This window comes from Flavobacteriales bacterium (assembly GCA_029248105.1).
Classification (GTDB): Bacteria; Bacteroidota; Bacteroidia; order Flavobacteriales; family UBA7312; genus UBA8444.
Window position 1 is genome coordinate 1 of sequence record JAQWJZ010000018.1, and the last position, 57,671, is coordinate 57,671.

Genomic DNA, 57,671 nt, shown 5'->3' on the forward strand with positions numbered 1-57,671 from the left:
CACGCTCTTAAAAACCTTTATAATCCAATCTCCAGTTGTGTTAGAACCTGTACCTTCTAAATCTGCTTGAGTGGAACTTGCAGAGCCTTCTACAAACAACACTGCTATTTCGTTACTAGCATCTGGACCATACGTATTATAAAGGTTTTTAAGAGCGTGAGTTTGATGATAAGACCAACATGGTCCACACCAAGTTGCAGAAACATCAATGACAACAGGAATGCCTTGGTCCAAATAATCTGCATAAAGGGTATGACTATTGCCGTTAATATCTGTTCCGGTAAAGTCGGGAACTGTGCTTCCGTCAGCCATTTGAGCACATACATCTGTACTAACAAAGTATAGGGCGGATAACATTAAAATAGTAATTTTTTTCATTTTTTATGTTGTTATATTAATAATTAAACAATCATAAAATCACCTGCTTATAAGGAGGTGCTAAATTAAGCAAATTTTTTCATTATTAGAAAATAATTATGTTCAAGAAATTGGATTTCTTACGTGTTCAAGCGCCTATATTTGCCGTATTCAAAGTCAGTATCATTCCTTTGTTTTTACTATATTTGTTAAATAAATTATGCTATTATGAAAAATCTATTACTATTTACTTTTGCCATCTTGAGTTTCACGGTGTTTTCTCAAAGTATCTCTGTGGAAGCTCATAAAACAGAGGTTGACCCTTCTTGTTGTACGACTCTAATTGGTGATATAGGAACGGAGATTACGGTCAGAAATACTTCTGATGAAACAATTAATATTATGGTTTCCAGGCAAACGCTTAATCAAACATTAGGTACAGAGAATTACTTTTGTTGGAATGCGTGTTATGGTGCTTCTACAAGTGTTTCCCCCGATGGAAAAATGTTTGCACCACAACAGGTTGATGAAAACAGCTTTCAAGTGCATTATGACAACCAAGGCTATAAACCAGCATCTGCTACTGTAAAGTATTGTGCTTTTAATGAGGCTAACCCATCTGATTCAGCATGTACAATAGTTTATTACTCTTTTGCTGCTACTTCTGTGAATGACAATTTTAATAGCTCTTATTTTTCTGAGTTCCACCCCAATCCAACGTCTTCAACAGCTTTTTTAGATTATAATTTAAATTCAAGTGATGTGGCGGAAATAGTAGTTACAGATATGCTAGGTTCTATTGTAAAAAAGGAAATTATTAAAAATAAAAACGGCACATTTAAGTTTGATGTTAGTGACACTAAAATGGGTTTGTATTTTGCTAACATTTTGGTCAATGGCGAGTTCAAAACAATGAAACGCTTAGTAGTCAGTAGATAAACGAACGCACACATAATTTAAAAACCGGTCTTAGTGCCGGTTTTTTTTGTTTAATTTTACGAGCTTATTTCTAAGAATAACGTATGTCTAATAGAAGAAGAAAACAAGAATCCCTAGATTATCATAAGTCTGGCAGGCCAGGAAAGATTGAAGTAGTCCCTACCAAAAAGCACAGTTCTCAGCGAGATTTATCTTTAGCATATTCTCCAGGTGTTGCTGAACCTTGTATCAAAATCAGCGAAAATCCAGAAGATGTCTATGAATATACTGCTAAAAGTAATCTAGTGGCTGTAATAACTAACGGTACAGCAGTACTTGGGTTAGGTGATATTGGCCCTGAAGCCTCCAAGCCAGTAATGGAAGGTAAAGGCTTGTTATTCAAAATCTTTGCCGATATAGATGTCTTTGATATCGAAGTTGATGCTTCCGAAGTGGATAAATTCGTAGAGGTCGTGAAATCTATTGCTCCAACTTTTGGGGGAATAAATTTAGAAGATATCAAAGCCCCAGAATGTTTTGAAATAGAAAAACGTCTGAAAGAAGAATTGGATATCCCTATAATGCACGATGATCAGCATGGTACAGCTATCATATCTGCTGCGGCATTATTAAATGCACTAGAAATTGCCGACAAGAAAATAGAAGATATTCATATTGTTATCAATGGTGCTGGTGCAGCAGCTATGTCTTGTGCTAAATTATATCTTTCGTTAGGCGCTAAAAAATCCAATATTGTCATGTTGGATAGCAAGGGCGTTATAAGAGAAGACAGGGATAACCTAAGTAATGAAAAAGCTTTTTTTGCAACCGATAGTAATATACACACTCTTGATGAGGCTATGACTAATGCCGATGTATTTCTTGGCTTGTCATCTGGAAATATTGTTTCTAAACAGATGATAAAGTCTATGGCTGATATGCCCATTGTATTTGCATTAGCTAACCCTGACCCAGAGATATCTTACGATGACGCAATTTCTGCTAGAGAGGATATTATTATGGCAACAGGTCGTTCGGATCATTCTAATCAGGTTAATAATGTGTTAGGGTTTCCCTATATATTTAGAGGAGCTCTTGATGTTAGAGCAACCACTATCAACGAAGCTATGAAGTTAGCAGCAGTTCGCAGTATTGCTGAGCTCACAAAAGAAGTTGTCCCAGACACAGTTAATTTAGCTTATGGTGAAAAGGTGATTACTTTTGGCCCAGAGTATATTATCCCCAAACCTTTAGACAATCGTCTGATATCCGTTGTTGCTCCAGCAGTAGCTAAAGCCGCTATTGAGTCTGGTGTGGCTCAAAAGAAAATTTCTGATTTTGAAGCCTACGCTCAAGAGCTCAATAAACGTTTAGGTTTAGATAATAAGCTTGTAAGAAGAATAACGACTAAAGCCAAAAGAAACCCCAAGCGTATTGTGTTTGCCGAGGCCGAACATTATAAAGTCTTGAAAGCAGCTCAAGAAGTTAAGGACGAAGGTATTGCTATTCCGATCCTTCTCGGTAGAGAAGCTAAAATTAGACAACTCATTGAAGACAATGTTTTGGATTTAGATGATGTGCTAATTCTTGATCCTAAGAGCGATGAACAAAGAGATATACGTAACCAATTCGGAGAGATTCTTTTTGATAAACGTAAACGTAAAGGTTTGACACTTCCCGAGGCTCAAAAGCTGATGCGAGAGAGGAATTATTTTGGTTCTATGATGGTAGATCAAGGTATGGCTGATGCCTTTATTTCAGGTATTAGCAGAAACTATCCTAGTACTTTACGTCCAGCCTTACAAATTATAGGAACTGAAGAGGGTGTAGATAAAGTTGCTGGAATGTTTATTTTAAACACTAAAAAAGGGACGCTATTTTTAGCAGATACTACTATAAATATCAATCCGACCGATAATGAATTAGCAAATATTGCCATGTTAACCGCAAAAACGGTTCGCCGATTTAATGTTGTTCCTAGATTAGCACTCTTGTCTTACTCTAATTTTGGCTCATCAATGAACCCAAGTGTTGCTAAAATAACACGAGCTTTAAAAATCGTAAAAGACAAAGAGCCTAATTTAGTAATTGACGGAGAGATACAAGCAGATTTTGCATTGCATAAAGATAAAAGGCAACAAATTTTCCCATTCTCTGATTTGACAGATAATGCTAATACGCTTATCTTCCCCAACTTAGAATCTGGAAATATAGCTTATAAGATGATGCAAGAATTTGATGACGTAGAAGCTATAGGACCAATACTTATAGGAATGAAAAAGCCCGTTCATATTTTACAACTAGGCTGTTCAGTTCGTGAAATAGTAAATATGGTAACTATTGCTGTTATTGATGCCCAAACTAAAAGAAAATGATTACACACATTCAAGGAAAATTAATAGAGAAAAACCCCTCATTTGTCATTATCGATTGTAATGGGGTTGGTTATTTATTAAGGATATCATTGCAAACTTTTTCTAAGTTGTCAAATAATGAGCATTGTATGCTTTTTACACATTTGTCTATTAAGGAGGACGCCCATACCTTGTTTGGGTTCTTCGATAAAGATGAACGAGAACTTTTTAGGTTACTTATTTCTGTTTCTGGAGTAGGCCCAAATACAGCTCAGATGATATTATCTTCCTTAACACCTCATGAGATACAACAAGCTATTCTCACCGATAACGTGAGAGTTTTACAAAGTGTAAAAGGAATTGGCGGCAAAACAGCACAGCGTATAATTCTTGATTTGAAAGATAAAATTGCTAAACTTGGAATAAGTGCAAATTCTTCTACTACTTCATACAATACAACAAGAGAAGAAGCGTTATCGGCATTAACCATGCTTGGGTTTAATAAAAACAGTGTCGAAAAATCCATTGATAAAGAATTGCAGGCTGACGGTGATGTTGGAGTGGAAGAATTAGTAAAAAGAGTATTGAAAAAAATGTAGAGAATTTCTCTAATTCAATGTATAAATAGTGTTTCAAAATAAGGCAATACATAAACAAGCACTTTGGTGCTTTTTCTTGTTTTTAGTGCTGAGCAAATTTTCATTTTCTCAGTCCACTAATGACAGCCTCATTTTTCAATTGCCAGAGTCACAATCTTGGGATAATCCCCTGGATGAACCTTCCAGTGGTTTTTACCTTTCTACACCATCAAACCTACAACCACAATTGGAGTATGACCCCGAGACAAAACTCTACAGCGTTGAACAAAACATAAACGGATTTAGGCTTTCAAATCCAACTTTCCTTAGCTCAGAAGAATACGACAATTACAATTCTAAACAGTCCATAGTAGATTACTGGAAAGAAAAAACCTCCAACCCTTCTCTTAGTGGAGATAATGTCAATAAAGGACCTTTAAGCATTGATATTGGAGGAGAGATTTTTGATAAAATATTTGGAAACAGTACTGTAGACATTAGACCTCAAGGCTCAGCAGAATTGATCTTTTCTATAAAGCATAACAAAACCGAAAATAACGCTTTGCCCATCGATAAACAAAGCAATACAAGCTTTGATTTTAAGCAAAAAATACAAATGAATGTTATAGGTAAAATCGGAGATAAGCTACAACTTAACACCAATTATAATACCGAAGCTATTTTTGATTTTGACAATAAAATAAAGCTAGAGTATGAAGGCGAGGAAGATGAAATAATCAAAAAAATTGAGATAGGTAACGTGGGGCTTCCACTTAATGGAACATTGATTTCTGGAAGCCAAAGTTTATTAGGACTAAAAACACAATTACAATTTGGTAGAGCTACTGTAACCACTATTTTTTCTCAACAAAAAAGTAATTCTAAAGTTATTGATGTTTCAGGTGGCGCACAAACTACAGACTTTGATATCTATGCCGACCAATACGAAACCAATAAGCACTTTTTCCTATCTCATTACTTTAAATCGAGATATAACGAGGCGATGTCACAACTACCTTTTATTAATTCTCCAGTAAATATTACCAAGATAGAAGTTTGGGTGACAAACAAAACTGGTACGATAGAAGACACAAGAAATATTTTAGCCTTTTTGGATTTGGGAGAGTCACAAGCAGATATGTATAACACGAATTTGTTTAGTGATAATGCTGATTTTTCCTATCCAGACAACGATAACAATACACTTTATCAGCAAATGCTTGCCGAAGGAACTGATTTGAGAAATATCAATCAGGTTAATAGTATTTTTAATGCGACCTCTTACCCTGATTTTTTAGGATCTCAAGACTATGAAAAGTTAGAACGTGCTCGTTTATTATCACCTACTGAATATACTTTTCACCCTCAGCTAGGTTTCATATCTTTAAATAGTGTTATTGGTCCTGACGAGGTATTAGCTGTAGCATTTCAATATACTATTGGCAATGAATTGTATCAAGTAGGAGAATTCAGTTCAAACGGTCCTTCGGCACCGAGCTCATTATATGTTAAGTTATTGAAGAACTTGAGTTTTTCCCCTCTATTACCTAACTGGGATTTGATGATGAAAAACATCTATTCATTAGGGGCTTATAATGTCAGTTCTACAGAATTTTACCTCGATGTAGTGTTTGAAAACACTAGGGATAACGGAACAATAACAAACTATATCCCTGAAGACGGCTTAACCAATAAACCAATTATCAATTTGTTGTCATTAGACCAATTGAATGCTCAACAAGAACGCAGGTCTGATGGTATTTTTGACTTCTTACCAGGCATAACAATAATTACATCTAATGGTAAAATCATTTTCCCTGTACGAGAACCTTTTGGTGAAGACCTTAGAAGTAAATTTAGTAATAACGATATTGCTGATAATTACGTTTATGATGTCTTATACGATTCTACCTTAACAATAGCTCAACAGTTTCCCGAATACAACAAATTTAGAATAAAAGGAAGCTACCAGTCGGAGTCAGGAGCGGAAATTTATCTTGGAGTTTTTTCCATAGAGCAAGGCTCTGTAGTTGTTACAGCTGGCGGGCTTCGATTAGAGGAAGGTAAAGACTTTACCGTTAACTATTCTATGGGTAAAGTGAATATTATCAATGACGGGATTTTATTATCTGGAACTCCAATTCGTATTTCTGTTGAAAGCAATTCCTTCGGTCTTCAGCAAAAAACGCTTGTAGGTACTCACGTTGATTATCGGATTTCGGATGACTTTATGCTTGGAGGTACGATATTGAACCTTACCGAAAAGCCATATTCTAAGAAAGTAAACTCTGGTGACGAACCTATCTCAAACACTATTTGGGGTTTAGATGGTACATATAGAACAGAGTCTAATTTACTGACCAAGATTGTCGACTTTTTACCTCTTCTTGAAACCAAAGAAAAATCTATGCTTACGGCACAAGGTGAGTTTGCTCATTTAATTCCTGGTCATCAGCGAGCGATTGGAGAAAGCGGTACAGCATATATTGATGACTTTGAAGCAAGTAGCACAGGAATAGATATTAAAAATCCGGGAGCTTGGTTTTTAGCAAGTCTGCCCAATGATCCTGATTTATTTCCCGAATCAGCATTAGGAAATCAAAGTCCTAGGCTTGGAAATTTGAATTCTGGTGCCAATAGAGCTTTAATGTCTTGGTACAATATTGATCCTGCTTTTTATAGAAATTCTACCAATACCCCCTCACACATTGCTAATGACGATACTCAACTTTCTAACCATAGCGTGAGAGAGGTTTTAGAAAAAGAAGTTTTTCCTAATCGAGATCCACAATACGCTACTCAAGTATCGAATTTACCAATTTTCAACCTGTCTTATAATCCATCTAAACGAGGGCCTTATAACTTCGACACTGATAATATAACCACGACAGGCTTATTACTAAACCCTGAAAATAGATGGGCAGGTATTATGCGTAAGTTGGAAACAACAGATTTTGAATTGCAAAATATTGAATTTGTAGAGTTTTGGATAATGGACCCTTTTAACGAGGATTCTGAAAATCAAAATGGAGGTAACTTAATTATGAACTTGGGTAATGTTTCAGAAGATGTTTTAAAAGATGGCTTTAAGAGTTTCGAAAATGGTTTGCCTTCCTCAGAAACCTTAGAGAACATAGACGATGAAAGTAGTGTCTGGGGACGTATGCCTACAACTTTTGCTTTAACTAATTCCTTTGATGTCGATGCTGAATCACGCCAATATCAAGATGTTGGACTTGATGGTTTGAGAGATGTTGATGAGCGTGCTTTTTTCGACACAGCATATATTCAGAAGATAGAAACTATATATGGTGTAAATAGTGAGGCCTATACTTTAGCGAATACAGACCCTTCTTCTGATAACTACACTTATTTCCTAGGCGATGCCTTAGACGGACAAAGCGCATCTATTTTAAAGCGTTATGAATATTTTTCTGGTATAGACGGCAATTCAGCAATTCCCAACCCCACACCTACAATGTCTACTACCATTCCTAACACAGAGGATATAAACTTTGATAATACACTAAATGAGTCGGAGAGTTATTATCACTACAATATTCCATTATTTCCCAATATGCAAATTGGCGATAGCTATATAACCGATATACAAGAAACTACCGCCAAAACCCCTACAGGTGATAGGTCAATCAAATGGTATCAGTTTAAAATACCAGTACAACAGCCAGATAAAACAGTAGGTTCTATTCGTGATTTCAAGTCCATACGATTCATACGTATGTTGTTGAAAGATTTTGACCAACCTATCGTTATGCGTTTTGCAACTTTGGAGTTGGTTCGTGGTGAATGGAGACGTTATAATTTCAGCTTAAAAACAGAGGGTGAATATGTTCCTAATGATAACTCCAGCACCACATCCTTTGATGTTTCTGTGGTAAATATAGAAGAGAATGCTGAAAAAATCCCAGTGCCATACGTGCTACCACCAGGTATTGAGCAAGAAGTAGATAACACAACGACTTATGTCAGAAGACAAAACGAACAGTCTTTAGTACTCAAAGTTTGCGATTTAGAAGACGGAGATTCTCGAGCAGCATACAAAACCTTCAATAATGACTTCAGAACTTATAAACGTCTGAAAATGTATGTTCATGCCGAGGCTTCAGGAGAAGTGGAGTCTGCATTACAAGATGGTGAATTGTCCTTGTTCGTTAGGTTAGGAACCGACTTTAATGATAACTATTACGAATACGAAATACCTTTAAAAGTAACACCTTGGGGCGTTTCTAGACTGGACGACCAACTTATTTGGCCAATCGAAAACGAGCTCAATATCACCTTTGAACAATTGCTTGATGCTAAGCAAGAAAGAAATAAAGCGGTAAGAGATGGTATTCATGCTAGTACTACAGATCCATTTTCAGGAACTGACAAACAAGTTACTGTAGTTGGTAACCCAAATATAAGCATGGTAAAAACCATAATGTTGGGTGTCAGAAATCCTCGAAAAGGAAGTCCAAACTCGACCTCTAATGACGATGGCTCATCGAAGTGTGGTGAAATTTGGTTGAATGAATTGCGATTGACTGATTTTGACGAAAGGGGTGGTTATGCTGCAAACGGCCGAATAAATGCTAGATTAGCAGACTTTGCAAATGTAAACCTTACGGGAAGCATGAGTACTATTGGCTTTGGTTCTATTGACCAGAGTCTTACAGCAAGACAAAAATACGATGCCTATCAATATGACTTCTCTTCAACCTTTGCATTAGGTAATTTCTTTGGTGAAAAGGCAGCTATAAAAATACCGATGTATGTTGGTATTTCTGAAGCCATTCAAAACCCTCAATACAATCCACTTGACCCAGATATTACGCTGAAAGCCTCTCTAGATGAGTTGCAGTCCAATGAGAAGAAAGAAGAATTAAAAGAGATAGCTCAAGACTTAACAAAAAGGAAGTCTATCAACTTCACTAATGTCAGGAAGAATAAGTCGTCATCAGCGGGGAACAAAACAAAGATTTACGATATTGAAAACCTATCAGCAACATATTCAAGAAACGAAACATTTTCTAGAAATGTAAGCCTCAAGGAAAGAACAACAGTGAGCACTAAAGCATCATTAAATTACACCTATTCCTCTAAACCTAAAAATATAAAACCTTTCCAAAAAGTTAAGCTGTTCAAAAACAAGTATTTTGCTCTTTTAAAAGATTTTAACTTTTATACTTTACCGAAATCAATCTCATTCCAAACAGATTTGGATAGGTATTACAATAAAACTCAATTTAGAAATATCAACAACCCAGATTTCACATTGCCACCCTACTACAACAAGGCATTTGTTTGGAATAGAAACTATAGTATTAAGTACGATTTGACACGTACTCTAAAAACAGAATTCAAAGTCAATAACTCAGCTAGTATAGACGAGCCACAAGGTGAACTTGTTAGGTCTGACCCTTATTATCAAGAGAAAAAAGACTCCGTTTGGAATAATATCTTGAATTTTGGACGACCCACTTTGTACCATCATTCTCTCAATGCGAGTTATAATGTACCGTTAAATAAATTTCCACTTACTTCTTGGATTAATTTAAATACTAAGTATGTTGCAAATTACGATTGGCTAGCGGCACCTTTAAGTTTGCAAAGTCTAGGTAATACTATTCAGAATAGTAATAATAAACAGATAAACTCGACATTTAATTTTGGGCAATTGTATAACAAAGTGCCATTCCTTAAAAAGCTCAATAGGACTAGTTCTAGAAATGTAACTCGAGGGAGGGGGTCTACTAGAGAATCTATCCGACTACCTAACGAGGCGCAAGATACCGTAAGAGTTTCTATGAAAGATATTGTTAATGGCGTTTTGAAAACAGCTCTATTAGTCAAAAATATATCCATTTCCTATAGACAAAATCAAGGTGTAGTATTGCCTGGTTTCAATAAAAAACCTCATTTCTTTGGACAAGATTGGGACGCTATGGCACCAGGCATTCCTTTTGCTTTAGGAAGTCAAAACATTGATATTAGAGAGTTAAGTTCACAAGGAGGTTGGCTTACTTCAAATACAGATTTGAATCAATTCTTTAAGCTTACCAATAGCGAAACACTTAATTTGAGAGGTACTCTTGAGCCTATTAAAGGATTTAGGATAGAGCTGACAGCTAATAGAACCAAAACCAATAATTCACAAGAGATATATAAGTATGATCCTAATTTGGGTGACTACGAATCATTCAATACAATAGAAAATGGTAGCCATAGCATTTCTTTTATTAGTTGGAATACATCCTTTATAAAAGATGATGACAATTATTCTAATGCTACTTTTCAGCAGTTTAGAGATAATAGAGAAGTCATTGCCAATAGACTTGCTGGATCTAACCCATATGATAATAGTATTGTTGATAGCACAGGTTATCCCTTAGGATATCAAAGTAATTCTCAAGATGTGTTGATACCTGCCTTCTTGGCAGCTTACTCAGGTAAAAATGCTTCGTCAGTTGGGCTCAATAATTTTCCAAACATACCATTGCCAAATTGGCGAATCAATTTTGATGGTTTGCGTAATCTGAAATGGATAAAAAAGAGAATGAATAACATAGTGTTGAGCCATTCTTACCAATCTACATACAGCGTAGGAAATTACGTGACTAGTTTAGATTATGAGGAGGGTTTTGACCAATGGCCAAATGCTATAAACGAAGCAACCTTAAACTATTATGACAAGTACGAAATTAATCAAGTTACCCTAAGAGAAAGCTTGAACCCACTATTTAAGATAGACATGACTTTCAAAAATAGTATGACGGCTCGTTTGGAAATCAAAAAAGAAAGAACCTTGAGTTTAGGTCTAAGTAATAATCAACTTACGGATAGATCTTCAGACGAATGGATTGTTGGTACAGGCTACAGAATAAAAGAATTATCCTTTAATGTTAGGGCGGCAGGGAAACAAAGGAAGATAAGTTCAGACCTAGATTTAAAGCTTGATTTTTCATTACGAAGTAACAAAGTTATCATTAGAAAGATTGAAGAGAATCAAGAAGAAATAACAGGTGGCAATAGCGTAATTACTTTAAAATTTACTGCTGACTATGTAGTAAGTAGTAGATTTAATTTGCGCTTATTCTTCGATAAAGTAATGACAAATCCATACGTTTCAAATACCTTCCCTTCAGCAATAACAAATGGTGGTTTTAGTGTCAGATTCACCTTAGCTCAATAGCATTAAATTAAACTTTATATTGTATTTTTGTGCCAAATAAAATAAATAAAAGTAGACATGAATATTCCTGCAGATTTAAAATATACTAAAGACCACGAATGGGTAAAGATTGAAGGTGACGAGGCAGTAGTCGGAATTACCGATTTTGCTCAGAGTGAATTGGGCGATATTGTTTTTGTTGAGGTTGAAACTGAAGGAGATACTATTGACCAAGAGGAAGTTTTTGGTTCAGTTGAAGCTGTAAAAACAGTATCTGACTTATTTATGCCATTGTCGGCTGAAATACTTTCATTCAACTCTGAGTTAGAAGATACTCCTGAAGTAGTCAATACTGACCCTTACGGAGAAGGATGGATGATTCGAATTAAAATTTCAGACAACTCTGAATTAGATTCATTATTATCAGCTGAACAATACAAGGAATTAATTAGTTAAATGCGCTTTACTTTAGCAATAGTATGGGCTGTAGTTATAGCAGTTTTACATGCTATTCCAGGCTCTGATTTTCCAGAATTTTCTATTTCTGACTTTTTTCAAATCGATAAGCTTGTACACGCTATCGTTTTTATGATTGGCGTTTATTTGTTTGCCGTGGCATTAGCCGAGCAACAAAAAAAGGCTTTTATTCGTTATCTTATTGTATCATTTGTTGCTTACGGATTGTTGCTTGAGTTACTTCAAGATCTAGTTTTTGTAGAAAGAAGTGCCGATGTCTTAGATTGGTTAGCAGACACCGTAGGGGTGTTTTTAGGCGTTTGGATTTTTAAGAAATTTCCTTTTCCCGTATCAACAAATTCGATTAAAAAAGGTTAAATTTGCTCAAGTAACCCAATTTTTATGGAACCAAAAAAGAACCCCAAAGTAGATTTAGAGAAGAAAAGAGGTTTGTTTATGCAAATCGGCTTGGCTCTATCTCTATTAATCGTTTTAGGCGCTTTCGAGTACAGAACGTATGAAAAAGTTGTTGCTTCGTTAGGAGATTTAGTGCTAGATGCAGAGTTTGAGGAAGAAATAGAAAATACGTTTAGAGAACAAAAGCCACCTCCACCACCTCCACCGCCGCCAGATGAAATTATAATTGTTGAAGACGATGAGGAAATTGAAGAGGTAGAAATTGAAGATACTGAATCTGATGAAGACCTTGAGGTTATAGAAGAGGAAGAAGAAACTACCGACGAAATATTTATGGTGGTAGAAGATATGCCTCGCTTTGAAGGATGTAGTGACGAAACGTGTACTCAAACTAAGATTATGCAGTTCATTGCTAGAAAAACAAAGTATCCGCCAATTGCAAAAGAAAACAATATTACGGGTAGAGTTTTTGTCAGTTTTGTCGTTGATAAAACAGGAAAAGTCACCAACGTTAAAATATTAAGAGGTGTTGACAAGTATCTAGATTCAGAAGCAATTCGTGTAGTTTCTAGTTTGCCAAAATTTAAACCAGGAAAACAAAGGGGTAAGCCTGTAAAGGTTCAGTATAATGTTCCAATTAGTTTTAAATTAAACTAACCCCTATTTAACAATACTTAAAAGGCTCTCCGTTTGGAGAGCCTTTTTTAATACTAGATTTTCTGCTTTAAAATCGCTATTTTTACTAGCCCAAAACAAGACACTATATGAATTCTAAAATGGTCAACTTTTTTGATTCTACTTATCTTAAAACTAAAGAACAGGCAAATATATCATCTGAAGAAGATATACATTGTATTAAGTCTGTGGTTTTGGAGGCTATAGAGCATCAGTTTAAATTAGTAATGATTCGTTCAGGTCACATCTCTTTGGCTAGGCAAATTATAGCTGCTAAAAATAGTCAAGTCTTAGTGGGTACAGTCATCGATTTTCCGAGCGGAACTTCATCAACAGAAAGTAAGTTAAATGAGATTCAATCAGCCATTGAGCTAGGAGCTGACGACATAGATGTTGTTATCAATTATAATCGATTTATACAAAATGAAAAAGACTATATCGCTAATGAAGTCAAAGAATGTACAGCCTTATGCCTATCAAACAACAAGACCATAAAGTGGATAATTGAGTCGGCAGCTTTAAGTGATAACGAGATAATAAACATCTGTCAGCTGATCAGAGATATTGTTTTGGAGAACTTTGAAAATGCCAAATCACAAGATGTGTTTGTAAAATCTTCTACAGGTTTTTATGTTAGTCCAAATTCAGAACCTAACGGTGCCACCGTTTCAGCAATTAAGCTTATGGTTGAGCATTCATCGCCCTTGGCTGTAAAAGCATCTGGCGGAATTCGTAGTGCTGAAGACTTTTACACTATGATTGACCTTGGTGTTAAGCGCATAGGCACCTCTTCTGCTTTGGCAATATTACAAGGCAAACATTCTAATTCAAACTATTAGACTTTTTGAATAAAATAAAATCATACCTTTCAAAATATTCTCGAGATGTTCATTTTTTTGAATTAATCAAAGGAGCATCTAGTACATTTCTTCTTAAAATTGTAGGCTTGTTAGTCGGCTATGGTCTTGCCATTTTTATTACAAATAAGTTTGGAGCTTTTGTTTTTGGTCAGTACGTGACCGCACTACTAATAGTTGAGATCTTAAGCATTATTTCAAGGCTAGGAATAGATACGGTATTAGTGCGATTTATCTCCAGATATGTACATAAAGGAGCTTCTAGCTTAATCAATCAACTTTTTTTTAAGTCAATAGCACTTGTTACTTTATCGGCAGTTGTTTTCACCTTATTGTTATTATTCTTTTCTGATTATATAGCTAACTTTATGAATTTAGATGAAGAATACCTCTTAATAGTTTCTTTTTCTTTTATTCCATTAGTTCTGTTCCACATGAACACTCAGGCTATCCGAGGATTGAAGCAAATGATGTCTTTTTCATTTTTGAATAACGTTGCCATCACCTTATTTACGTTTATTTTAATGGTGGTATTAGTTGCTTTTTCTACCTCTGAAAAGCTACCTATTTACGCTTATGTAATGAGTGTTTTTGTCATGACCATTTCTTCTTATTTTTTATGGTTTTTTCATAGAGCTAAGATTGTTGATTCAAAGCAGAATAATAGTGAGTCAGAGTTGAGTACCAAAGCATTGTTTAAAGTTTCTATTCCTTTATTGCTGGGCCAATCTATGATGCTAATAATGGGGAAGGTAGACTTATTTATGCTGGCTAATATGACCTCATCGGATAAAGTAGGAATTTATAATATCGCATTAAAACTATCCATGTTAGCCTATATGGGTTTAATGGCTGTTAACAGTATTGCGGCACCAAAATTTTCAGAAATTCACTCTTCAGGAGATATTGATGCTCTAAAGAAAATAGTTCAACAATCAACAAAAACTATATTTTGGGTAACTTTTCCGGTCATACTTTTATTTTTAATTTTCCCAGACACTATTTTAGGTGTTTTTGGTGATGAGTTTAAGTTAGCCGCTATGGCATTAATAATATTATCCATTAGCAAAATGTTCAGCGCAATTTCTGGTTCTGTAGGGACATTTTTACAAATGGTTGGCAAACAAAATGTTTTTCAGAACATACTTATCTTTACAGCGATTATTAATATAGTTTTGAATTATACACTTATCCCCAAGTATGGTATCGACGGAGCTGCATTTGCTAGTGCTATAAGCGGAGTGATATGGAATGTGTTAATGATAATTTATATAAAGAAGAACTTTGGTTTTTATTCCATATATTTCCCTGGAATTAAACGATGATTTATCCTAACTTTTATATTGTTGGTGCGCCCAAGGCGGGAACGACTTCTTTGTATCACTACCTTGATCAACATCCAGAGATAGCAATTCCTGATAAAGAGCCTCGTTTTTTTATTAAAGAAAGTATAGAAAAAACGTCTGATTCAGATCCAATTAAACCTTATTTACTGAGAAGTTCGGTGTTAAATGAGAATGATTATTCTAATCTGTATGCAGATAAAAAAGAAAAAGTTAGATGCGACGCTAGCACTCAATATCTGTATCATTTTGATGAGGTAATACCAAAAATCAAACAGCTTAATAGTGATTCTCCAAAAATCTTAATACTCTTGAGAAACCCTATTGAAAGAGCTTTTTCTAATTATTCTCACAATTATTCGACCTATGAAAATCTAGATTTTGAGGAAGCTCTTCAACAAGAGTCTGAGCGTATCTCAAAAGGGTTTAACTCTTTTTGGCACTACAAGGGTTTGAGTACGTATGCCGACTCAGTAAAAGCTTATAAAGAGGCATTTAAAGAAGTTAAAGTGATATTGTTTGAAGACTTCATAAAAGACATCGATAAGTCTTTAGTTGATATTTTTAATTTTTTAGAAGTTGACAGCAACTTTAAAGTGTCGCACTTTATGATAAATAAAAAAAGTACAGGTGCGCCAAAGAGTAAAAAACTAAATGTAATTCTTCAAAATTCTTCAAAGTTTAGCATTCTCAAAACCGTTCTTTATAAGGTTATTGGAGAACAAAGAACAAAGTTATTTAGAGAGTTAGTAATGCGTAAGAATTTATCTAAATCAAAAATTTCTTTAGATGAATCTTTGAAATCCAAATTAGAATCCTATTTTGTGGAAGATATTGCTCAGTTAAAAGAAATATTGCCTGAGCAAAATATAGGCTGGTTAAATAATGGAACAAATTCATAAAATATACCGAAGAATAAGAGATAAGATTTTTACTTTCCTTTATCGAACTTCATTTAAGGAATTAGGACCTAAATCTACACTTGCTATGCCCTTTAGTGTTGAAGGTGCTCGCTTTATTTCTATTGAAAGAGAAGTCTATGTAAAACCTAACGCTTGGTTTTTGGCTTTGAATAATAGCGAGGTAAAATCTTCTGAAATTAAATTGTCAATAGGTGAAAGAACCTATATTGGACGAAATGCTCATATAGTAGCTTTAAAAAGTATACGTATTGGTAAAGGGGTTTTAATGGGAGACAACGTATATATTGCGGATAATTTTCATCGCTTTGACAGAGTGGATTTGCCATTTAAAGACCAAGGGATTGGCTTCAAGTCTGAAGTTGAAGTCGGTGAAGGGACGTGGCTTGGAGAAAACGTATGTGTGATTTCTTCTAAAATTGGAAAACACTGTATTGTTGGAGCGAACTCTGTCGTGCTCAATCATGTTCCTGACTACTGTATGGTTGCTGGTTCACCTGCTCGAATCATAAAGAGATACGACCATTCTACTGAAAGCTGGGAAAAGATTAAAGAATAATTATGAAAATTGCGTTAAAACAACTGAGTTTATCTTGGCTTCCAATGCTTTTTTTGGTCTTAACAGCAGGAAGTATGTTGTTTGTTTTTTTTAGAAAAGAGATGCTTTATTTTGTTTTTTTTCTTTTCTCTAGTTTGTTTTTAGCCAAGCATATTTACAAGAGAGAGCTTCTCATTTTTGTTCAGCTTTTGATATTGTTTTTATCTTTTCTGCTAATAAACTTTTTATTTGCGACCTCTACTCAATCTACGCAGAAGCTTTTTGCAAACATTGTCATATTTACTTCTTCTATTTTCTCTGCCTTATATTACTCGAGAGAGGAAAATAAAAAACAGTTTATTCCACACCTGTATTTGGTGTTAAAGATTATATTAATACATTCTTTAATTAGTTTCTTTATATATCCCTTTATACAATCTTTTTTATTTGAGATTAGTAACAGTCGTTACGACTGTGTTTCTTTCTTAAACATTTTCTTTTATTTAAAATACACGCACTCATTTTCTGTATTAGGTATAGATCTAGTGAGAAATCAAGGAATATTTTGGGAGCCGGGTGTTCTACAAATATTTCTCAATCTATTATTATTTATCATATCTTTTGTTAAAAAGAAAAGAGGCTTAATATTTTGGCTTACTGTACTTGCTATTTTCACAACCTTTTCAACTACAGGTTTAGTGGTAATGTTTATTCTGCTTCTTATTTCTTTTGGTGCAGATATCAGAAAGAACATCTTGTTTTTACCCATTAGTGTTTTATTGATTGCGTTGGTCTATTTCGTTACAGCGGCTAACATTTCCGATAAGCTTCATGGTGAGGGTCAATATTCTTTTCAGGCACGTTTTTTTGACCTAGTTCAGCCGCTTTATATGGTCTATGAAAATCCACTAACAGGTGTTGGATTAGATGATGAACAATTTATGAATACACGCCAAAAAACAAACTTTTCATTAAACTTACAGGCATTAGATTTCTCAAATGTTAATGATAAAGGATCAACCAATTCGATAATGTTTTTCTTAGCTGCAGCAGGAATACCCTTTACTTTGATGCTTTTACTCATGCTTTATCATCAAGCTTTTATATTGGAAAAGCGTAATTTGTTTTTTATCTTTATAATAATATCATTAATGACTGAGCCCATTATGCTCAGACCTTTTTTCCTTACTTTTGTGATTTCAGGTGGAATAGGTTTTATAAACAAGTTTAGATGGAAAATATATTAATTTCTGGTGGAGCTGGATTTATAGGTTCCAATTTAGCATTGAAGCTTGTTAGTCTTGGTCATAAAGTAACAATCCTTGATAACCTTTCTCCACAAATACATACCGAGTCTGAGAACAATTCACAGTTGTATTTATCAATTAAAGATAAAGTCTTTTTTATAAAAGGTGACGTAAGAAACAGAAAAGATTGGCAAAAGGCCATTGCCAATAATAGTGTCATTGTTCATCTCGCTGCAGAAACAGGAACAGGACAATCCATGTATCAAATTGAAAAATATGTTGAGGTTAACTGTAGTGGTACAGCTATCATGTTAGATATATTAGCCAACGAGGAACATCAAGTTAAAAAGGTAGTTGTAGCTTCATCAAGAGCTATTTATGGAGAAGGTAAATACCAATGCAGTGATCATGGAGATGTATATCCTTCTGAAAGGAGTGACGAACAAATGTCGAAAGGTCATTTTGAGCCTATTTGTACAAAATGCAAGCAATCGGTTGCTTTAGTATCCACCGATGAAAATTCAAAAATCCATCCAACTTCTATATATGGTATCACCAAGAGCAATCAAGAGCAAATGATTCTTGTAGCGTGTAAAAGCTTAGGCATCTCTGCCGTTTCTTTAAGGTATCAAAATGTATATGGTCCAGGACAATCACTCAGCAATCCATACACTGGAATTTTATCTATCTTTTCTACAAGAATATTAAATAATAATCCGATTAATATTTTTGAAGATGGACAGGAAAGTCGTGACTTCGTATTCATAGACGATGTGGTGGACGCTACTGTTTTAGCCATTCAAAACAATACTATAGAATCCGACTCATTTAATGTTGGCTCGGGGGTTTCTACAACTGTACAAACTGTAGCTGATGGATTGAAGCGCTTATATCAATCAGATGTCGAAATTCATGTTTCTGGAAATTATAGATTGGGAGATATTCGTCATAATAAGGCAGACATCAGTAAAATTAAACAGACCTTAGGTTTCACCCCAAAAGTACCTTTTGAAGAGGGCTTGAAACAATTTGTAGATTGGGTTAAAAGGCAAGATGTTAATTCTGATAACTACGACCATTCTATAAGTGAAATGAAAGATAAAGGTTTGATGAAATGAAAATAGGTGTTGTCACAGTAACTTATAATAGCTCTTCTGTATTGGAAGATTTCTTCACGTCAATAGAAAATCTAGCCTATCCAGATTTTAACTTATATGTTATTGATAACGCATCTAGTGATGACACGATTTCAAAAATTGAGGACTGGAGTTTTGAATCTAAACTTCTTTTAAAAAACACCAATAATCTTGGTGTAGCAGCAGGTAATAATCAAGGTATAAAGTTGGCATTAAAGGATAATTGTGATTTTGTTTTACTGCTAAATAATGATACGGTATTTGAAAATCATCTATTAAGCAAGCTTTTAGATACATATCGGACTTACGGCTCTTCCATTGTTGTACCAAAAATGAATTATTTTTCTCCTTCAAATATGATTTGGTATGCAGGAGGGTTTTATAACAGAAAAAAAGCATTTTTAAACTACCACAGGGGGCAAGGAGAAACAGATGATAATCAATATAATGTAGACGATAAAATTGAGTATGCTCCTACCTGTTGTGCTCTAGTTCATAAATCTGTTTTTGAAGATGTGGGCTTAATGGACGAAAAGTATTTTGTCTATTTTGACGACACCGATTTTTTCTATAGAGTTTTGATACACGGAAAACATGAGGTTAGATATAGGCACGACATTCATTTTTTACATAAAATAGGAAGTCTGACACAATCAAGAAATAAAGATAAGCCTCAGAAATACGGCACTTTTTTCATTAAGCAGAATAGTAAAAATCACGTCTATTTTTTAAAGAAACAAAAGACATTCATAGCCTATATAAATTTGATTTATCTATGGTTTTATTTGACGACTCGGTTTTTTATAAGTCCAAGGTTTGAAAAAAAATGGAGTGTCTTTTACCTAATTCAATCGTCCTATTTTCAAGGATTTAAAATGTAATAATGAAAGTCAATACATTTATTGTAGGCACACCAAAGGCGGGAACCACCTCCTTACACCATTATCTTGATCAGCATGCAGATGTGTGTATGAGTAGCGTTAAGGAACCGAACTATTTTTCCTCAAACGAAGTCTCTACTTTATTTTACAATTCATTATGTGTGGACAATAGTGAAGATTATCAAAAACTTTTTTCCAACCAAAAGTCAAAAATTACAGGCGAAGCTAGTGTCTCTTATTTGTTTTATGAGGACGTTCCCAAACGTATTCACGACTACAATTCAGAGGCTAAAATTATAATAATGTTAAGGCACCCTATAGAACGGGCTTTTTCACATTACTTGATGGATTGTCGTCTTGGTTTTTGCTCAGAAAATTTAGAGGATATCATAGCTAATCCACAAAAATTTCCTCAATATTTTCAGCAATACTTAGAGTTGGGCAATTATTGTCCACAATTGAAACGCTATATTGATACCTTTGGTAGAGAACAAGTGATGATTATTTTTTACGAAGACTTTAAGGCAGATGCTCAAAAAGTGATGACTAGCCTATTTAGCTTTTTGAGGATTAACCAACAAGTGGTTGACTTAAGCATTCAAAATCCATTCTTAGCACCTTCAAATTCAATAATATCTCTATTGTATAAAATCAATTGGGTCAGAAAAGGGGTTAAAATGATATTACCTCTCACACTTTTGTCATCAATAAAAGTCAGGTTTTTCTCAAAAAAGGATAAACCCAAGTTATTAAATCTGACTGAACAGAAATTAAGAGATTACTATAAGGAAGATGTTTTGCAATTAGAAAAATTATTAAATATTGATTTAACTCGATGGAAGATAAAGTAGCCATCATAGATCCGGTAGGGATAAAAAGCGGAATGAATCATTACGATACATTTCTTTGTAACTCATTGACTAAGCAAGAAATTACACCTTTTATTTATTCTAACTTTGAGTTGCACTCTGATTCGGTTATCGCTAAGCGTTTTTTCGGCACTTTTTTCAAAAATAAATTTTCTCAAACGCTCAATTTTTTAATGGGAATGCTCAAGTCTTGTATGGATTGCAGAAGGAATAATATTTCTAAAGTAATAATCCATGTATTCTCTACTCATAATATGGCGGTTATGACCTATGCTTTTTGCAAATTATTCGGGCTAAAGACGATTACAATTTCACACGATGTATTTTCCTTCACAAATCAAGATAATAAATGGTACCACCACCTTATTTATAATTTTTGGTCTGATAGGATAGTGGTCCACAATAGCTATTCTTTTGATCATTTGTTGCCTCAAATACAATCAAAAATGCATTCTAAGGTTAGTGTTTTAAAGCACGGCGCTTTTGTTGATTTGCCCAACAGAGCAATAAGTAGAAACTCAGCAAGAAAATCACTAGGCTTAGAAAACGATAGGCAATATATCTTATTTTTTGGTCGATTAAAGCCGACCAAGCGTTTAGATGTTATGTTAAGAGCAATGCCTCTAATTGATGCTTCAACGCACCTTATCATTGCGGGTCATTCGGGTAAAGATGACTTTAGTAAATATCAGTCCATTATTGATGAGCTGGACTTGTCAAGTAGATTGATATTGGACATCAATTACATTAGTGAGGAAAAAAGAGAATTATATTTCAAGGCAACTGATTGTTTAGCTTTACCTTATGAGCTTATCTTCCAAAGTGGTGTTTTGCTTATGTCGCTTTCCTATGGTTTGCCTGTAGTTGCAACTAAAATAGCCCCATTTGAAGAAGTTATAGAAGATGGACAAAATGGTTTGCTTTTTGAAAAAGGTAATTTCAAACATTTGGCACAACAGTTAAATATACTAATGAACAACAAGGATTTAATGACGGACATGACACAGAATGCGATAAACCACATGAGAGAGGATTATTCGTGGGATGATATTGCTAAAGGTTATACCTCGATAATAAATTCTCTGTAATGCTTGTTTTGTTTACTTTTGCTTTAGACATCAGTTCAAAATCTATTTTGATTAAATAATCTGCAAATGAAAAAATACCTTTTAATTTTTTTACTGTCACAGTTTTCACTCACTCTTATTGGGCAAATAAATGCACCCTTAAGCCATTCCTATTATTCATATACGGAAAAGGATATACACGATATTGGTATCTCAAAACATACATCATTTAAGCCCTTTTTATTCTCCTCTGACGACACTACCTATTATAACTCTTTCAAGCCAATTTCATCAAGAAAGTCATTGATTTATGATTTTTTAAACGCAGATTTATTGAGAGTTGAAGATGCAGATTATATGTTTGCATTGAATCCGCTTTTTCATTTTGAATTAGCAGAAGACAATGATAGACGATATGTCAACACAAGAGGGGTTGAGGTAAAAGGAAGGATAGGAAAAAAAATAACTTTTTACTCTTCTTTTTATGAAAATCAGTTGTTGCTCTCAGACTATTTAGAAGACTATGTGAGAACTAATGAGAATGTTGTTCCTGGTCAAGGTATGGCAAAGTACAATCTGCTTTACGAAGAGGGCATTATGGATTTTTATTATGCTTCAGGATATGCTAATTATGATATCAATAAATTCTTTGACGTACAGTTTGGTCATGGCAAACATTTTATTGGCGATGGGTATCGTTCTATGTTACTTTCCGATAATTCATTTAATTATCCTTATTTGAAAATAACTACCGACGTATGGAAATTTAAGTACGTCAATCTATTTTCTTATTTTCAAGATATCAATTTCGACATAGATGCGCAAGATATAAGCAAGTCAAAATTTAGTGCTATTCATTACTTGAGTACTAATTTAGGTGAGCGGTTGAATATTGGCATTTTTGAATCCATAATGTTAGCCGAAGATAGTTTAGGCAATGTATTTGACATCAACTATATGAATCCTATAATCTTTTACAGACCTGTAGAGTATTCTATTGGTTATTCACGACAAGGTAATGCCTTATTAGGTTTGTCATTAAAGTATAAGTTGACGTCTACTTCTCATTTATACGGTCAGCTAGTTCTTGATGAGTTTAGGTTGAGCGATTTTTTAGATCGTAATGGTTCTTGGCTCAATAAATATGGAGGGCAAATTGGGATGAAATATTTTGATGCTTTTGGTTTTGAAAACCTGTCACTACAGACGGAGGTAAACTTCGCTAGACCATTTACTTATTCTCATTTCAACCCTATTCAGAACTATGCTCATTATGCTCAGCCTTTAGCACACCCGCTAGGTGCAAGTTTTCTTGAAAATGTAAGCATTGCGCGTTATAGAAAAGATAGGTGGACTGCCGATTTGAAACTAATACATGCCAAGCATGGTGGCGAAATAACTGGGGACACTACAAATTATGGTAGTGATTTATTTATTTCATACAAAGAAGGTAAAAAAGATTACGGTAATGAAATAGCTCAAGGCAATACCACTAATTTGCAAATTGTTGATTTTAGATTGGGTTATATTGTAAACCCTAGAACCAATATGAAGTTGGAGATAGGAATTACTAATAGGGTTTCTAAAGATTTGAATACCACTTCCAAAAATCAATATTTATTCTTTGCCTTCAAAACGGATTTGCAAAACTTCTATTACGATTTTTAGATTAATTCTAAATACACAATTTTGTTAAAATTTCAGCAATAAAAGCCCATGCAAATATAAAAATTGGTAAATTTACTCCCTAGATAAAAAAGACGTTTTTTGTCTCATAATGCTCATTATCAAACACTTATAAATTGTCCATAAACGACATTTTACAGCTTTCAAAAATTAGATTGACCACAAGCGTCGTCTTTTCTGCTATTGCAGGGTATTTTATTGCGGGCGGATTGTTTCAATCTTTTGATTTGATAGCTTTAATTTTAGGAGGCTTTTTAGTTGTTGCTGCATCAAACGGATTTAATCAAGTGATCGAAAAAGACTTGGATAAATTGATGAAGAGAACAGAGAACAGGCCTTTGCCTAAGCAAAGAATGACAACCAATCAAGCTTTAATACTGTCTCTTGCAATGGGGCTTGTTGGAGTCTTTTTCCTGTTTTCCATAAATATGTACTCTGGTATTTTTGGTTCACTATCTGTGCTTTTGTATGTGTTGGCCTACACGCCATTAAAGCGTATTTCCTCCTTTTCTGTGTTTGTTGGAGCTTTTCCTGGCGCTATCCCTTTTATGTTGGGTTGGGTAGCTGTATCTAATGATTTTGCTATTGAGGCGGGTATTTTATTTGCTATTCAATTCATTTGGCAATTCCCGCATTTTTGGGCTATTGCATGGGTGTCTGACGAAGACTATACTAAGGCGGGCTTCAAAATGTTGCCTGGAGAAAAGGGTAAGGCTACCGCCTTCAAAACATTAATTTATACTTTATTTTTAATACCCTTATCGGTATTGCCAGCCTTTGGTTTTACAGGTGAGCTAAAGTTATCTTTATTAGCCTGTCTGTTTGCTATAATTTTAGGATTATGGTTTTTCACAAAGTCTGTAATGCTATTCAAAAGTCTTTCTAATGACGATGCAAAGAAGCTCATGTTTGCTTCCTTTATATACCTACCATTATTACAATTAATTTATGTTATTGATAAACTATTATGACAACATTTGAAGAACAAAAGAAAAAGTCTGCCAAGCCATTATTATGGATTTCTATGATAAGTATGGCTATGATATTTGCCGGTTTGACGAGTGCCTTAGTGGTAAGAAAAGCTGAAGGCAATTGGTTAGCATATGACTTTCCAATTTGGTTTTATATCAGTACAGCTTTGATTATACTTTCAAGTTTTACTATGAATTGGGCAAAGAAAAGCGTTAAAAAAGATGATTTAGAAACTGCTCAAAAAGGACTTAATTGGACGATTATATTGGGTTTAGGATTTGCCTTATCGCAATACCTTACTTGGGGAGCATTGTATGATGAAGGGGTATACTTTACCGGACCAGGTAGTAATGCCTCAGGTTCATTTTTGTATGTACTAACCTTATTGCATTTATTACATTTAGCAGGTGGTATTATTGCGCTTTTGATTACCGCTTTTAAAGCCAAAAGAGGCTTGTATTCCAGCCAAAACTCTATTGGCATTGAGCTATGTGCAATTTTTTGGAACTTTTTAGATTTTTTATGGCTTTATTTATTCCTGTTTTTACTATATAATCACTAATATTGCATAACTTTTTCAAACCAAGAAAAAATGGCAGACATTACAACAAATGAAAAACAAGCATGGTCGGGAGGGGACAGACCTTTTGCGGCAAGCTACGGTAAGCTAATGATGTGGTTCTTCCTCGTATCAGATGCACTTACTTTCTCCGGATTTTTATGCGCTTATGGCTTTATGCGTTTCAAATATGCAGACGTTTGGCCTATTGCAGAAGATGTGTTTACACACTTTCCTTTCTTACATGGCGATCACCCCTTATTGTTTGTTGCACTGATGACCTTTATTCTTATTATGAGTTCTGTAACTATGGTACTCGCAGTAAATGAAGGGCACAAAAACAACAAAAACAAAGTTATCCTATGGATGGGGCTTACTATTTTTGGAGGAATAACATTCTTAGGTTCTCAAGCATGGGAGTGGGGACACTTCATTCATGGCGACAGAGGAGGAATAGAGCTTAGCAACCACGATATAGTACACGTTGTAGATGCAGACGCACACTTTTATTCTATCTATGATTTAGTAGGTGTTGATTCTTATGCCGATGATGTAAACATTACTATTAACGATGTGAAAAGTGCATTGTTAGCAGATACACAATACGGTATCAGATTAGCCGACAAATCGGTAGTTAGTGGTGAGGCTATAACAGCCTATCTAAATAATGCAGAAGTTGTTTTAGGAGCTAACCTTGTTAGAAACGAGTATGGTCACCAATTATTTGCCAATTTCTTTTATTTCATTACTGGATTTCACGGCTTCCACGTATTTAGTGGTGTAGTGATTCTTATTGTCATATTCATTAACGTTATAAAAGGCACTTACGAAAGAAGAGGGCATTATGAGATGGTTGAGAAAGTTGGTCTTTATTGGCACTTTGTCGATTTAGTTTGGGTCTTTGTATTTACCTTTTTCTATTTAGTATAAAACAAACATTTTAAATATATAATTATGTCAGAGCAAACAGGAACTTGGTGGATTTGGAGAGTATTTTGGATTCTTCTAATCGTTACAGCTGTTGAGGTTATATTAGGAATAATCAAACCTGCAGTACTTACAGACAACATCTTTTTAGGTACTACTCTTTTGAATTTAATTTTCATCATTCTTACTATTATTAAGGCAGCTTATATTGTAATGGAATTCATGCACTTAGGACATGAAGTCAAAGGCTTAAAGCTAAGCATACTTCTACCTGCTGTTGTCCTAATTCCTTATTTAGTATTTATTCTTTTGGTAGAAGGTCACTATATTTTTGGAATACTATAATATATGAAGAAATACAAAGGTATATTAGCGATATTAATTCTGATTTTACCTACGGCTATTTATGTGTTTCTAACTTATGGAAAACACAATTTCACACACTTGCCCTATGTAGGTCCACAAACCGATTCTACTTACCATAGTATTCCTGATTTTTCTTTTGTCAATCAGTTTTCTGATACGGTTAGTCAGTCCGATTATGAAGGTAATATTTACCTTGCAAATTTTGTATTTACGACTTGCCCAACAATTTGTCCTGTAATGACCTACAACATGCGTCGCATACAGCAAAAGATGGCGCTGTACCCTAACTTTAAGATACTATCTCACTCGGTTTTTCCAGAATACGACACGCCAGAAGTATTACTCCAATATGCCAATGATATGGAAGCCGATTTATCCAATTGGAACTTTGTAACAGGCGATAGAAATGAGATTTATTCTATAGCTTCTTCATACTTTGTAAATGTTATGGAAGATAGCGCCGCCGCAGGTGGTTTTTTACATTCGGAATATTTTGTTTTAGTCGATAAAGAAGGTCGCATAAGAGCTAGAGAAGACGATAACGGAAATAATATTGGTGTTTATGATGGCACTAGTGATTATGAAGTTAATTTGCTAATAGACGATATCAAAGTACTGATGGCAGAATATAATTTGGCTAAGAAAGACAAAAATGAATCAAAACGATAAATTTTATATCCCTTTAATCGTTGCCCTTTCGGTAATTATACCAATTGCAGTAGCGGCTTTAATGCTTTTGCCTGACGATTTGCGTGTATCTTTTGGCGGTGCTGATTTGCGTTCCTTGCCTTTTTTTCACGCTGTCCTTAATGGTTCTACTGCTGTATTGTTGTTTGTTGGTTTTGTTTGGATAAAGAATAAAAAAATTGCTCTTCATCGTATTGCTATGATGAGTGCTTTTATTTTGTCAGCTATTTTCTTAGTATCATATGTTATTTCTAAACTATCCAATGCGCCAACACCTTACGAAGGTGAAGGTTGGTTAAGACCGACATATTTTTTTATACTTATTTCACACATTATACTTTCTATTCCTGTACTTCCTTTGGCGTTATTAGCCATTTATAGAGGCATTACTGGAGAGTATCAAAAGCATGTAAAAATTGTCAAATGGACTTTTCCTATTTGGATGTATGTCGCTATTACAGGGGTATTGGTATATATTTTTATGATACCATATTATGCTTAAATTTGTACCTATGAAAAGAATGTTAATCCTAGTCTTATTTTTAGTTGCTGTAGCAGCAGATACCTATGCTCAGTGTGCTATGTGCAAGTCTGTTGTAGAAAGCAATATAGACGGAGGTTCTTCTATTGGTTCTGGTCTGAACGACGGTATTTTATATTTGATGGCAATGCCTTATTTAGCCTTAGGTATCATCGCTTTTGCATGGCTACGTTACAATAAACGTGTCAAAGCATAGTTAATCAAATTAACTATATCTTTGATGATATGAAAAGAACCCTATTTTTTCTTTGTTTTGTTTTAAGCGCTACGGCTATTTTTGGGCAAAAGACTTGGTCTTTAGAAGATTGTTTGCGTTATGCTCAAGACAATAATATGACCATTAAAAAGGCCTATCTCAATACAGAAATTTCTAAGCAAAACTATTTTCAATCAAAGATGGCTTTATTGCCAAACCTCAATGGTAATGTTTCAGACAACACCAATTTTGGTCGAAATATTGACCCCGTAACCAATCAGATTAACATAGACAGAGTACGTAATAATAATTTTAGTTTGAGTTCATCTGTTACGTTGTTCAATGGTTTTCAGAATATCAATTCTATAAGAAAGAGCAATTTCGACTATCTATCTTCAAAATACGATGCCGAAAAGATAGCTAATGATATATCAGTTAATATAGTGACTGCCTATTTGCAATTGCTGTATAATTCGGATTTGGTAGAAGTTAATGAACAGAAAGTAAGTATTTCTGAATTGCAGGTAGAACGTATTTCAAAGATGGTAGAAGTGGGCAGTCTTCCCAAAGGAGATTTGTTAAATACGGAATCACAAAAAGCTCAAGAAGAATTGCAGCTTATCAATGCCCAAAACCAAAGAGACATAGCCAAATTGAATTTAATGCAGCTTTTAGATTTGCCCGTTTCGGAGTCTTTTGCCATTGCTCAACTTAATGTTGAGGTAGATGAAAATTATAATTCTCTAGCTAACGATGCTATTTATTCTCTTGCTGTTGAAAGCTTACCAGAGGTTAAAAGTGCAGAGACCAAGCTCAAAAGTTCAGAGCGTTCTTTAGCCATTTCGCAAGGGATAAGAAGCCCTCGTTTAAGCATGTCTGCTAGTGTAGGGACTGCCTATTCGGATGCTAGCAAGCGTTTAGCTCCATACGATTCATTAGCTTTGCCATTAACACCTGTCTATGAAGACTATCCTTTTCAAGATCAATTTGACGACAATGTGAATCAGTCCATAAGTTTGAGTTTGAGTATTCCTATATTTAACAATTGGCAAGCCAATGCCTCCGTTAGTAAAGCTAAGATTGGTGTTCTACAAGCTGAATACGGTTTGCAAGAGGCCAAAAACAATTTGAGGAAAACCATAGAACAAGCTCAGAATGACGCCCTATCGGCACAAAAAAAATACATAGCGAGTAAAAAGTCTGTGGAATATCAGCAAGAATCTTTTCAGTACACACAAGATAAGTACGATTTGCAACTGCTGAATTCTTACGATTATAATAACGCTAAAAACACCCTTTTTAGAGCTGAAACAGATTTGTTACAGTCCAAATACGATTACCTATTTAAAACCAAGATGTTGGATTTTTATATGGGCAAACCACTTACATTTTAAATTATGATAGTATTTATTCTCTTCATTGTTTCAGGTATTTTATTGTTCTATTTCGGCAAGAAAAAAGAACGCCGTTCAATGCGTATTTCTGGAATTTCTTTATTTGTTTTAGGTCTTTTATTACTTATTGCTAAATCTGCAGGTTGGATCTCTTCAGAAGAAGGTATTAGCATACAAACCACACTGGTAGATCAGAAAACCATTATTCAGACCGTTTCGGCAAGTGGTAAAATACAACCTGAAGTAGAAGTTAAAATTTCTCCTGACGTTTCTGGCGAAATAGTTCAGCTATATATTATGGAAGGTGACCAAGTTGAAAAAGGCGATTTGTTATTAAAGATAAAACCCGACACTTACCAATCCATACTGGACAGGAGTAAAGCTGCACTAAACACTTCTAAGTCGGCACTTGCTAAAGCCAAAGCTCAATTGATAGAAAGCCAAGCTAACTTTAATAGAAACCAGACGCTTTTTAATAAGGGCACCATTTCTCAGTCAGAATTTGAGAAAGTACAAGCTTCTTATACCGTAGCTCAGCTTAATGTAGAAGATGGTGAGTATGCGGTGACAAGTGCTGAAGCGTCCTTGAAGGAAGCCCAAGAGAATTTGAATAAGACAAATATCTACGCTCCTATTAGTGGTACTATTTCTCGTCTTAATGTAGAGTTAGGAGAGCGAGTAGTAGGAACAGCACAAATGGCTGGTACAGAATTGTTGCGTTTGGCCAATTTGAATAGAATGGAAGTAGCTGTTGAGGTCAACGAGAACGATATCAATAGCGTAAATTTAGGTGATACGGCTATTATTGAAGTCGATGCTTTTCTAGGAGAAAAGTATAAGGGATTGGTGTCAGAAATTGCCAATTCGGCTAATGTCACAGGGGCGAGTGCCGACCAAGTGACTAATTTTGAGGTTAAGGTGCGTATTATAAAGGCGGTTAATTTCAGACCTGGCATGACGGCCACAGTCGATATACAATCCCAACGTGCCAAAGACGTTTTGGCTTTGCCTATACAAGCTGTTACTACCAGAAAAGATACGGCTGGTGGCGATGAAAAAATAGAATGCGTTTTTGAATACCAAGAAGGCATAGCTAAAATGATTGTCGTTCAAACAGGCATACAAGACGATGAATATATACAAATCCTTTCAGGAGTTAAAGACAGTATGGAAATTGTCAAAGGGCCTTACAGCGCAGTCTCTCGATTAATTAAGGATGGTTCTTACCTTGCTAAGGCGGATGGAAGCTATGAATCCAAAGGCAGTAGTATTTCTATAAGCGTAAATTAAACAATGGCATTGATTTTATGTATAGAAACAGCTACCAAAAGTTGCTCCATTGCTTTGGCGAAACAGGGGCAATTGTTGGGCTGCAAAGAAAGTGTTTCTGAAAACTATTCTCATTCCGAACAACTTACGGTTTTTATTGAAGATTTACTCCAAGAGCATAAACTCTCGGTTAAAGATTTGGATGCCATTGCTATCAGTTCAGGACCGGGTTCTTATACCGGTTTGCGCATAGGTGCATCTACAGCTAAGGGCTTGTGCTACGCTTTAAACATTCCTTTGATAGCCATTTCCACTTTGGAAGCTATGGCACAACTTATGGCCGAACAGCACAGCGACAAAACACTTTGTCCTATGATTGACGCTAGACGCATGGAGGTGTATTGCGCTTTGTTTGGTACAGACCAATCTACAGAAGTACAGGCTAAAGTGATTGATGAGGCTTCCTTTTCTCAAGAGTTAGAACAAGGCTCGATTTTATTTTTTGGCGATGGGGCAGACAAGTGCCAAGAAACCCTAACACACCCCAACGCTCATTTTGAGTTAGGCATTTACCCTTCGGCAAAAGGAATGATTGCTTTAGCACATCACCAATACCAACAACAGAACTTTGAAGATGTGGCTTATTTTGTGCCTTTTTATCTTAAAGAGTTTGTGGCTGGGGTGAAGAAGTAACACACCCCTGATAACTGCGTTTTCTGTCCCCTCTCAAGAGGGGAGTAATTCATCGTTTAGTGTATAGACTTCACTTTTTTTGTAGCGGAAGTATTTCATAAATCTCCCCTCTTGAGAGGGGATAGTTTTGCAATGCAAAACAGGGGTGTGTCTTTCACAATCCACACATAAAACAAGAATGCGGTTACATTCCTTTTCTCTATTTTTGCACCGATGAGTTCTTTATCCATTTACATCGACTCTTGGTGTCCTATGTGTGTTCGTTTTGGGTCTTGGCTCAAGCGTTTGGATATCTTCAACGGTATCCGTCAAGCCGATATACGAACATATGAAGGTACAGCCATTTCGAAAGAAAAAGGCTTACAACAAATAGCTTCTATCAATAGACATTCTCGTGTCTTTTATGGTTACGATAGCATTTGGCAAATCGTAGTCAGATTGCCCCTATTGTGGGTGTTTGTACCTGTCTTTTTCATTTTAAAAGTGAGTCGGCTAGGGCATTGGGCTTATAAGGAATTGGCTATTAAGCGTCAGATTATTCCTTTGCATTGTAAGGAAGAAGACTGCCGCCCTAACTAGCGTTTTGGGCTTTCTTCATGGCCTTTTCTAAAGCTTTGTGGTCTTGGCTACCAAAAAGCACTTTTCTGCCATTGCTCAACTCCAATTGTAAGCCTTTATCCCCACTCACATTGTAGGCCTTACTTTCAAAACCGAAACGTATGCCCCAGCCTCCAAACTCTTTGAGGGGAGAATAGGTTCTAGCTTTGAAATTAGTGATGTCTTCAAAAGGAATAAGCCTTTCTTTGAAGTGAACGGGAAAAAACTGATAGTGCAAACCCTCTTTGCTAACCCTTAGTTTGAGCTTCATAAACCAAAATAGAACGGGCAATCCCAAGCCTACAATTAATGAAAAGCTAATGAGTCCTTCGTCACTGAGGGGGTTATCGCCAATGGCATTGCCCATCATCACTTGTTGGTACAGGCCGTACAAGGAAAAAGCAGGAAAAAATAAAAGGACTAGCCAGAGCAGTTTTTGTCTAAAATATTGTTCTTCTTTGAAATAGGTCATAATCCTCAAAAATAAGATTAAATCTTATTTTAATGAATCACTTCTAGAAAGATTATTTTCAATTTCTTCTTGACTTAATTTATCCATGAAAACTTGAAATTTCCTTTCACTACTTCTATCTTTACTGTCTGCCGACCATGATACGTGAACAACCTTTAAATCTTCCTCACCATCCAATTGTATTGTCTTTGACGCTTTACCATAAAGGATGTCTTTATCGATTTGATCATCAGCATAATCCATCATTTCATTAATAATTTCGAATTCTTGGTCATCTGAATTGGAGGAGTTCTTTTCACATTCAGACTGTGTGCAGCTTTGAAAGCTAAAAGATAGAATGAGTACAACTACTAAGTGTTGGATTTTTTTCATGATTTTAAGTTTTAATTATTATGCAAAACTAATAAAAATCAGGGCATTAATTCAAAGGCTTGTTTAACATCTGTAGTGGGTAGCTGACAGCTTTTGTTTTGACAGATGTAAATGGTAGTCTGACCAGCTATCATTTTGTTTTTTAATAAAGGTAAATCACTTTCTTTGTCGCTTCCTAATATTAAACTATTAGGCTGATAGTTTTCTTGCAAATCCATCGATTTTTCAAGGGCATCAGTTCCTACAATTGCAATTTCGTAAAAGGGTGCTACTTGTTTGAGCATCAAATTAGCCCAATTGGAATAGCCCGAACCGTAAGAGGGCATATCGTTTTTTATATTGTTAAGTTGCACTTTAGCCATATTCAAATAGTCGCTATCGTTCAAAAGCTGACCCAATACAAAGAGGTTGTTCGCCATGACGGAGGAGGAGGCTGGAATGACATTATCGTTGATTTCCATTTTTCGTGCAACCAATGGTGCATCTTCATCCGAAGTGAAATAAAACATTCCGCTTTGACTGTCGTAAAAATGAGTTTTGCAATAGTCCATTAATACTTGTGCTTGACTGAGCCATTGCTCGTCAAAAGTAGCTTGATACAAACGGATAAAAGCTTCAATGGTAAAGGCGTAATCCTCCAAGAAAGCGTTGATACTGGACTTGCCGTCTTTATAAGAATGCCATAAAGAATTATCGCTTCGCCACTGTTTATCTATGATGAATGCGGCATTCTTTAAGGCTTTGTTTAAGTAGCCTTTGCGCCCCAAAGCTAGATATGCATCGGTATAGGCTTTGCACATGAGTGCATTCCAAGAGGTTAAGGATTTGTCGTCTAAAGCCGGTCGAATCCGTTCTTCTCTCTCGCTCAGTAGTTGCCTTTGCCAAGATTTTACTTTTACTTTCAAAGTTCCGAGATCTATTTTTTCTTTTTCGCAAAAGGCTTCGTCCGTCTGATCCTTGAGTAAGATATAATTGCCGTATTCCCAAAACCCTTTGCTATTGATGTTGTAGTATTTAGCAAAAAGAGAATAATCATCGTCTAGCAAACTTTTCAACTCTTCTTTTTTCCAGACATAAAACTTTCCCTCTACACCCTCGCTATCGGCATCTAAAGCAGAATAAAATGCGCCGTTTTCGTGGCTCAATTCTCTTTCTATAAAAGCAAGGGTTTGTTCCACAACTTCTTTGTACATATCTTCTCCAAAGCAAGAATAGGCTTCGCTATATAAGCTTACCAATTGGGCATTATCATAAAGCATCTTTTCAAAGTGAGGAATTTTCCATAGCTCATCCGTAGAATAACGGGCAAAGCCACCACCCACTTGATCGTAGATGCCACCAAAGGCCATTTTTTCTAAAGTTAGTTGAACATAATCACTGATAAGCTGGTCTTTTTTAAGGTGGGCATATCGCATCAAAAAAGTGTAGTTGTTGGGTATAGGAAACTTGGGCGAACGGTTTGCCCCTCCTTCTTTGTAGTCGAATTGTTTGCTCCATGGCTCAAGCATATTGTCCAAGTCTTGCCACGAGAAAATAGCATCGCTGTTGTTGTAAGCTACCAATTCAGATTGCTGAATACCTGCGGCTAATTTTTCAGCATACTCAATCATATCTTGTGGTCTTTCTTCGTAAAAGTTAGCTACTTGATTGATTTGTTCCATCCATTGCCCCTTAGGAAAATAAGTTCCTCCCCAAACGGGTTTGCCATCTGGCAATGCGATGCAGTTCAGTGGCCACCCTCCTCTTTGCTGCATAAGCTGAACGGCATTCATATACACTTGGTCTATGTCAGGTCGTTCTTCTCGGTCCACCTTAATATTGATGAACCTCTCGTTCATGAGCCTAGCCACTTCTTGGTCTTCAAAACTTTCGTGTTCCATAACGTGACACCAATGACAAGCCGAATAACCTATACTAATGATAAGGAGTTTGCCTTCTTCTTGGGCTTTTTTTAGTGTCTGTTCATTCCAAGGATACCAATCCACTGGATTGTGGGCGTGTTGCAATAAATAGGGACTGCTTTCGTCGACTAAAGCATTGGTATATGGTTGTGTATTCATTTTGGTTGTCTGTCCGTTGCAACTCACTATTAGCACCATTAAAAATAAAATGGAGTAGAAAGTTTTCATCCCCAAATTTAAACTATTTGTAGATCGTTAAATGTTCGTTTGTACTTGCTACTCATGATTTGAATTTACAATTGAATGAACAATTAGGCACATTTAAAACTATTGGTTTAACTCTTTAAATTTGGTAAAAAAGTGTGGAATAGTTTCGATTCCTTTGAAATAATTGAATAAACCGTAATGCTCATTAGGAGAGTGGATAGCGTCACTGTCTAAGCCAAATCCCATAAGTATAGATTTTACACCCAGTTCTTGTTCAAACAAGGCTACAATAGGAATACTCCCACCACTTCTTACTGGCACTGGTTTTTTGCCATAGGTTGCTTCCATAGCAGCACTAGCAGCTAAGTAAGCAGGACTGTCTGTAGGTGCTACATAAGGTTCGCCTCCATGGTGTGGGCGCACATCTACTTTAACACTTTTCGGAGCGATTTTCTTAAAATGGTCTTCAAACATTTTGGTGATTTCTGCATCACTCTGATTGGGGACAAGACGCATGGAGATTTTAGCAAATGCCTTAGATGCAATAACTGTTTTAGCACCTTCGCCGGTATAACCTCCCCACATGCCATTGACATCAAGGGTAGGGCGAATGCCTGTTCTTTCCATAGTGCTATAGCCTTCTTCACCATGAATATCGCTAAGGTCTAGTGCTTTCTTATAGTGATCTAGTGAGAAAGGTGCTCGTGCCATGTCTTCCCTTTCTTGTGCTGATAATTCAACCACTTTGTCATAAAAGCCAGGAATGCTTATATGATTGTTTTCATCTTTTAAAGAGGCTATCATTTCACACAATACATTGATAGGATTGGCTACAGCTCCACCGTATAGTCCAGAATGTAAATCTCGGTTCGGACCTGTAACTTCTACTTCAACATAGCTCAAGCCTTTGAGACCTGTTGTAATAGAAGGGGTGTCGTTAGCAATAATGCCAGTATCGGAAATAAGTATAGCATCACACTCCAAACGTTCTTTGTTGGCTTTCACAAAGTCGCCCAAATTATCAGAGCCTACTTCTTCTTCACCTTCAATCATAAACTTAACATTACAAGCTAAGGTGTTGGTTTGCATCATCAACTCAAATGCTTTGACGTGCATAAACATTTGCCCTTTGTCATCGCAAGCCCCACGAGCAAAAATTGCGCCATCAGGGTGTATGTCTGTCGTTTTGATTACGGGTTCAAAGGGTCCGCTTTCCCACAGTTCTAGAGGATCAGCCGGTTGCACATCGTAATGTCCATAAACCAAAACTGTTGGCAGATTAGGGTCTATAATTTTTTCGCCATAGACAATAGGATATCCAGCGGTCTGACATATTTCAACTTTTTCGGCACCAGCTTTTTCCAAATGGTCTCTGACGGATTCGGCACAAGCGTGAACATCCTTACTGTATGCTGGGTCTGCACTAATGGATGGTATTCTAAGCAAATCCATCAATTCATTTACAAATCGGTCTTTATTTTCTTTAATGTATGTGTTAATGTGTTCCATAATTATACTAGGCTATTTCCTGTCATTTCTGGGGGTATGTTTACTCCCAGAAGGGTTAATATTGTTGGGGCTATGTCGCCCAGTTTTCCGTTTTTTATGCTGTCGTAATCAGTATTTAATAAAAAGCAAGGGACTAAGTTCGTAGTGTGGGCTGTGTTGGGGCTACCATCAGTATTAATGGCAAAATCTGCATTACCATGATCAGCAATAATAATAAAGGCGTAATCGCTTTTCAAACCTGCATTAACGACTTCTTTAGTGCATTGGTCAACCGTTTCTACGGCTTTCATAATAGCATTGTAATCGCCAGTATGCCCTACCATATCTGGGTTGGCAAAGTTAAGGCATACAAAGTCGGCAGTGCTGCCCTCTAACTCAGGAACTATTTTGTCCACTACTTCGAGTGCACTCATCTCAGGTTGTAAATCGTAGGTTGCTACTTGAGGTGATTTTGCCATAAGTCGTTTTTCTCCTTCGAATTCGGCTTCTCGTCCTCCTGAAAAGAAGAAAGTAACGTGAGGGTATTTTTCGGTTTCTGCAATACGTATTTGCTTCAGGCCATTTTCGGCAACCACTTGACCTAGCGTATTGTTCAGGTTGTCTTTTTCGAAGATAACATTTACATCTTTGAAGTTTTTATCATACATCGTCATAGTAGTGTAGTGTAAAACTAAGGCCTCCATCTGAAATTCTGTCTTGTCTTCTTGGGTCAGTACGCTAGTGATTTCTCTGCATCTATCTGTTCTAAAGTTGAAGCATATTACAGCATCGCTTTCTTGGATTCTAGCTATTGGGTCATCATTATCATCTACACAGACTATGGGTTTTATAAACTCATCTGTGATATTTGTATTGTAGGAATCTTGTATGCTTTGACAAATGTCTTGTGTCTTTTCACCATGTCCATTGGTCAATAAATCGTATGCTAATTTTATACGTTCCCAACGGTTGTCCCTATCCATGGCGTAATACCTGCCACAAACAGAGGCAATTTTTGCACCGTGAAGGTTGTTCTCTAAGTCTTGTAGAAATCCTTTACCGCTTTTAGGGTCGGTATCTCTGCCGTCGGTAAAAGCGTGAATATAAACCTCTCTTAATCCGGCTTTTTGGGCCAATCGGCACAATTCAAAAAGGTGTTTGGAATGTGAATGTATTCCTCCATCTGAAACTAAACCCATTAGGTGTAAGGGTTTGTTATTTTCTTTTGCATAGTTGAAAGTGGCCTGTAATTTGGGCATACTTTCTAAGGTGTTTTCAGCACATGCTTTGTTGATTTTTGCTAAGTCTTGGTAAACAATACGACCAGCGCCAATGTTGAGGTGACCGACTTCAGAGTTGCCCATTTGCCCCTCTGGTAATCCCACTTCTAAACCGTCAGTTTTAAGTTCTGAATTAGGATAATCGTGGTATAACGAATCGATAAAAGGGGTGTTGGCATGGTGTATAGCATCGGACTTTGTACGGTCACCATGTCCCCAACCATCCAAAATCATTAAAACCGTCTTCTTTCCTCGCATAGTTCACAAAGATAATGGCTTTATCATCAATAATAAAATGAATAAAAGAAAAGATAAAAATTAGTGAAGCCAGTTTTTTGTAATTGCAAATTTTGAAAACCAAACCAAGAAGACCCCATAAACAATGACTATTATTGGCATTATGAGCGTTTCTACTAAACCATAAACTTCAATAGATGAAGTGAAAAATATATTGTAGCTCATTTGAATCAGTATGGCGATTAACGAAATTTTAAATATAGGATGGCTCATTTGTTGTCTTGCTAAAAGCATGATAGAGCCCACAAAACCTGTCAATACTGCAATGGCAAAAACAACACTTACCCATAGGGGAAAACTGTTGTATAAACTTTGTTCTTTTTCTGATAGTAAGGCTAAGGCTTCCTCACTAATAAAAGTATGTCCTACAAATGAAAATATTCCCATAATATTCCATAACAAAGAAACAATTCCAATAATCCAAAACCAACTGGGTAGCTTCTTTTGAAGTGTGTTCATATTTTTTATTTAATAATACATTTATTTTTTAAGGTAAGCCGAATACATCCACACTAATTTTTCTTGTTCTCTTATGTAGTCGCTCATTAAGGCATTAGTTCCTTCGTCTTCTATTTCTCCAGATAATTCTAATATTTGTCTTTGTTTGCTGAGTAAAATAGCGAAAGCGCTCAAAATTTCTTGTAGAGATTTTGGACCATCATTAACTTCGTTAGTTTCTACAATTGCTGTTTTCTCAAGATAAAATGAAAATTTATGATTCGGTTGGTATCCTAAAGTTAAAATACGCTCAGCTATTTCATCAATTTTCACGAACAAATCGTTGTACAACTCTTCAAACTTGAGGTGTAATTCAAAAAATTTATCGCCTTGTACGTTCCAATGGTAGCCTCTCACGTTTTGATACAATACAGTGTAATTTGAAAGTAAATCATTCAGCGAGTTAGCAAGTGTTTGACTTTTTGCAGCATCTAATCCAATAAGGTTTAAGGTAATCATAGTTTTAATTTTTAGGGTAAAATTCGTTTTAGTGTGTTTTCTTTTGTTTTGATATAATGCTTGATTACTCCAGCTATATGGACTAATAATAATATCATGAGAATAAAAGAGGTTATACCGTGCGCTTCAAGAGGTTTGATATTTTCTCTTTGGTTTATGAGTTCAGTATTCTGACTTTCTATAGCATTTATATAGCCACCGCTAAGCATAGTAGCAATTCCGCTTATGGTTATGGAAATAGTAAAATGTAAAAGGTATTGTGAATCCAAATAATCAACTTGTTGTTGATAGGCGATCCTGTTTGTATGTCTTTTGGTCTTTTCTTCGTAAAAAAGAAGTAGGTTCTTATAATAGTCAGTAGAAATACACTTATTCCTAATAGGGCATGGGTTTGTACAAGTCCTAATTTTTCTGTTGTATCCAATCCTGACATATAACTGCCCATTGGAAATAAAATTAAAATCAATACAGTGCTAAGCCAATGAATGGTTATAGTCGTTATATTGTATTTGTTGTTGGATGGTTTCATAGCTTTAGGGTTTAAATGTTTAGAGTTTAGGGGTATAAAAGTTTTTCCAACTCTTTTAATTCTTTAGGGACAATAGAATAGGTTTTGCCTTTGAGTTTGTATTGAATTTTACATATGGTGTCAGAATTCCAAAGCTCTTTGCTTTTGTAGGCGAATACCATTAAGGTATCACCTTTCTGATATTTTTCTGGATTTACGCTGTGCATTAAGGCTTTGCGATATGCCTTGATCTGCTCTATTTGGAAGTTGGCATCGTTGTCAGGAGCAACTACTTGAAAATGATAATTTGTGCCGCTTCCAGTTTCAGGACGCCCACCTACCCAATGCTGGTAAGTCGATGAAATTAATAAATCTTGTGTATTACAAGAAAACAGAATTAAGAAGAAAAATAAGTAGATTTTCATCTGACAAAGGTAACAAAAAAAATCGGTAAATTTTTTTAATAATTTTTCTTATTTAAAATTAGTCTAAATAAAAATAAAGGTCATATATTTGCCGAAACTTTAAATAAACATTTTAAAATGAAACTACATATTTACTTATTAGCTTTAAGTTTTTTGGCTCTTCCAACGCTTAAAGCACAAAATTCGTCTGAAAATATTTTAGGTGGAAAAGAGGGTTTAATTATTGGAGGTTATGGCCAAATTGATGGGAACTTCAATTTGGATAATGACAATAAGATGAATTCTAACGGTAAACTTGATGTTCATCGTTTAGTAACTTTTTTAGGCTATAAATTTAATGACAAAGCTACTTTCGTTTCTGAATTAGAATACGAGCATGTGGTAGAACTTTATGTTGAACAAGCCTTCTTAGATTATAAAATTAAGGATAATATGAGCGTTCAAGCAGGTTTAATGCTTATCCCTATGGGTATCCAAAACCTTTACCATGAGCCTCCAACATTCAATGGTGTTGAACGAACAAATGTAGATAAATACATTGTTCCTACTACTTGGAGAGAGATTGGTGTAGGTCTTAATGGTCGTTTAGATGAGCAATCGATTAATTATCAGTTAATGGTCGTCAATGGTCCATTAGGATACGAAGAGGGTTCTGCTAATTTTAGTGGCAAAAAAGGCCTTAGAGGAGGTCGTCAGAAAGGTGCAGAAGCTACAGTTACGGATTTCGATTTTGCTGGTAGGTTATCTTACTTTGGAATGTTAGGCTGGAATTTTGGAGCATCTTTTTACAAAGGAAACTCAGAAACAACCGACTTTGAAGCAGATTCTACACAAGTTGGTTTAACAATGATGGGTGTCGATGCACGATATAACAATGGTCCATTTCAAGCAAGAGGTCAGTATATTCTAGCTAATCTAGAAAATACGGCAGAGTATAACGCTAAAACTGGTGCTGATTTAGGCTCAAAGTTATTGGGTTATTACCTTGAGGCGGGTTATAATGTTTTAGATGGTAAATCTGAAAATGAGCTTATTGTATTCGGTCGTTATGAGAATTACAATACTCACGAAGAGACAGATGGCTTCGATGCTAATGCTGCTTACGATAGAACAGACAAAACTTTTGGTTTGATGTATAAGTTGAATAAGGGGGCAGCCTTTAAAGCAGATTATCAGTTGAAAAGTAATGAGTCTTCCGTAGAAGAAACAAAACACCTTAACCTTGGCGTTGCCGTTTGGTTCTAATTTTAGATAAATTGGTTAATAAAGTTTATAATCAAATGCATATTCAGAGAGTTATACCTGCTATTATGGTGGGTATACTCTTTTTTGTGTTATGTCCCAAAATAGCATTATCACAGTGGACACCTTCAGATAAAATAGTGTCTAAAGCTGAGCTGACTGTTCAGAAATTATTTAATGTGGATTACCTAAAATCGCCTATCGATATCAGTTCTAATTTTTACGAGTTGAGTAATAACGATAGCGTTATTGGTTATATGTGTTTGCAACAAGCACCTAGTAAGCACGATATGTTTGATTTTTTAGCGGTTTATTCTGCGGATATGCAGTTGCTCAAATTGCAGATTTTAGCATACAGAGAAAATTATGGTGGAGAAATTTCTAATAAGCGTTGGCTCAAACAGTTTTTGACACGCCCTATTGAACAAGTACAAGCTATCTCTGGAGCAACTATTTCTGTTGAATCTATGAAAATGGTCGTATCTTCGCTCACTCAAAAAATGAACGATTGGCATAACACTCAAACTATAACCGATAACTAAATGGATTTCAAACTGCATCAATTACCAAAGTCTTTAAGAATATCGTTATCTGTTTTTTTGCTTACCCTTTCTTTTGGTTATTTTTCAGGTTTAGATTTGTTAAAGCACACCACCGATTATAAGGCGGAAGGGATTCAAGAAAATGTTTTGGGTAACGAATTTGACGAAGAGGCTGAAGAATTGCATTTTAAAATGTCTGAAAGAGAGTTGCAAGGCATTATTCACTCTCACGTCATAACGATTTCTATGTTATTTGCCCTTTTATCTTTTATGGTTTACTTTACTTCATTGCCGTTATACTTCAAGTCTTTTTTAATGATAGAGCCTAACGTGTCACTGGTCGTTACCTTTGGTGGATTATGGCTAATGTGGTTGGGGCATACTTGGATTAAGTATGTCATTATGATATCAGGAATACTGATGCATCTTTCTATGATAATGTTAATTGTAACATTATTATGGCAACTACTTATAAAAAAAGAAAATTAAAGCTTAGCTTCTTTCAAAAACTTTGAAGGAACAATAAGCATTCCAAAACAACTCCCGTTATTTTTAACTAAACTTTTGTGATGTACTTTATGAGCTTTTCTTATGGCTTTAAGATAAGGTATCTTTGTGCGTTTAAATAGTTTTATGCGTTGGTGAATAAAAACTTCGTGTACAATAAAATATGCAAAACCATACAAGGTAATGCCTATACCAATATATAGAAGTGTAGAGCCTAAAATCATAAATATGGCTCCTGGGATGGCAAAAATGAGGAAAAAGGCATCGTTATTTTCTAAAACTCTGTCTTTATTGACTTGGTGATGGTCTTTATGGAGCCTCCATAAGAATCCGTGCATAACATACTTATGAGTTGCCCAAGCGATGAACTCCATCATCCAAAATGTTGAGAAAATAATTAAAATACCTAAACCTAAACCTAAATTCATGGGGAACACTTATGCAATTAAAACTTCTTTTTTGACAGTCGATTTACTTTCTAATACCTTTTCTACACATATCTTAAGCCATGGGGTAAAGGTATTAGGTTTTTCTTTAATTTCTTTCATTAAATTACTCGATTTAATATACCTGTAACCTCCAACTTCTGATGGGTTTGGTTTGGGCTTTTCGTCAGAAAAACCAATGTAAACGTGGTCTAATTCATTTTCAATAAGTCCATTGTCAAAATTAGCCTTATACAGAAAACTAAACGAAAAATATAAGTCACAACTGATACCCATTTCTTCCTTTAGTCGCCTTTCTGCTGCGTGTTTTACCATTTCATTACTTCTTGGGTGACTACATGCTGTATTACTCCAAAGACTAGGAGTATGGTATTTGTGTGAAGCACGTTTTTGAATTAACATTTCACCTTCTGAATTAAAGATAAAAATAGAAATAGCTCTATGTAAAAGTCCTTTTTGGTGGGCTTCTAATTTTCCTATTTTGCCAATAGGCATATCGTTTTTATTTACTAGAATAACTTGTTCTTCCATCATTTAATGATTTGAATATTGGTGTTATAAACTTTTGAAGTTCTTCTGAACTAGTAGAAATAGTTTTGTTTATCAAGTCACTATCTTCTTTCATATTTAACTTGTAATCTAAAAATTGTGGTGTGCCATCTTGTACACAAAATCGTAAAAACCTCAGTTCAATATCTTCTGGATATAGATTAATTACTTTTTCTAATTTTTCTTTACCTTGTTTGAAGGCTTTGAGTTTGTCTAAAGGGTTTATTGAAAACTTACTTTGTAACATTTGCGAAACGGCATAATAGGTATATCGTAAATACTCTGTTTCAATAGAACTGTTTTCTGTTAATTCGAATAGTTTTTTTGCTGCATCTTCATCAAAAGATGCTTCAAGATACAGTTCTCTAATTTGCGAAATACTAAGCTCTTGGGCTTGGCTATTCATTAGGAAAAAGAATAATGTAATAATAAACCAATACCTCATATTAGGTTGAATTGATTTTTCAACATAGACTGAAGCATTAATCCAACCTTATTAGTATTAGGAATTCGGATACGTTCTTCAAGAATTCTAGATGAAGGTAATGACTTTATCTTTCTGAATAAATTGTAGTAATATATGTAAGCTAGATAAACTCCACCTCTTGAGCTTAGCGGTAGTTTTTTAATTCCTCTAAGTGCATCGGCAAAATCAATCTCTATATCATTTTCAATTTTTCTTTTATCTTCTTCTGAAAAATTAACCATATTCACGTCAGGAAAATAGGTTCTTCCTAAGTATGAAAAATCACTATTTGCATCTCTTAAGAAATTCACTTTTTGAAAAGCTGATCCTAAGCTCATAGCGCTAGGCTTTAGTGCTTCATATTGTTCTTCATTGCCATTTACAAATACTTTCAAGCACATTAGACCGACAACTTCGGCTGAGCCTAAGATATATTTATTGTATTTGTCTGTGTCATAACTCTGGAACTCGTCCAAATCCATTTCCATGCTATCTAAAAAGGTATTGATAAGTTCCCATTCTATCTGATAGTCGTTAACTACTTTTTGAAAGCTATTCAAGATAGGATTCAAACTAATTTTAGATTCTATGGCATCAATTGTATCTGCTTTAAACTTATGAAATAAGCGGTGCTTGTCGTAGTCGTGAAAGGTATCCACTATTTCATCGGCAAAACGAACAAATCCATATATCCCATAAATAGGGGCGTGTATTTTTTTGTCTAACGCTTTGATGCCAAAGCTGAAACTTGTGCTGTAAGCTATAGTTGTTAGCTTACTGCATTTATCTGAAACATTGTCAAAAATGTACTTCATAATTAGATAAGGTTAGATTCTACTATGTGATTTGCTACCACTTGTCCTGAAATGATAGACGGTGGCACACCAGGTCCGGGTACTGTAAGCTGACCTGTGTAGAAAAGGTTATTTATTTTCTTGTTAATGATTTTAGGTTTAAAGTTTGCCGTTTGAAGTAGCGTGTTAGCCAACCCATAAGCATTGCCCTTGTAGGCATTGTAATCGTTTACAAAGTCGTTAACGCAATAACTTCTCTTATATTCTATATGTTCTTCAATGGATTGACCAGTATATTTTTCTAATCGTCTAAGCATAATGTCAAAATATTTTTCTCTAATTTCATCATTATCTTTTAGTCCTGGTGCAATTGGCATCAAAAAGAAGATGTTTTCTTTACCTTTAGGAGCAACAGACGGGTCTGTTTTGGATGGACAACAAACATAAAATAAGGGTTTGTTTGGCCATTTTGGATCGGAATAAATTTCGTCTGTATGTTTCTCAATATCTTCATCAAAAAATAAGTTGTGATGAATCAGTTTGTTGAGCTTGGTATTAACGCCAACATAAAACAAGAGACTGGAGGGAGAGAAGGTTCTTTTTTCCCAATAATCATCGTTGTAATTTCTATATTTTGGAGGAAGTAGTTTACTTTCAATATGATTGTAGTCAGCAGAACCTACCACAATGTCTGTTTTTAATATTCTTATATCTGTGACTATGGATTTTATTTTTTCATCTTCAATATTGACAGAATTTACGGCTTCGTTGGTGTGAAATTCTACACCTTGTTCTAGACAAATTTCTTTAAATGCATCAATGACTTTTCCGAACCCTCCCATAGGATAAAATGTGCCTTTTTTAATTCCAGAATAAGTCATTAGACTATATAAAGCAGGTGTTTGACTTGGGGCAGTTCCTAAAAATAAGACAGGAAATTCTAATAAAGATTTTAAATAATGATTTTTAAAATATTTAGCTACGTGATTTCTGTATGAAGTAAACACTTGCAGCTTGAAAACATTAGCAAATAATTTAGGTTTACATACCTCCAACAGAGATAGACCAGGTTCATAGACTAATTGGTTGATGCCAAAATCATATTTGAATTCGGCTTCCCTCATAAATTCTTCTAACTTTTTGGAAGAGCCTTTTTCAAAGCTTTCGAATAACTCGCATACAGCAGACCAATCTGATGATAGCTTTATAGTTTTTTCTTGTTCGAAGATGATTTGAAAGCCCGGGTCTAACTGAGTTAAATCGAAATAGTCGCTTGCTTTTTTTCCAAATTCTGCGAAAAATTTCTCAAACACATCAGCCATCCAATACCAGCTAGGCCCCATATCAAAGGTGTATCCTTTAGCTTTAAACTGTCTTGCTCGTCCTCCTATGCTTTCGTTTTTCTCAAAGACGCTAACCTTATGCCCTTCTTTGGCAAGAAAAGCAGCGGCACTTAAACCCGAAAACCCACTCCCTATGACTGATATATTACTCATGTATTTTATTAAGATTTTATGAATTCATAAAATTCATTTCTTGTTTTATTAGACTCTATAAATTCCCCCGTCAGTTTTGAGGTCTTCATAGATGTTCCTTGGTGTCCTACACCTCTACATTGTACACAATTGTGTGAGGCTTCAATCATCACGGCAACACCTTTGTTATTTTCTACAATCTTATTTATAGCGTCATGTATTCTTACAGTAAGATTCTCTTGTATAGCACCTCTTCGAGCATAATGTTCAACAATTCTGTTGAGTTTGCTAAGCCCAATAATCTCTTGATTGATTTGCGGAATGTAAGCAATGTGAGCTTTGCCCATAATAGTTTGATGGTGATGTGAACACATTGATATAATAGGAATATTACCTTCGAAAATAATTCCATCGTATTCGTAATTAGGAAATGTAGTAATTTTTGGAAATTCGTTATATCGTCCAGCCCATAAATCGTTGACGTAGGCTTTGGCTACTCTTGTAGGAGTTTCTTTTGAGTTAGGATCGTTTTTCCAATCGCAACCCAAAGCATCCAAAAATTCCCCAAACTTGACAGCCGCTTTGTCAATCATTTCAAGTTTTTCTTCTTCGTTGAGAGAGCCGTTAATATTTATTCCGTCTGCATATCCTATATTTCTTAGTTCAGGATTTATCTCAATTATCTGAGCTGATGAGCCATTAATTATTTTAGTTTTATCCATTGTATTCTACATAGTTATTTTCAGTTTCATACAATTTAACACTGTGCAAATTATTGCCAGTAGCTCGTATGTCGCTTTCTAATTCTTCATATATTTTTATGGCAATGTTTTCTGCAGTAGTAATAGTATCTTTCATAAAATCAACCTCAAGGTTAAGGTTTCTATGATCCATTTTATCAACAATTCTACTTTTGATTATATCGCTCAACACTTTCAAGTCTATTACATAACCTGTATCCGGGTCAACACTGCCTTCAACCGTAACAAATAAGGTGTAGTTGTGGCCATGCCAATTTTTGTTTGAACACTTTCCAAATACTAGCTCATTTTTTTCATCAGTCCAATTTGGGTTGAATAATCGATGGGCAGCATTGAATCTTTCTCGACGGATAACTTGTACGGTTTTCATTTTGTATAAACTTTCAGCGATAAAATTATACAAAAATGCTTAACTTTGCAAAAAAAAGATGAAAATATTATTAGTTGGCTCTTCAAGTGACATCGCTCACAATCTAGTAAATAATTTTAATTCGGAGTTTGATTTTATTGAGCTTACTTCGACGCCAAGTTCTTCAAGTCAGCATCAAATCAATGTTCAGAATGAAGAAACCTACCCCAAAATTGATGGTGAAATTAATGGTTTAGTCTATTTTCCAGGCTCCATCAATCTCAGGCCTTTTTCTGGGCTCAAGCTTGTAGACTTTCAAGCAGATTATGATATTAATGTATTGGGATTAATCAAAACACTTAAACACTATCATAAACATTTGGCAGTAGATTCTTCTGTAGTGATGATTAGTTCTGTTGCGGCAACAGTAGGGATGCCTTATCATGCTTCAATTTCAATGTGTAAATCTGCTATTGAAGGGCTTTGTCGTTCTCTTGCTGCTGAATGGGCGCCTAAAGTGCGTGTTAATTGTATTGCTCCTTCTGTTGTTCAAACTAAATTATCTGCTAGACTATTCAGAACAGATGCTCAAGTAGAACAGATGAATACTCGTCATCCATTACAGAAAGTTGGTCAGCCTAAGAATATTTCAGATGCAATTTCATTTCTATTATCTGACAAATCATCCTGGATTACGGGGCAAACATTACATGTTGATGGTGGTCTTTCAAAATTAAAGAAATAAAAATGTATCAATACATTTGGCGTTATAAGTATCTTCTTTCGGTCATAATTCTAGTCGTTTTCTCTATCTGTTTAAATCAGTTATTGAAAGCCAATATATTCTTTGATTCTGAACGTATAATAAAAGAGTTAGAAGCTGCTAATGTTGACGTTAGTGTATTGGATGATAACAACCTACTTTTCTTTGGGATTTCTTTTGAAGACAGTATATCCTATCAAGACATGTTGGATGTGGACACTTTTCACAAGTCTTTAAAAAAGTCTAAATACGTGAAGCGTGTATTTAGTATAATCAACGATAGACAAATTATCAATACGGGTCTTTTTCCTATTACTAAGAAAGTAATGAGGATAAGCGATGAAGAATCGTTTAAGAATTCATTAAAGCAAATAGATGAAAGAGGCAATAATTTCTTATCAACAGATGGTAAGAAATTGCTCTTTTTGATAGAGAATGAATCAGGACTTAGCAAAGACGATAATCGTAAATTTGTCAATTCATTATACTCAACTGATTTGAACGAAAATATGTCAAGCGTTAATGTCAGTGGTCGTTCGCCAAGCGAATTATATTTTGAGAAAAAAGTAATTCAAGAGTTTATCATACTTACTATTGTGAGTGGCTTATTGTGCTTTTTGTTTTTACTTTTTATCACAAAAAACCTAAGGCTAGTTATTCTTACAGTTTTCAGTGTTATTGCAAGTATAGTCGTTAGTTTAGGCTTATCTCAAATTCTTTTTGGAGGTATTGAGTTGGTTATGATTATCACCCCCGCCATATTGTTTATTGTTTGTCTTTCTGATATAATGCACTTAACCAATAAGCAAAGCAAGATTACCGTTTCTAAAGAATTATTCTTTTTGTCAAGAATAGATACTGTTGGAAAGGCTGTTGCCCTAACATCCATAACAACTGCAATGAGCTTTCTGACGTTTTTGGTGAACGATATTATGCCAATTCTACGTTTTGGCCTTATCACATCTATAGGAGTAGTCTTTACACTTTTTATCGCTTTACTGGTATATGCTATCAGTATTGATAAAAACTTCAACAAAAGTAAGCCTTTGTTGTCTTTTCAGCGCTTTACAGATACAGTTATTTATAAACTTAAAAATGGTCAAAAGAGTAAATCTTTTCATCTTGTAATGGGGGCATTGATTTTCATAGGAATATATGGTGTTGCTAATGTAAAAATTGATAATTACCTTACTGATGAAATCAATAAAAAGTCAGAAATGTACAAGCAAACGGCATTTTTTGACAATCACTTTGGAGGGATAAAGCCCATTACTATTTTCCTTGATAAAGAAAATATTGGTGATTTAAGTATATTATCTCAGGTAGAGAAGTCTATTGAAAAATTGGGTTTTGTAGTTGATTTTTCCAACACCAATACGTCTGCTATGATGCTAGAGCAATTGGGCTTTGCAGACCAAGAGTTAGTGGGTAAATACTTTTATATCTGCCGAACTGGAGACGAGGGTTCTTTAGCGACTCTTAAAAAACTAAATGCTTTAGAAAGGGAGTATTTGTCTAATGATTTAACATTTAATTATTCCGGTGCTGGTTATTTGTTTGACCTACTGGGCAATGATCTTACCAAGCAACTAATTTTAGGTTTGCTAATTGCTATTTTTTCTATTGGATTGGTGTTCTTTTTGTTGAATAAATTTGATTTTAACTATTTCATTATTGCTATCGTACCAAATCTTACTCCGATAGTTGTTTGTATAGGGTTGCTTTTCTGTGGTGGTTTCTACTTTAGTTTGTCCAATGCCTTTATATTCACTATTGTATTTGGATTAATTATCGATGATTCTATTCACCTTATCAGCGCATATACCAATGCTAGAAAAAGAAAAGTATCTCAGATAGAAGCTTTGGACTTGGTGGTCAGTAGAACAGGAGATGCTATAATAAAGACCACTTTGATAGTTATAATTTGTCTCTTCCCTTTGTCTTTTTCAGAGTTTAAATCTGTTTCTCAGCTGTCAGTAATCACTATAATAAGTGCCTTTGTAGCAGTCTTTTTTGACTTAGTTTATCTTCCGTTAATCATTAAAAGACTGACTAAGTAGTTAAATCTTATCGAGTTCAGCTTTAAAAAAAGACCATAAATTTGGTGGTAGATTATCTCTTTTGAAAAAGTCGAATTGCTCATTTTCATGGTTGAGTGCGATATCATTTTCTAGTGAAATGGAGTGATAAAACCAATATTCGTCCCCGTCGTACATACAATGATTCAAAAATTTAGGATTATCAATTTTTAAGTTAGTCTCTTCTTGTGTCTCTCTTACTACAGCAAGGGAAGGATGTTCGTCAGTTTTTATTTTACCAACTACTGGAGTCCAAATTCCGGGATAAAAAGGATTGCTTAGTTTTCTTTTTAGCAGTAGCACTTTACTGTTTTTAAATATGTAATGAACACAATACCTCATTTTTGGACGTTTGGGCAATACCAACTTTTTCTTTGGTCTGAAGTGGTGGTGCTTATTATTTCGTTACCATTTTCATCTTCTTTTTTACCATACACTTTAAGTTCAAATTCTGATACGTGAAAGGGGTTTTTAAAATCCTTGAGTTCAGCCCCCCCGCTGATATAGCTTCTTTGCATAATATCTTGAGTGGCAAACACCAATTCTTTTCGCCTCTTAGAAGATAGCTTACCCCATTTTTTTTCGGGATGTATTTTGGCAGCATACAATGCTTCAGACTTGATATAGTTGCCAACGCCTGGAAAAAAACGTTGATCCATAAGGGTAGAGCAGATAGATTTGGTAGCACTCACTTTTTCTTTAAGGTAATTAAGGTGCTTATCCAAATCGTAGTCATCGTTCAATAGGTCGAAAGTTTTGAAATGTTTGTTTTGTAATTCTTCAAGAGATAACACTCTCATTTTGCCAAACTTTCTAACATCCCTAAAAAAAAGCTCCCTATCTGAAGCGCTCACTCTAAAATGGCAATGTTTAATGTTATCTAAATTCCATCCACCTGTCATGCCTAAATGAAAGTTAAAGAAAAGCCCATTGGTTAGTGGAAGAAAAATATTTTTTCCAATAGTAAATGTAGCTTGAAAATCCTTTGAATGGTGTTTGTTTACTGTGTCAAAAACGTCAGCGTATTTTTTCTCGTAATACTCTGTCAATAAATTAAAACGTAAGTTTTTTGATCCTTCAAAAAAGCGATTGTAATAAGTGGATGCTATTTTTACCTCTGGTCCTTCAGGCATTATTTTAGTATGACGATAACTTCGTTTCTTCTATTCAAAACTTTGTAAGGAGAGTCATAAACGAGTAGTTCAAACTCATTAGCATGAGTGATATTGTATTTTTCTAGTGTAGAGATTAACTCTTGTTTTTTGCGCTTTACCTTTGCGCTGTTGGAATAACCCGAAAAACGAATAGCAGCTACCATTCGGGATTCCATTTCAATGATTTCAATTTCATTGGAATTAGGAGCAGGCAGACTTTCCATTTCATAGCGTTCTGGCATTAAAAATAGCATTTCTTTATTTTCAGAAGACAGGCGCATATTGACAGGTGAAGTCATTCCAATTTGCTCGTTTTTACTATTTCCGCCAAAAATATAATTTGCTAAAACACGAAACTGAGAATTATTGCCTGTCTGTTCAGAATAATGACTAGCATAAATTTGAGATGGATATTCTCTAATCTCTACCGAGTCGATGGTTCGTATTATATTGTAGTTTTCAGTTTTGCTCACGTTAAAAGAAAATAGGCCGTATAGTGTTAGTATAGCTACAGTTAAAATTAGTAATTTTTTCATTATTGAATTTTTGTTGTTATCTCATTATCCAAAGGACTAACACCACTTTTGAAATACGCCATCAACTTTCCGTTAGGTCCTATCAAGAATTTATTGAAATTCCAAGAGACATTAAAATCGTCTAAACCATTTTTAGATTTATTCGTTAGCCAAGTGTATAAAGGGTGTTGAGCATTTCCTTTGACATCGACTTTTTCGGTTAAAGGAAATGTAACATTGAATTTACTTTCGCAAAACGTTTTTATTTCGGACGCTTTGCCAGGTTCTTGACCACCAAATTGATTGCAAGGCACACCAAGAACAACAAGTTTGTCAGTATATTCCTGACTTAGTTTTTGCAAATCGCTATACTGAGAAGTATAGCCACAGTAGGAGGCAACGTTAACAATAAGGATGTATTTATCCTTAAAATCGGACATGCTGATTTCTTTACCATCAATAGAAGATATGGATATATCGTGTATAGACTGTGAAAAGGATGAACTTGCCATAAGTAGTGTAATTAAAAATGTGAGAAATATTTTCATTATTTAATGTTTTAAAAAAAAGTGAGAGAGTTTTACCTCTCCCACCTAATTATTAAATTAACCTCAATTACTATTTACTAGCGTAAATTGTATCTTTTAATACTCGTTCCGTTGGAATAAATATCTATTACTATTTTGTCTGTAGAGTTTCTGTCTACTAATTCACCTAATAGGTTTATGGTATGCAGATACTCAACGTCTTTATTATTGAAGAGTATTTCGATTGATGTTGGATCTGCAGGAATTAATACCATATCTATAATATGTACTACGCCATTGTCGGCTACAACATCAGCTTGAATAACTGAGGCCATATCAATCATTACGCTACTTCCATCTATAGTTACAACTAACACATCATTGTTCATTGTTGGGATTTCCATACCGTCCATTAAGTCCTCTGCCAAAGCATTGTCTGCGTGAACATGGTGTAATAGGATTTCTGTTAAGAGTTGGATATCAGCAAGTAATTCATCTACAGCTCCTTCAGGTAATGCATCAAAGGCATCATCTGTTGGTGCAAATACTGTATAGGGACCATCTCCTGATAAAGTTTCCCCTAAACCAGCGGCATCAATTGCTGCTTCCAAAGTTGTATGAATTGGAGACGCTTTAATGATACTCCAAACTGTAGTGTCTACTTCTCCCATTCCAGGTAATAATATTTTATCTATTATGTGCACTACACCATTACTTGCAGGAAGATCTGCTTCTATGACTGTTGCTAGATTAATCATAACTGTCATTCCATCAATGCTAACTTCCAATTCAGTGCCGTTCAATGTTGGAACCATCATGCCATCTTCTAGATCTTCTGAATAGACTTCTCCAGAGTGAACGTGATTATATAATAAGTCAATTAGTTCATCTTGGTTTGCTAATATTAAGTCAAGTGTTCCTGGCGGCAGACCATCAAATGCTTCATCAGCTGGTGCAAATACTGTGAATGGGCCATCACCTGAAAGTGTTTCTTGCAAGTTCGCAGCTGTAATGGCTTGATTTAGAGTTGTGTGTATAGGTGAGTTTGCAATAATGTCCATTACTGTTTGCTCATCTGTAGAAGGTAAAAGCACCATATCAATAACGTGTACAATGCCATTATCAGCTACTATATTAGCAAAAGTAACTGTAGACATATCAATCATAATTACCTCACCGTTTACAGAAACTTCTAAAATACCTTCATTAAGAGTTTCCACTTCCATACCTTCTTCTAAGTCATCAGCAGTAACATAGCCAGGGTGTACGTGTTGAAGAAGAACTGCAGTTAGAGCGTTTTCATCATCTAATAAAGCATCTAAAGCTCCTGCAGATAAGGCATTAAAGGCTGCATCTGTTGGAGCAAATACAGTAAACGGACCGTTGCCAGAAAGATCATCAACTAAATCAGCTAAAATTACAGCTGACTCTAAAATAGTATGATCAGGTGAGTTTACTATAATTTCTACAACAGTTCCGTTTTCCCCACCTTCAACAGTTATAGAGCCTACCATACCTTGTAAAGCATGATTTCCTACAGAACAATCGTATTCATATGTTCCCGCTAAATTAAATACTTGAGTATGTATAGTAGCTCCCATAACATTGGTTGAGGATGAGTTAAAGCTTTCTGGGTTTCCAAAGCTTTCTCCTGTGACTGAGTTTGTATTTGCATTCACATCGTGTGTTCCGCCATCGTTAATCCATACAACGGTATCACCTAATGATATAGTCAGTGAACTTGGGTTATAATAAAACATTCCCGCATTAACCTGATGAACAGTTGCGAAAGTGGTTAAAGAAATAAATGATAATATAAGTACTCGTAGTAGATGTTTCATAATTTTTTTATTAGTTAAGTTGGTACAAATATATAACTTTTTTAAATTTGTATAAATATTTTCGCTCAATGTTATACAAAATGCGTATATTTGCAAAGTAAATAATGACTATTGTGTCTAAAAACATTAAAATTTGGTAAAATGCCAAGAAAGAAAAAAAAGAAAATTTCAATAGAAGAAATCAAAAAAAGAACTCCAAAAATCATTTTTTATACTGATAAAATGAAAATCAACTTAAAAACAATGAGTAGCTTGGATTTTTGGTTCAATAAGTACCCTAATGGAAAATATATAGTCAATGACTAAGTATAGTATAGACCAGTTTTCACAAATCACTGGTATTACTAAGTTCGTTTTACGAACTTGGGAAAACCGTTATGGATTTTTGAAAGCACAACGAACCGATACCAAAATTCGATTTTATACTGATGAATTGTTAGTGCGTGCTCTGAATTCCAATTACCTGCTCGAAAATGGTTATAAAATATCAGCAATATCTAAATTAGCTCACGATGAAATCGCCAAAAAAGTTGATGAAATCAAAAACAGTTCTGATGACAATTCAACAGAGTCCTATTATATTGCAAAATTGATTAAGTCTGCTCTTGATTTTGATTCACATCTTTTTCACTCAACTTATGAAAAAGGGGTTGAGGAGTTAGGAATACTTGAGTTTTATAAAAACGTCTTATTAGTAGCCTTTTCTAAGATTGGAATTTTTTGGCTTACCAATAGAATAGCACCTTCGCAAGAGCATTTTCTTTCTGAACTTGTTAAACAAAAAATTGGAGCTGCTGCAGATGCTGCTTCTATGAACGATTCTTTTAAAGAAACGTGGTTATTATTCTTACCTGAAAATGAATTCCATGAAATTGGATTAATTTTTGCTAAGTTTTTACTTATAAATAGTGGGCACGAAGTTGTTTATTTAGGAGCAAACGTACCTTACGGATCGCTTTTACAGTTGGCTGAAAAAAAGCACATTGATAATGTCTTGTTTTTCTCTGTTTCTAACACTTCCAAAAGTAATCTTGATTTTACGATTAATTATTTAGAAAAGTCTTTCCCAAAATCAACACATTATTTAGTGGCAAATAGTCTTGATATTAATTTCTTAACTAAGAGTCATAAAATCACAATTCTTGATAACTTAGATGATTTTGTAGGAATTATTGACTAGAAAAATTTCTACTTTTCATAAAACTTTGCATGAACTTTTTGTGGGCTTTAGTGTCTGCAATTTTTAGTTTTAGGATGTAGTTTTTTACTTGAGCTTCGAGCTTTCCGTCATTATTTAAAAAGCTCATTTGATTGTATCTCGACATCAGTACATATTCTTCATTTTTGTGTCTAAAGTATATTGCGCTTCCTTTGGTTCTCATCTCAATAGTACAATAAACTAAGTCATTGTAATTTTCAAAATCTATATCAAATGCTGTTGGTCTAATGTTTAATAGTAGATATTTTGGAGATCCATAAAAGCCATATTTTATTTTCTCTAAAAGCGTGTAGGCTTTACCGCAAATATTTACTAATTCTTCTCTTATTTTTTTCTGATTTTGGCTTGTTTTAAATAGCATAATCGTATATTTGTATAACAAAAATACAAAATAGTTATACAAGTTGTTTTTTTAACATAAATAATTTCATTTACTAATACTAATATGGCTCATTACCAACTCCGTAAAGAACAGTTTTTAAATACAGATATAGATACTATTTGGGATTTCGCATCATCTCCGGCTAATTTGAAAGAAATTACCCCTGACTATATGTTGTTTGACATCACTTCAAAAGACTTGCCCGAGAAGATGTATCCCGGTATGATAATCTCCTATAGAGTATCTCCTTTGCTTAATATCAAGATGAATTGGGTAACCGAAATTACTCAAGTTAAAGACAAGCATTTTTTTATTGATGAACAACGATTAGGTCCATACAAGATGTGGCATCACCAACACTTTTTTGAAGAAAAAGACGGTGGAATTCTTATGACCGATATTATAACCTACATTCCTCCTTTTGGAATACTTGGAGATATTGCCAACACTCTATTAATCAAAAAACAGCTTAAAGGCATTTTTGACTATCGTTTTAAAGTAATGGATGAAAAATTTAATCGATAAGTAATGAAACGACCTTGGAATATAATCAGCCCTCCTGTATATAGTTTAGTTACTTATGACGATGAAGGCAAAGTCAATATGAATATATGTACATACGTTTCTGCGGTGAGTATGAAGCCTAAGATATACTCTATTGCTATTGACTATACCACTAAGACGTATAAAAATCTTGAAAAATCTTCCAAAGTGGTGTTACAATTATTAAGTGCTAACAATCTAAAGGTTATTAGAAAGTTAGGTAAAATTAGCGGCAAACTTTTCGATAAGGATCGTTATCTTAATTCATACAATTTGCTTCAGCCATGGAAAAATTATGCTGTCTTAAAGGATACCTGTGCGCTAATAGAGTTAGAAAAAAAATCTGTTGTCAATAATCATGGTGATCACGCTATTTTTTTCTTTGACGTAACAGGTTTTAAAACCATTTCTGAAAAAAATGTGCTGTCCTTTCAAGACTTAGTGGATAATAGAATAATACTTTAATATGCATCTTACTCAAGAACAAATACAACAAACACCACGCATCAAAAGGTTGAATTTAATCAATTCAATTACAGGTGTTAAACCAGCAAATTTAATAGGAACTGTTTCTGATGATGGGCATACTAATTTGGCGGTTTTTAGTTCAATAGTCCATTTGGGAAGTAATCCTGCTCTTTTGGGATTCGTCTTGCGTCCTCAACATGAAGTGAGGCGAGATACTTATGATAATATTTTGCAGAATAAGTGTTACACTATAAACCACATTCATACAGATTTTATTGAGAACGCTCATTATACGTCAGCAAAATTTGATAAAGATGAATCTGAATTTGATAAATGCAATTTTACTGAAGAATTTTTGTTCGACTTTCAAGCACCTTTTGTCAAGGAAAGTCGTGTTAAGCTAGCAATGCAATTAGAAGATATGTTACCAATAGAATTAAACAATTGTATGATGGTAATTGGTTCTATACAACATTTGTGGATTGACGATGTGGCTGTAGAGGATGATGGTCAAATCAATTTGGAGTTATTGAATGACGTTGGAATAGGAGGGTTAAATAGCTACTATAGGCTAGAAAGGATAGGGCAATTTCCATATGCTAGGGCTAACGAATTACCTGATTTTCGATAAATTTTGAAAAAGCCTTTGCCACATAAAATTTGTACCGTTTGTCAGAGACCTTTCTCTTGGCGAAAAAAGTGGGAAAGAGTATGGGAGGATGTTAAATACTGTAGCCAACGCTGTAGAAGAAATAAAAGTAATTAGTAATGAATAGTGTAAATATTATTTTTCCTCATCAGTTATTTCAGCAAAGTGATTTGTTAGATAATAACTTCCCTATATACCTTGTTGAGGAATACCTATTTTTTAAACACTACAATTTTCATAAACAAAAACTGGCTTTCCATAGAGCAAGTATGAAGTTTTATCAATCTTATCTTGAGTCAAAAGGCAAAAAAGTAATCTATGTTCAAGCTAATGAAACAACTTCAGACATTCGCCTATTGATACCTGAACTAATCGACAAAGGTGTGCGTGAAATACACATCATTAATCCAGTTGATGATTGGCTTGAAAAAAGATTGTCAGAGGGGGCTAAAGATATGCTTTGTACCATCTATGAAAGTCCATATTTTATTAATCTATCAGATGAATATTCAGACTTTTTTAAGGCGACCAAGAAGAAGTATTTTCAAACCTCTTTTTACATTGAGCAACGTAAAAAATTAAGGATATTAATAGATAAAAATGCTTCACCCACAGGCGGTAAATGGAGCTATGACACCGATAATAGAAAGAAGTATCCTAAAGATAAAGAAGCGCCCAAATTCAGGCCTTTGCCGTCCAACGAATTTTATTCGGAGGCTGTAACCTATGTCAATCAGAATTTTTCTGATAATCTTGGTCAACTGTCCGATAATCCTATTTACCCCAATGATTTTGCTCAAACATCAAAATGGCTTAATGA

At 34.9% G+C, this 57,671-nt stretch carries 64 protein-coding genes (1 of these 64 running past the window's edge); 40 read left to right on the forward strand and 24 right to left on the reverse strand.

The features are described 5' to 3' along the window. A partial coding sequence (locus tag P8I29_02990) for a redoxin family protein (protein MDG1916761.1) occupies nucleotides 1-378 on the reverse strand: 378 nt, incomplete at its 3' end. A 207-nt stretch (nucleotides 379-585) separates the two neighbouring features. On the opposite strand from P8I29_02990, the gene P8I29_02995 reads away from it, so the two are divergent. The 28 genes from P8I29_02995 to P8I29_03130 all read left to right on the forward strand — a co-directional run bounded on the left by P8I29_02995 (nucleotide 586) and on the right by P8I29_03130 (nucleotide 31,656). After that, complete coding sequence (locus tag P8I29_02995; GenBank protein MDG1916762.1) at nucleotides 586-1,296, forward strand: T9SS type A sorting domain-containing protein; 711 nt, start codon at nucleotides 586-588, stop codon at nucleotides 1,294-1,296. An 83-nt stretch (nucleotides 1,297-1,379) separates the two neighbouring features. Then, a complete protein-coding gene (locus P8I29_03000; GenBank protein MDG1916763.1) occupies nucleotides 1,380-3,650 on the forward strand; it encodes an NADP-dependent malic enzyme in 2,271 nt (756 codons plus the stop codon). Then, nucleotides 3,647-4,228 (forward strand): Holliday junction branch migration protein RuvA, encoded by a 582-nt coding sequence (gene ruvA / locus P8I29_03005; protein MDG1916764.1) that lies wholly within the window; start codon nucleotides 3,647-3,649, stop codon nucleotides 4,226-4,228. The genes P8I29_03000 and ruvA overlap by 4 nt, the downstream gene beginning before the upstream one ends. 85 nt (nucleotides 4,229-4,313) lie before the next feature. Continuing rightward, nucleotides 4,314-11,402 carry a cell surface protein SprA gene (gene sprA / locus P8I29_03010; GenBank protein ID MDG1916765.1) on the forward strand — a complete coding sequence of 2,363 codons (7,089 nt, stop codon included), beginning with the start codon at nucleotides 4,314-4,316 and terminating at the stop codon, nucleotides 11,400-11,402. A 57-nt stretch (nucleotides 11,403-11,459) separates the two neighbouring features. Further along, a complete protein-coding gene (gene gcvH, locus P8I29_03015; protein MDG1916766.1) occupies nucleotides 11,460-11,837 on the forward strand; it encodes a glycine cleavage system protein GcvH in 378 nt (125 codons plus the stop codon). Beyond that, nucleotides 11,838-12,215 (forward strand): VanZ family protein, encoded by a 378-nt coding sequence (locus tag P8I29_03020; GenBank protein MDG1916767.1) that lies wholly within the window; start codon nucleotides 11,838-11,840, stop codon nucleotides 12,213-12,215. It begins immediately after the preceding gene. Nucleotides 12,216-12,239: 24 nt separating this feature from the next. Further along, entirely contained in the window at nucleotides 12,240-12,911 is a 672-nt protein-coding gene (locus tag P8I29_03025) for an energy transducer TonB (protein ID MDG1916768.1), read from the forward strand. A gap of 119 nt (nucleotides 12,912-13,030) precedes the next feature. After that, a complete protein-coding gene (deoC, locus tag P8I29_03030) occupies nucleotides 13,031-13,768 on the forward strand; it encodes a deoxyribose-phosphate aldolase (GenBank protein ID MDG1916769.1) in 738 nt (245 codons plus the stop codon). 5 nt (nucleotides 13,769-13,773) lie between these two features. Continuing rightward, nucleotides 13,774-15,111 (forward strand): flippase, encoded by a 1,338-nt coding sequence (locus P8I29_03035; protein ID MDG1916770.1) that lies wholly within the window; start codon nucleotides 13,774-13,776, stop codon nucleotides 15,109-15,111. Then, nucleotides 15,108-16,031 (forward strand): sulfotransferase, encoded by a 924-nt coding sequence (locus P8I29_03040; protein MDG1916771.1) that lies wholly within the window; start codon nucleotides 15,108-15,110, stop codon nucleotides 16,029-16,031. The genes P8I29_03035 and P8I29_03040 overlap by 4 nt, the downstream gene beginning before the upstream one ends. Further along, nucleotides 16,015-16,608 (forward strand): acyltransferase, encoded by a 594-nt coding sequence (locus P8I29_03045; GenBank protein MDG1916772.1) that lies wholly within the window; start codon nucleotides 16,015-16,017, stop codon nucleotides 16,606-16,608. Before P8I29_03040 ends, P8I29_03045 begins: the two co-directional genes overlap by 17 nt. A 524-nt stretch (nucleotides 16,609-17,132) precedes the next feature. Continuing rightward, entirely contained in the window at nucleotides 17,133-17,834 is a 702-nt protein-coding gene (locus tag P8I29_03050; protein MDG1916773.1) for a hypothetical protein, read from the forward strand. Continuing rightward, entirely contained in the window at nucleotides 17,819-18,952 is a 1,134-nt protein-coding gene (locus P8I29_03055) for an NAD-dependent epimerase/dehydratase family protein (GenBank protein ID MDG1916774.1), read from the forward strand. The genes P8I29_03050 and P8I29_03055 overlap by 16 nt, the downstream gene beginning before the upstream one ends. Continuing rightward, on the forward strand, nucleotides 18,949-19,851 hold the full coding sequence (locus P8I29_03060) for a glycosyltransferase family 2 protein (protein ID MDG1916775.1): 903 nt from the start codon (nucleotides 18,949-18,951) through the stop codon (nucleotides 19,849-19,851). Before P8I29_03055 ends, P8I29_03060 begins: the two co-directional genes overlap by 4 nt. Nucleotides 19,852-19,853: 2 nt before the next feature. Continuing rightward, nucleotides 19,854-20,702 (forward strand): sulfotransferase, encoded by an 849-nt coding sequence (locus tag P8I29_03065; GenBank protein MDG1916776.1) that lies wholly within the window; start codon nucleotides 19,854-19,856, stop codon nucleotides 20,700-20,702. After that, nucleotides 20,687-21,808, forward strand: coding sequence for a glycosyltransferase family 4 protein (locus P8I29_03070; protein ID MDG1916777.1), 1,122 nt, complete (start codon nucleotides 20,687-20,689; stop codon nucleotides 21,806-21,808). The genes P8I29_03065 and P8I29_03070 overlap by 16 nt, the downstream gene beginning before the upstream one ends. A gap of 66 nt (nucleotides 21,809-21,874) precedes the next feature. Continuing rightward, on the forward strand, nucleotides 21,875-23,455 hold the full coding sequence (locus P8I29_03075; GenBank protein ID MDG1916778.1) for a gliding motility protein RemB: 1,581 nt from the start codon (nucleotides 21,875-21,877) through the stop codon (nucleotides 23,453-23,455). Between the two features lie 134 nt (nucleotides 23,456-23,589). Next, complete coding sequence (cyoE, locus tag P8I29_03080) at nucleotides 23,590-24,444, forward strand: heme o synthase (protein MDG1916779.1); 855 nt, start codon at nucleotides 23,590-23,592, stop codon at nucleotides 24,442-24,444. Continuing rightward, nucleotides 24,441-25,007 carry a cytochrome c oxidase subunit 3 gene (locus tag P8I29_03085; GenBank protein MDG1916780.1) on the forward strand — a complete coding sequence of 189 codons (567 nt, stop codon included), beginning with the start codon at nucleotides 24,441-24,443 and terminating at the stop codon, nucleotides 25,005-25,007. Before cyoE ends, P8I29_03085 begins: the two co-directional genes overlap by 4 nt. A 30-nt stretch (nucleotides 25,008-25,037) precedes the next feature. Continuing rightward, entirely contained in the window at nucleotides 25,038-25,934 is an 897-nt protein-coding gene (locus P8I29_03090; protein ID MDG1916781.1) for a cytochrome c oxidase subunit 3, read from the forward strand. Nucleotides 25,935-25,958: 24 nt separating this feature from the next. Continuing rightward, nucleotides 25,959-26,276 (forward strand): cytochrome C oxidase subunit IV family protein, encoded by a 318-nt coding sequence (locus P8I29_03095; GenBank protein MDG1916782.1) that lies wholly within the window; start codon nucleotides 25,959-25,961, stop codon nucleotides 26,274-26,276. A gap of 3 nt (nucleotides 26,277-26,279) precedes the next feature. Beyond that, the gene (locus tag P8I29_03100; protein ID MDG1916783.1) at nucleotides 26,280-26,966 is read left to right on the forward strand and encodes an SCO family protein; all 687 of its coding nucleotides are present in this window, start codon (nucleotides 26,280-26,282) and stop codon (nucleotides 26,964-26,966) included. Further along, the gene (locus P8I29_03105; GenBank protein MDG1916784.1) at nucleotides 26,950-27,486 is read left to right on the forward strand and encodes a DUF420 domain-containing protein; all 537 of its coding nucleotides are present in this window, start codon (nucleotides 26,950-26,952) and stop codon (nucleotides 27,484-27,486) included. Before P8I29_03100 ends, P8I29_03105 begins: the two co-directional genes overlap by 17 nt. Nucleotides 27,487-27,496: 10 nt before the next feature. Continuing rightward, nucleotides 27,497-27,721, forward strand: a complete 225-nt coding sequence (locus P8I29_03110) for a hypothetical protein (protein ID MDG1916785.1) — start codon at nucleotides 27,497-27,499, stop codon at nucleotides 27,719-27,721. Between the two features lie 29 nt (nucleotides 27,722-27,750). After that, nucleotides 27,751-29,115, forward strand: a complete 1,365-nt coding sequence (locus P8I29_03115) for a TolC family protein (protein ID MDG1916786.1) — start codon at nucleotides 27,751-27,753, stop codon at nucleotides 29,113-29,115. Nucleotides 29,116-29,118: 3 nt separating this feature from the next. After that, nucleotides 29,119-30,405, forward strand: coding sequence for an efflux RND transporter periplasmic adaptor subunit (locus P8I29_03120; protein ID MDG1916787.1), 1,287 nt, complete (start codon nucleotides 29,119-29,121; stop codon nucleotides 30,403-30,405). A 3-nt stretch (nucleotides 30,406-30,408) separates the two neighbouring features. Further along, nucleotides 30,409-31,077, forward strand: a complete 669-nt coding sequence (tsaB, locus tag P8I29_03125) for a tRNA (adenosine(37)-N6)-threonylcarbamoyltransferase complex dimerization subunit type 1 TsaB (protein ID MDG1916788.1) — start codon at nucleotides 30,409-30,411, stop codon at nucleotides 31,075-31,077. 213 nt (nucleotides 31,078-31,290) lie between these two features. After that, entirely contained in the window at nucleotides 31,291-31,656 is a 366-nt protein-coding gene (locus P8I29_03130; protein ID MDG1916789.1) for a DCC1-like thiol-disulfide oxidoreductase family protein, read from the forward strand. Here the strand turns inward: P8I29_03130 and P8I29_03135 are convergent. The 10 genes from P8I29_03135 to P8I29_03180 all read right to left on the reverse strand — a co-directional run bounded on the left by P8I29_03135 (nucleotide 31,649) and on the right by P8I29_03180 (nucleotide 39,581). Next, nucleotides 31,649-32,146 (reverse strand): hypothetical protein, encoded by a 498-nt coding sequence (locus tag P8I29_03135; GenBank protein ID MDG1916790.1) that lies wholly within the window; start codon nucleotides 32,144-32,146, stop codon nucleotides 31,649-31,651. The two genes, P8I29_03130 and P8I29_03135, sit on opposite strands and share 8 nt — an antisense overlap. A gap of 24 nt (nucleotides 32,147-32,170) precedes the next feature. Continuing rightward, nucleotides 32,171-32,518: a hypothetical protein gene (locus tag P8I29_03140; protein MDG1916791.1), complete on the reverse strand. Its 348-nt coding sequence runs from the start codon at nucleotides 32,516-32,518 to the stop codon at nucleotides 32,171-32,173. Between the two features lie 38 nt (nucleotides 32,519-32,556). Then, entirely contained in the window at nucleotides 32,557-34,578 is a 2,022-nt protein-coding gene (locus tag P8I29_03145) for a thioredoxin domain-containing protein (GenBank protein MDG1916792.1), read from the reverse strand. A 168-nt stretch (nucleotides 34,579-34,746) separates the two neighbouring features. After that, on the reverse strand, nucleotides 34,747-36,135 hold the full coding sequence (locus P8I29_03150) for a dipeptidase (GenBank protein MDG1916793.1): 1,389 nt from the start codon (nucleotides 36,133-36,135) through the stop codon (nucleotides 34,747-34,749). Between the two features lie 2 nt (nucleotides 36,136-36,137). Then, on the reverse strand, nucleotides 36,138-37,652 hold the full coding sequence (gene gpmI / locus P8I29_03155) for a 2,3-bisphosphoglycerate-independent phosphoglycerate mutase (protein ID MDG1916794.1): 1,515 nt from the start codon (nucleotides 37,650-37,652) through the stop codon (nucleotides 36,138-36,140). Between the two features lie 60 nt (nucleotides 37,653-37,712). Continuing rightward, nucleotides 37,713-38,150, reverse strand: coding sequence for a hypothetical protein (locus P8I29_03160; GenBank protein ID MDG1916795.1), 438 nt, complete (start codon nucleotides 38,148-38,150; stop codon nucleotides 37,713-37,715). 21 nt (nucleotides 38,151-38,171) lie between these two features. Next, entirely contained in the window at nucleotides 38,172-38,648 is a 477-nt protein-coding gene (locus P8I29_03165) for a DNA starvation/stationary phase protection protein (protein MDG1916796.1), read from the reverse strand. Between the two features lie 11 nt (nucleotides 38,649-38,659). After that, nucleotides 38,660-38,917: a hypothetical protein gene (locus tag P8I29_03170; protein MDG1916797.1), complete on the reverse strand. Its 258-nt coding sequence runs from the start codon at nucleotides 38,915-38,917 to the stop codon at nucleotides 38,660-38,662. Next, a complete protein-coding gene (locus P8I29_03175) occupies nucleotides 38,878-39,177 on the reverse strand; it encodes a cytochrome b/b6 domain-containing protein (GenBank protein MDG1916798.1) in 300 nt (99 codons plus the stop codon). Before P8I29_03175 ends, P8I29_03170 begins: the two co-directional genes overlap by 40 nt. A 26-nt stretch (nucleotides 39,178-39,203) precedes the next feature. Next, a complete protein-coding gene (locus tag P8I29_03180; protein MDG1916799.1) occupies nucleotides 39,204-39,581 on the reverse strand; it encodes a hypothetical protein in 378 nt (125 codons plus the stop codon). A gap of 117 nt (nucleotides 39,582-39,698) precedes the next feature. Here P8I29_03180 and P8I29_03185 point away from each other — a divergent pair, with 117 nt between their 5' ends. From P8I29_03185 to P8I29_03195, 3 genes are read left to right on the forward strand one after another with little or no spacing between them, the layout of a single operon-like run. Then, the gene (locus tag P8I29_03185) at nucleotides 39,699-40,826 is read left to right on the forward strand and encodes a porin (protein MDG1916800.1); all 1,128 of its coding nucleotides are present in this window, start codon (nucleotides 39,699-39,701) and stop codon (nucleotides 40,824-40,826) included. A 35-nt stretch (nucleotides 40,827-40,861) separates the two neighbouring features. After that, a complete protein-coding gene (locus P8I29_03190) occupies nucleotides 40,862-41,365 on the forward strand; it encodes an FMN-binding protein (GenBank protein ID MDG1916801.1) in 504 nt (167 codons plus the stop codon). After that, entirely contained in the window at nucleotides 41,366-41,854 is a 489-nt protein-coding gene (locus P8I29_03195; GenBank protein MDG1916802.1) for a hypothetical protein, read from the forward strand. On the opposite strand, the gene P8I29_03200 is transcribed toward P8I29_03195, so the two are convergent. Genes P8I29_03200 through P8I29_03230 form a run of 7 tightly spaced genes read right to left on the reverse strand, consistent with a single transcriptional unit; the run spans nucleotide 41,851 to nucleotide 46,733 of the window. Further along, a complete protein-coding gene (locus tag P8I29_03200) occupies nucleotides 41,851-42,300 on the reverse strand; it encodes a sterol desaturase family protein (protein ID MDG1916803.1) in 450 nt (149 codons plus the stop codon). The two genes, P8I29_03195 and P8I29_03200, sit on opposite strands and share 4 nt — an antisense overlap. A gap of 9 nt (nucleotides 42,301-42,309) precedes the next feature. Continuing rightward, complete coding sequence (gene idi / locus P8I29_03205; protein MDG1916804.1) at nucleotides 42,310-42,849, reverse strand: isopentenyl-diphosphate Delta-isomerase; 540 nt, start codon at nucleotides 42,847-42,849, stop codon at nucleotides 42,310-42,312. Then, nucleotides 42,821-43,273 (reverse strand): hypothetical protein, encoded by a 453-nt coding sequence (locus tag P8I29_03210; GenBank protein ID MDG1916805.1) that lies wholly within the window; start codon nucleotides 43,271-43,273, stop codon nucleotides 42,821-42,823. The genes idi and P8I29_03210 overlap by 29 nt, the downstream gene beginning before the upstream one ends. Nucleotides 43,274-43,308: 35 nt before the next feature. Further along, nucleotides 43,309-44,148, reverse strand: coding sequence for a phytoene/squalene synthase family protein (locus P8I29_03215; protein ID MDG1916806.1), 840 nt, complete (start codon nucleotides 44,146-44,148; stop codon nucleotides 43,309-43,311). Nucleotides 44,149-44,150: 2 nt separating this feature from the next. After that, complete coding sequence (gene crtI / locus P8I29_03220; protein ID MDG1916807.1) at nucleotides 44,151-45,623, reverse strand: phytoene desaturase family protein; 1,473 nt, start codon at nucleotides 45,621-45,623, stop codon at nucleotides 44,151-44,153. An 8-nt stretch (nucleotides 45,624-45,631) separates the two neighbouring features. Beyond that, nucleotides 45,632-46,324, reverse strand: a complete 693-nt coding sequence (locus tag P8I29_03225) for a GTP cyclohydrolase I (GenBank protein ID MDG1916808.1) — start codon at nucleotides 46,322-46,324, stop codon at nucleotides 45,632-45,634. Further along, the gene (locus P8I29_03230; GenBank protein MDG1916809.1) at nucleotides 46,317-46,733 is read right to left on the reverse strand and encodes a 6-carboxytetrahydropterin synthase; all 417 of its coding nucleotides are present in this window, start codon (nucleotides 46,731-46,733) and stop codon (nucleotides 46,317-46,319) included. Before P8I29_03230 ends, P8I29_03225 begins: the two co-directional genes overlap by 8 nt. 58 nt (nucleotides 46,734-46,791) lie before the next feature. On the opposite strand from P8I29_03230, the gene P8I29_03235 reads away from it, so the two are divergent. Together P8I29_03235 and P8I29_03240 are read left to right on the forward strand one after the other, a co-directional pair. Beyond that, nucleotides 46,792-47,457, forward strand: a complete 666-nt coding sequence (locus P8I29_03235) for an SDR family oxidoreductase (GenBank protein MDG1916810.1) — start codon at nucleotides 46,792-46,794, stop codon at nucleotides 47,455-47,457. A 2-nt stretch (nucleotides 47,458-47,459) separates the two neighbouring features. Then, complete coding sequence (locus tag P8I29_03240) at nucleotides 47,460-49,535, forward strand: MMPL family transporter (GenBank protein ID MDG1916811.1); 2,076 nt, start codon at nucleotides 47,460-47,462, stop codon at nucleotides 49,533-49,535. On the opposite strand, the gene P8I29_03245 is transcribed toward P8I29_03240, so the two are convergent. From P8I29_03245 to P8I29_03265, 5 genes are all read right to left on the reverse strand, one after another. Then, nucleotides 49,536-49,895 (reverse strand): NUDIX domain-containing protein, encoded by a 360-nt coding sequence (locus P8I29_03245; protein MDG1916812.1) that lies wholly within the window; start codon nucleotides 49,893-49,895, stop codon nucleotides 49,536-49,538. Further along, the gene (locus P8I29_03250; protein ID MDG1916813.1) at nucleotides 49,892-50,686 is read right to left on the reverse strand and encodes a DNA-formamidopyrimidine glycosylase family protein; all 795 of its coding nucleotides are present in this window, start codon (nucleotides 50,684-50,686) and stop codon (nucleotides 49,892-49,894) included. The genes P8I29_03245 and P8I29_03250 overlap by 4 nt, the downstream gene beginning before the upstream one ends. After that, a complete protein-coding gene (locus tag P8I29_03255) occupies nucleotides 50,686-51,243 on the reverse strand; it encodes a heme-binding protein (protein ID MDG1916814.1) in 558 nt (185 codons plus the stop codon). Before P8I29_03255 ends, P8I29_03250 begins: the two co-directional genes overlap by 1 nt. Beyond that, entirely contained in the window at nucleotides 51,243-51,770 is a 528-nt protein-coding gene (locus tag P8I29_03260; GenBank protein MDG1916815.1) for a glutathione peroxidase, read from the reverse strand. The genes P8I29_03255 and P8I29_03260 overlap by 1 nt, the downstream gene beginning before the upstream one ends. A gap of 77 nt (nucleotides 51,771-51,847) precedes the next feature. Then, nucleotides 51,848-53,590 carry a fasciclin domain-containing protein gene (locus P8I29_03265; GenBank protein ID MDG1916816.1) on the reverse strand — a complete coding sequence of 581 codons (1,743 nt, stop codon included), beginning with the start codon at nucleotides 53,588-53,590 and terminating at the stop codon, nucleotides 51,848-51,850. 141 nt (nucleotides 53,591-53,731) lie between these two features. Between P8I29_03265 and P8I29_03270 the strand changes: the two genes are divergently transcribed. Next, nucleotides 53,732-53,896 (forward strand): hypothetical protein, encoded by a 165-nt coding sequence (locus tag P8I29_03270; GenBank protein ID MDG1916817.1) that lies wholly within the window; start codon nucleotides 53,732-53,734, stop codon nucleotides 53,894-53,896. Beyond that, a complete protein-coding gene (locus P8I29_03275) occupies nucleotides 53,889-54,770 on the forward strand; it encodes a MerR family transcriptional regulator (GenBank protein ID MDG1916818.1) in 882 nt (293 codons plus the stop codon). The genes P8I29_03270 and P8I29_03275 overlap by 8 nt, the downstream gene beginning before the upstream one ends. On the opposite strand, the gene P8I29_03280 is transcribed toward P8I29_03275, so the two are convergent. Then, complete coding sequence (locus P8I29_03280; GenBank protein MDG1916819.1) at nucleotides 54,760-55,170, reverse strand: hypothetical protein; 411 nt, start codon at nucleotides 55,168-55,170, stop codon at nucleotides 54,760-54,762. The genes P8I29_03275 and P8I29_03280 overlap by 11 nt on opposite strands. An 84-nt stretch (nucleotides 55,171-55,254) precedes the next feature. Between P8I29_03280 and P8I29_03285 the strand changes: the two genes are divergently transcribed. The 5 genes in view from P8I29_03285 to P8I29_03305 are tightly spaced (at most 3 nt apart) and all read left to right on the forward strand, a layout consistent with a single transcriptional unit that may run on beyond the window. Further along, nucleotides 55,255-55,716: an SRPBCC family protein gene (locus P8I29_03285; GenBank protein MDG1916820.1), complete on the forward strand. Its 462-nt coding sequence runs from the start codon at nucleotides 55,255-55,257 to the stop codon at nucleotides 55,714-55,716. Nucleotides 55,717-55,719: 3 nt separating this feature from the next. Continuing rightward, a complete protein-coding gene (locus tag P8I29_03290) occupies nucleotides 55,720-56,199 on the forward strand; it encodes a flavin reductase (protein MDG1916821.1) in 480 nt (159 codons plus the stop codon). Between the two features lies 1 nt (nucleotide 56,200). Next, nucleotides 56,201-56,833: a flavin reductase gene (locus P8I29_03295; GenBank protein ID MDG1916822.1), complete on the forward strand. Its 633-nt coding sequence runs from the start codon at nucleotides 56,201-56,203 to the stop codon at nucleotides 56,831-56,833. Then, nucleotides 56,834-56,968 (forward strand): DUF2256 domain-containing protein, encoded by a 135-nt coding sequence (locus P8I29_03300; protein MDG1916823.1) that lies wholly within the window; start codon nucleotides 56,834-56,836, stop codon nucleotides 56,966-56,968. A 2-nt stretch (nucleotides 56,969-56,970) separates the two neighbouring features. After that, nucleotides 56,971-57,671 carry the 5' end (the start) of a cryptochrome/photolyase family protein gene (locus tag P8I29_03305; GenBank protein ID MDG1916824.1) on the forward strand. 811 nt of this gene lie beyond the right edge of the window, so only the first 701 of its 1,512 coding nucleotides appear in the window; the start codon lies at nucleotides 56,971-56,973; the stop codon falls past the right edge of the window.

Excerpts from the sequence above, each read along its gene's own strand:
- P8I29_03065 (MDG1916776.1), top strand. The coding sequence starts at position 19,854 with ATGAAAGTCAATACATTTATTGTAGGCACACCAAAGGCGGGAACCACC.
- gpmI (MDG1916794.1), bottom strand. The coding sequence starts at position 37,652 with ATGCGAGGAAAGAAGACGGTTTTAATGATTTTGGATGGTTGGGGACAT.
- P8I29_03075 (MDG1916778.1), top strand. The coding sequence starts at position 21,875 with ATGAAAAAATACCTTTTAATTTTTTTACTGTCACAGTTTTCACTCACT.
- P8I29_03265 (MDG1916816.1), bottom strand. The coding sequence starts at position 53,590 with ATGAAACATCTACTACGAGTACTTATATTATCATTTATTTCTTTAACC.
- P8I29_03230 (MDG1916809.1), bottom strand. The coding sequence starts at position 46,733 with ATGAAAACCGTACAAGTTATCCGTCGAGAAAGATTCAATGCTGCCCAT.
- P8I29_03000 (MDG1916763.1), top strand. The coding sequence starts at position 1,380 with ATGTCTAATAGAAGAAGAAAACAAGAATCCCTAGATTATCATAAGTCT.
- P8I29_03055 (MDG1916774.1), top strand. The coding sequence starts at position 17,819 with ATGGAAAATATATTAATTTCTGGTGGAGCTGGATTTATAGGTTCCAAT.
- P8I29_03025 (MDG1916768.1), top strand. The coding sequence starts at position 12,240 with ATGGAACCAAAAAAGAACCCCAAAGTAGATTTAGAGAAGAAAAGAGGT.
- P8I29_03040 (MDG1916771.1), top strand. The coding sequence starts at position 15,108 with ATGATTTATCCTAACTTTTATATTGTTGGTGCGCCCAAGGCGGGAACG.
- P8I29_03215 (MDG1916806.1), bottom strand. The coding sequence starts at position 44,148 with ATGAAGTACATTTTTGACAATGTTTCAGATAAATGCAGTAAGCTAACA.
- P8I29_03165 (MDG1916796.1), bottom strand. The coding sequence starts at position 38,648 with ATGATTACCTTAAACCTTATTGGATTAGATGCTGCAAAAAGTCAAACA.
- P8I29_03255 (MDG1916814.1), bottom strand. The coding sequence starts at position 51,243 with ATGAAAAAATTACTAATTTTAACTGTAGCTATACTAACACTATACGGC.
- P8I29_03070 (MDG1916777.1), top strand. The coding sequence starts at position 20,687 with ATGGAAGATAAAGTAGCCATCATAGATCCGGTAGGGATAAAAAGCGGA.
- P8I29_03290 (MDG1916821.1), top strand. The coding sequence starts at position 55,720 with ATGAAACGACCTTGGAATATAATCAGCCCTCCTGTATATAGTTTAGTT.
- idi (MDG1916804.1), bottom strand. The coding sequence starts at position 42,849 with ATGGAAGAACAAGTTATTCTAGTAAATAAAAACGATATGCCTATTGGC.
- deoC (MDG1916769.1), top strand. The coding sequence starts at position 13,031 with ATGGTCAACTTTTTTGATTCTACTTATCTTAAAACTAAAGAACAGGCA.
- P8I29_03200 (MDG1916803.1), bottom strand. The coding sequence starts at position 42,300 with ATGAATTTAGGTTTAGGTTTAGGTATTTTAATTATTTTCTCAACATTT.
- P8I29_03280 (MDG1916819.1), bottom strand. The coding sequence starts at position 55,170 with ATGCTATTTAAAACAAGCCAAAATCAGAAAAAAATAAGAGAAGAATTA.
- P8I29_03175 (MDG1916798.1), bottom strand. The coding sequence starts at position 39,177 with ATGAAACCATCCAACAACAAATACAATATAACGACTATAACCATTCAT.
- P8I29_03085 (MDG1916780.1), top strand. The coding sequence starts at position 24,441 with ATGACAACATTTGAAGAACAAAAGAAAAAGTCTGCCAAGCCATTATTA.
- ruvA (MDG1916764.1), top strand. The coding sequence starts at position 3,647 with ATGATTACACACATTCAAGGAAAATTAATAGAGAAAAACCCCTCATTT.
- P8I29_03060 (MDG1916775.1), top strand. The coding sequence starts at position 18,949 with ATGAAAATAGGTGTTGTCACAGTAACTTATAATAGCTCTTCTGTATTG.
- P8I29_03210 (MDG1916805.1), bottom strand. The coding sequence starts at position 43,273 with ATGAATAGCCAAGCCCAAGAGCTTAGTATTTCGCAAATTAGAGAACTG.
- P8I29_03150 (MDG1916793.1), bottom strand. The coding sequence starts at position 36,135 with ATGGAACACATTAACACATACATTAAAGAAAATAAAGACCGATTTGTA.
- P8I29_03195 (MDG1916802.1), top strand. The coding sequence starts at position 41,366 with ATGGATTTCAAACTGCATCAATTACCAAAGTCTTTAAGAATATCGTTA.
- P8I29_03160 (MDG1916795.1), bottom strand. The coding sequence starts at position 38,150 with ATGAACACACTTCAAAAGAAGCTACCCAGTTGGTTTTGGATTATTGGA.
- P8I29_03105 (MDG1916784.1), top strand. The coding sequence starts at position 26,950 with ATGAATCAAAACGATAAATTTTATATCCCTTTAATCGTTGCCCTTTCG.
- P8I29_03185 (MDG1916800.1), top strand. The coding sequence starts at position 39,699 with ATGAAACTACATATTTACTTATTAGCTTTAAGTTTTTTGGCTCTTCCA.
- P8I29_03090 (MDG1916781.1), top strand. The coding sequence starts at position 25,038 with ATGGCAGACATTACAACAAATGAAAAACAAGCATGGTCGGGAGGGGAC.
- P8I29_02995 (MDG1916762.1), top strand. The coding sequence starts at position 586 with ATGAAAAATCTATTACTATTTACTTTTGCCATCTTGAGTTTCACGGTG.
- P8I29_03095 (MDG1916782.1), top strand. The coding sequence starts at position 25,959 with ATGTCAGAGCAAACAGGAACTTGGTGGATTTGGAGAGTATTTTGGATT.
- P8I29_03190 (MDG1916801.1), top strand. The coding sequence starts at position 40,862 with ATGCATATTCAGAGAGTTATACCTGCTATTATGGTGGGTATACTCTTT.
- P8I29_03120 (MDG1916787.1), top strand. The coding sequence starts at position 29,119 with ATGATAGTATTTATTCTCTTCATTGTTTCAGGTATTTTATTGTTCTAT.
- P8I29_03100 (MDG1916783.1), top strand. The coding sequence starts at position 26,280 with ATGAAGAAATACAAAGGTATATTAGCGATATTAATTCTGATTTTACCT.
- P8I29_03130 (MDG1916789.1), top strand. The coding sequence starts at position 31,291 with ATGAGTTCTTTATCCATTTACATCGACTCTTGGTGTCCTATGTGTGTT.
- P8I29_03020 (MDG1916767.1), top strand. The coding sequence starts at position 11,838 with ATGCGCTTTACTTTAGCAATAGTATGGGCTGTAGTTATAGCAGTTTTA.
- P8I29_03250 (MDG1916813.1), bottom strand. The coding sequence starts at position 50,686 with ATGCCTGAAGGACCAGAGGTAAAAATAGCATCCACTTATTACAATCGC.
- gcvH (MDG1916766.1), top strand. The coding sequence starts at position 11,460 with ATGAATATTCCTGCAGATTTAAAATATACTAAAGACCACGAATGGGTA.
- P8I29_03245 (MDG1916812.1), bottom strand. The coding sequence starts at position 49,895 with ATGAGGTATTGTGTTCATTACATATTTAAAAACAGTAAAGTGCTACTG.
- P8I29_03235 (MDG1916810.1), top strand. The coding sequence starts at position 46,792 with ATGAAAATATTATTAGTTGGCTCTTCAAGTGACATCGCTCACAATCTA.
- P8I29_03275 (MDG1916818.1), top strand. The coding sequence starts at position 53,889 with ATGACTAAGTATAGTATAGACCAGTTTTCACAAATCACTGGTATTACT.
- P8I29_03145 (MDG1916792.1), bottom strand. The coding sequence starts at position 34,578 with ATGAATACACAACCATATACCAATGCTTTAGTCGACGAAAGCAGTCCC.
- P8I29_03240 (MDG1916811.1), top strand. The coding sequence starts at position 47,460 with ATGTATCAATACATTTGGCGTTATAAGTATCTTCTTTCGGTCATAATT.
- P8I29_03270 (MDG1916817.1), top strand. The coding sequence starts at position 53,732 with ATGCCAAGAAAGAAAAAAAAGAAAATTTCAATAGAAGAAATCAAAAAA.
- P8I29_03045 (MDG1916772.1), top strand. The coding sequence starts at position 16,015 with ATGGAACAAATTCATAAAATATACCGAAGAATAAGAGATAAGATTTTT.
- P8I29_03285 (MDG1916820.1), top strand. The coding sequence starts at position 55,255 with ATGGCTCATTACCAACTCCGTAAAGAACAGTTTTTAAATACAGATATA.
- tsaB (MDG1916788.1), top strand. The coding sequence starts at position 30,409 with ATGGCATTGATTTTATGTATAGAAACAGCTACCAAAAGTTGCTCCATT.
- P8I29_03115 (MDG1916786.1), top strand. The coding sequence starts at position 27,751 with ATGAAAAGAACCCTATTTTTTCTTTGTTTTGTTTTAAGCGCTACGGCT.
- P8I29_03180 (MDG1916799.1), bottom strand. The coding sequence starts at position 39,581 with ATGAAAATCTACTTATTTTTCTTCTTAATTCTGTTTTCTTGTAATACA.
- P8I29_03135 (MDG1916790.1), bottom strand. The coding sequence starts at position 32,146 with ATGACCTATTTCAAAGAAGAACAATATTTTAGACAAAAACTGCTCTGG.
- crtI (MDG1916807.1), bottom strand. The coding sequence starts at position 45,623 with ATGAGTAATATATCAGTCATAGGGAGTGGGTTTTCGGGTTTAAGTGCC.
- P8I29_03140 (MDG1916791.1), bottom strand. The coding sequence starts at position 32,518 with ATGAAAAAAATCCAACACTTAGTAGTTGTACTCATTCTATCTTTTAGC.
- P8I29_03110 (MDG1916785.1), top strand. The coding sequence starts at position 27,497 with ATGAAAAGAATGTTAATCCTAGTCTTATTTTTAGTTGCTGTAGCAGCA.
- P8I29_03260 (MDG1916815.1), bottom strand. The coding sequence starts at position 51,770 with ATGAAAATATTTCTCACATTTTTAATTACACTACTTATGGCAAGTTCA.
- P8I29_03295 (MDG1916822.1), top strand. The coding sequence starts at position 56,201 with ATGCATCTTACTCAAGAACAAATACAACAAACACCACGCATCAAAAGG.
- P8I29_03225 (MDG1916808.1), bottom strand. The coding sequence starts at position 46,324 with ATGGATAAAACTAAAATAATTAATGGCTCATCAGCTCAGATAATTGAG.